This window comes from Pseudomonas kitaguniensis (genome assembly GCF_009296165.1).
Classification (GTDB): Bacteria; Pseudomonadota; Gammaproteobacteria; order Pseudomonadales; family Pseudomonadaceae; genus Aquipseudomonas; species Aquipseudomonas kitaguniensis.
In genome coordinates, this window is the sequence record NZ_VUAZ01000003.1 from 107,152 (window position 1) to 151,570 (window position 44,419).

Consider the following 44,419-nt stretch of genomic DNA (forward strand, 5'->3'; position numbering starts at 1 on the left):
CGTACGATTGCACAACTCGCGCAATGACATTGCTGTTGCTTCGGGTTGCCAAGCTGCTCGCGACTAGCCACGCTACCGCACTGGCTAACGCTTGAGGGTCAGGCGGGCTCGGCGGCACGAGCGTTGACAGCTTTAAGGCGTTCAGATGTTTAGTAACGCGCTCAACGTTAACGCCCTCAACTTCAATGTCCGCTTCAACCTTGAGCTGTAGCTGAGCCGCTGTTTGAGTAGCGTTATGGTGCCTCTCGAGCAAAAACTTTCTCAGCGCAGTTACCTGCGCAAACCCTATACGCTGACGCAGTTCGCTTTCCTGACTGGATCGCAACGTCACCAGGTGGCTGACTTGCTTGAGTGAGGTTGTTTGTGTTTGTGCTGCACTCGTATCGGGGGTGGAGTTCAAACTCGTCCACAGCCTGTCAAGTTGCTTGTCAACGCTGTCTGCGAATGAAACGGGAAAGTGCGCCACGGTATAACTGGCGCTGTCCAGAAAGCGATTCCCCCCCGCGACTCCACCCCGTGCCCAGCCCCCCATGTCATCGCTGGCGGCAACCGAGGAGGTGTAGCGTTTGTATAAAAGCACACGGGTTGCATTCTTCTCTAGCGTTGCAAAACGGGACTCCCAATCTACCAAGCTGCCCGCATAGGCTCGACGCACGTTAGATGAGCCGTATTGCGGCATCGTTAGATCAACGACAATCTGTGTTCCCGACTTCTCAGCGAGCAATGCAAAGTGGTGTGCGGGTAGCTCGCTGCTCGGATGGTCAAACATCAGCACACCCAGCACCTCCACTACCCAGCCATCAGCCCCCATCACCGATTTGGCTAAGGACGATGCGTCGTAGGCATTGCCGTGAGGCCATTTGACCCAGCCTGCAATTGCCAACTGAGATTCGGAGCGTTCAAAACATCGAACGAGGTCAGCTACAAGTGGCGCCAACGCATTGGATGTCGGTTGGAAATAAAGCCCTACCGTCACCACGTCTTCGGAAAGAGGGGGAACGGGCTTATTTTTATCGGTGATTGCGGGTATTGCCGTACGGGCGAGACCGCTAATTTGCCTGACCAATCGGCCGACAGGCGCTTTGAGACTACTGGCATCGCCAATCAACTCAGCGGCCAGAAGCAATGCCCCAAGTTTCCCTTCTTTGATGTAGCGTTCGTAATCAGTGCTGCGATCAGCATTGTTCGCCAACTCCACGCTTGACCACAGCCCGATGCTGTTGATAGTGACCTGGGTCAGGGTGTTGACAACCAAGGCACTGACTCCAAGTGTGGGCGGCAGCAAAATTGCAACTATGGCCGATACGGCTCGCAAAGCGGTCTGACGCAAGCGCAGTCTGGACGCGACGTACTGCTCTCTACTGGTAAAAACCAGGAAGTTCATGTCTGATTTTGCTTGCACAATGGCCTGCAATCGCAGCGAAGCTTCCCAGTTTGGCGTGAATTGGAAGCTCAATCTGGGCCTGACGACGAAGCGAGAGGTTGTCATAATGCGTACGCGCCATGTTCGCAGATCGTCAATCGTCAACAGCAATTGTTTTGATAAGGACAGGTGCGGCTCGATAAAGCTAAGGAGCCTTTTAAGGCAGGTATCGGAACCCTGACTTGAGTTCCAGTCAAACACCGTAGTAGCGTTTGGCAGAGCCGGATTAAGGGAAACCAGTAGCGCTGTATCTGAGCCTCTGGTCAGTGCAATAAGTGACGGGACTACTTCGTGATTGAGCAACACCAATTGCGGGGCGAGGTCTGCGACCAGATAATCGGCCGCCACCCCACTAAACGCTGCCGATGTTGGCTGTGAGTCAACGTATAAAGCCACCCGAGCCATCGCAATGGATTGGCAGGTGGTCGCGAATACTTTTTTGAACTCAGCTTCGCTTGAGAGTTTTTCAAGATCTTTGTAAAACTCATCAGATAGCTTGTTCCGAATCGACTTGATGACCCCGATCATCTTCTTATTGATCAGGCCACTCTTCGAATAGACGTCGATTTCGCGCTCCCAGACGCTTCTTTGCCGTTCCGGCTCTCCCAGTGCGACTTGCAGGACAGTGAAGAGTTTATGACTTTTTAAGTGGGCAGAGGCCGCGCCTGCGGCATAAACAAACCCGGTGTTGCCCTCAACGTACTTGAACACCAAGGTATCGGTGAACTGGACCTTCTCGAGGGAACCGCTGTCCAGTCCCGCACTGGCCAGACAACGTCGAATCAATTGCTCAAGGTATGGGCGAGCATCCAGCGTCTTGCCATCAGCTTGGTTCAATGCTTCCCATATACTCAGTGTCGGCACCTCGTCCAGCGTGGCTGTCGGTACACTGTCTGCTTCTATCTGGGCAGTAGGGAAGCGATGGTTTCCAGGATTCAACCACTGAGCCAGAGGTTTTTCCACGACCTTGAAATCAACGCCATTGATCTCGGAGTCATGCCAGGCAAAGATCCGATAGCCATTGGCTGGTCGTGTAGCAACGATCGTTCCATTGTCCTGCAATATGCCGTACGCAAGACCATCGACCCGATGATTGATGTAGGTTGCCACATAGAATGGCCAGTCCTGTGCTCCGTGAAACTTCGGAGGAACTGTAATAGGGTAGCGAGTGGCTATACCGGTCGAAGTGCGGACCGTGACGTCGAGTTGCTTGCTTTCCGACAAAGCCGCCGGAACACTGATATTGATTGACAGTAATTGCCATCGGTCTACCAGTGTGACGGTGATTGATGCTTCCTCTCCTGCCAAATGGCTGACCCAAATATCATGTTCGCTGGTGGCCGTCGCTACGGGGCCGGTCGTGGCTGGACACGTTGGATCATCGTCCTGCGCTGAGTTAATACGCAGAAAAGTCATCGCGCGATTGACATGAGTAGCGACAGCGCAAAGCCACTCAGCGTGGTTGGCATGCTTTTTGTAGATGCTGATATATAAGTCATCAAGAACGCTCTCGCCACGTCCTGACAATTTTATATAGATATCCTGATTGCGCAGTTTTATGCCAGCCATGGAAAGTGTCTGCGCGGACTTACTGAATAGATGCCCCGATACTACAGACTCCTCAATGGCAGGAGGGGATCGACCTGATAATGGCGCACGCTCTAACTGCTCGCGGAGGTAATTGAATAGATTATCCTTGTTTAGCATGCTCGCGGCGCTGCTGATGAATTCGGGATAGCGAATGCGGGTCTTTAAACGACTATTGGTCATCAGTTCCTTGCTTGTCGGCCACCCGAATGCCCCATTGATGGCCGACCAGAGGGAGTATTCTTGAACCTCATAAGCAATGAGCGAGTCTTCTGATTCATTTGTTTCGCTTTCATAAATACGAAACGCCACAGGTATCCGATAATCGCGGGTAACCAAAACTGCTTCCGTGGCGGCTATTGAAGCTGCCTCAAGAGTCTGAGTCAGCCAACTGTCGAACATATCTCCAGAGGCAATCTGTTCAAGATACCTCAGGCTAATTGACTCATTATTGCCCATAACTAATTCCACGTGTTCTTTTGTTTTATTGCACATAAGATGATACGCACCATATGAAACATAAGCCCGTCAAGCCTAACCGATCACCTTTGGATAAGGCGCAGTAATATGTACGCACCACAACCTCTACTGACAATCATTGATACAAAAGTCGGACATCTGCAGCTCATTACACAAATGTGCACCTCTCACCTCTCGGCCGTCCAAGTAGTGTCGTCTCAGGGAAACCTCACGTTTCTCACCGCCACTGTTCAAGGAAGATTTTATGTACGAAAACAATCCGCTTTTGCAACCTTATGATCTGCCGCCCTTCTCAGCCATACGTACTGAACACTTAGTGCCTGCCGTGCAAACGATCATCGCTGAAAACCGCGCTGCAATCACAGCGATTATTACCAGTCAAACGCACTTCCCAACATGGGATGATCTCGTGTTGGCCGTGGATGAGTTGGACACGCGCCTGGATATCACACTTAGCATCCTCCACTTAATCGACTCGACCAACAGAGACAAGGTCTGGCATGAAGCTGTCGCCCACTGCAACAGTCTGGGCAAACACTATAAAAGTGAACAGGCGCAAAACAACACCCTCTATCAACTTTACAGACAGCTTGCAAATAGCCCGATTGCCGTCATTTTCAGCAACGACCGTAAAAATACCTTACACAAAATACTTCGCCAGTATCAGTTGGCCGGTGCTGATCTGCCTACCGAAAAGCAGTTGCAACTAAATAACCTGAACATGGAAATCAGCGAATTACAACATGAATATCTGAATCGAATAGAGGATGCGAACAAAGCATGGAGCAAGCACATCGAAGACAGTACCTTGATAAGCGGATTACCCCGTGCGGCCCAGGCTCGAATGTACCTGGCAGCTCAATCCGCCGGTAAACCTGGCTGGTTGCTCGCCCTTTCCGAACAGTCCTATCGCGAGGTATTGACCTACGCCGACAGTCGGGCTTTGCGCCAGGAAATAATGCTGGCCTACTACACCCGTGCTTCTGACACAGGCCCTGATGCCTTGGCCATCGACAACGAGTTGGTCTTGACGCTACTGCTTGATGACCGTCACCAAAAAGCACAACTCTTGGGCTATCCCAACTTCGCCCAACTGGCGCTGGTGGATCAAATGGCGGACACGCCAGAACAAGTCATCGCATTTTTAGACCAACACATTGAGCTGGCGCGGAGCACATTTTCCCAGGATAGGAAACAGCTGCAACATTATGCTGCGCTACATGGCATCACTCGTCTGGAACCGTGGGATTATGACTACCTCGCGAATAAGGTTCGTCAAGACGCCGTAGGTATTTCCAATGAGACAGTGCGCGAATATTTCCCATTGGAAACGGTACTGCAACGGCTCTGCTCGTTCACAAAGCAACTATTTGGCATCGACTTGATCGAGCAAATCACCATCGATACCTGGCACCCGAACGTGCGTGCATTTGAAGTTAGAGAGTACGCGGAACCCATCGGGTACTTGTTCATTGACCCCTATCGACGTGAGAGCGGAGCCGGTTTGGGCTCGACTTTAGGCATAAGCAACCGCCAGATCACCGCCGAAGGTCGGCTACGAAGGCCCGTGGCGGTACTCAGTAGTCGGTTGCCGCCACCCACCGAAGTCGAACCCTGCCAACTCGATCATTTGCAACTACGTGTCCTTCTGCATGAGTTCGGACACTGCCTGCAGCACCTGTTAACCGCTGCGCCGTATCGGATGATCTCGGGAATTGGTCAACTGAGCCATGACAGGGCGGAGTTCGTCAGTCAGGTGCTGGAGCAATTCTGCTTTGCGCCGCAATTCTTGATAGGGCTGTCGAGTCATTTCCAGACCGGAGACTCTTTGCCTGAAGATATCGCCAACAAGATTGTCCAATATATCCACACTCAAACCAGCCGGGAAACGGCCTCCCTATTACTCACCAGCCTCGTCGACTTTGAGTTACACCGCACGTACGGCGACGGACGTACACCTCATGAGGTGTTTGTTAGCGTCAACAAAAAGATTGGGCTCTTGCAGTGGCCTGACGAGGCTCGTCCGGTCAATGGTTTCGAACAGTTGGTCAGTGATTATGGGGCCAGAATCTACTCTTATAAGTGGTCGGGCGTCCTAGCATCCCAGGCGTTTGATCGATGGAAACGAGAGGGTCTGAACAACCCCATCATCGGGACCGCGTTCCGAGAAGCCTTCATCACACCGGGTGATTCCCCCTCGCTGGAAAAATCGCTTGATCTATTCTTGAGCCATTCGCCGATGCCGACGCGACGACAAAATGGCGGCGCAGGTTAAATCCCTGCGCGGCTAAATGGTCATGATCCGTATGCATATCTGAATGATGCCCGCATTCGTCCTCGCTGACATGCACGCGGCCTGTGCACGTTATTTTGAGGGTGGCGGGCTAGCATGGGGGTTAATTGATTTAAGGCCAGTCACACACCCCGTAACCATCCGCGCGCCACGGGGTACCCTGCTAAATGTGCTCAATCAATCGTGGGGCTTCTCAATGAAGAGTTACTACATTGCCATCTTCACAAAGCCTGATTCTATAGAGCGATTTTTTTAGACTTATGACTGCCGATTCGCAGGTTTCGATTTCTTCGTGCCCTTTTTGAGCAGTAGCGTGGCTGTTAGAACTATCAATTTTTTCGGCTGACTTATTAATGCTCGCGTAAGCGAGGGTAAAACTTTTTTTTTAATAATTTTGGCATTTTAATCGTCCTTAATAGTCTTACTCACAGCCATAGCGTTTGTAGCTACACTCGGCGGCCTTGGTTAGCAAGTCGTTGATGTATGGAACTTGCGCGCCAGTGCCTCGGCAGATCAACGCAGCTGCCCTGTAAAATTCTGCGGCGCTTGCCCAGTTGTAGCATTGCTCAGCCTCATAGGCTGCCCTGTACAATGCCATGCCTGTGCGTTCGGCCTTGCTGATAGTTAGTAGTTTTTTCATTACGCGTATTCCTGCGCGAGCGGAGAGATGGCTGACCCCGTTTTTGCCAATGCCTATCGCAGTTGGGCTAACTGAGCGCACAACGATGTGCGCTTAGAGTCCGAATGCAAGGCGTCCGTGGCGAGATGCGAGCTCATTATTGTGATGGGGATTTTTTTGTCTACTGAGAGAAATGACAGGTACTGCTGAGTACCCAGCTTTTGCGGACGCTTAGCCTTAAATCCATATTCGTGAATGGCTTCTACTTTTCTACCCCTCGTTTTTTCATCTGCAGATAGCTGGCCCGTCGTGATGAGCAGGCTGCAATTTTAGTACGAAGCGTACCCAGGACCCAGACACTGCCTGACTGGAAGCGTCACGAAGCCTAACCCCGGAAACTGCCGTATTCGAAGAATAGCCTCAAAAACTCAATCGCTGTGATCGGCTGCCGCGAAACCTGTTTTTCAAGGGCAGCGGCGGAAACTGAGCGCAGCACCTGACTTTTCTGGTACGGTGTTGAGCTTAGTCTGCGCTAATACCGAGTTAACGTTCTACCTACTTACTTTTACTTAGACACAGCTCAATCTTGTCGATGACCTATCATTTGCACTATTTGAGAAAATTGACAATACGCCCAAATGCAGTTCATTGTGTCGAGCAGTTCAAAAACCCCCATAAACCACTCTGTGAGCTTTTTGTGATTATAGGGAAACTATGTTTCTCGACTTGCGAACGGTAACGCTCTTGTCAACTTTCCGGCTGAAACGCTTACTATTTGTAAAGTAACTTAACCAAGACACTCCAGGCACTTTAGCAAAAAAACAGCGTGAAAGTCCTACTGTGCAGATTGCTCTGCGCTATAGTGATTCACTCGAAAATCAGGACAAGCGCCCCACTCTCTACGGAACAAAAACGTAGCCGTTGAGAGACTCAAGCACATTTTGCAAGGAGGCTTCATGAGCTTATTTTCACGACTCATCGCGGTAACTTTCACTGTCGGACTGTTTGCCATCAATTATGCATACTCTACCGATCAAGCGACGGCCAACCCACTGTTTGCCACTGTCGAAACGGGTAGGCTGGAGGGGGTACTTAACAACGGTGTCATTGTATTCAAAGGCATACACTACGCGGCTCCGCCCATCGGACCATTGCGTTGGCGGCCACCGCAGCCGGTGCACGCATGGAACGGAATACACCCTGCTCAAAACTTCGGCCATGATTGCATGCAACTGCCACTTGGCAACCTGGGCAGCGGGTTAGCGCCTGACGAAGATTGCCTGACGCTTAATGTCTGGCGACCCGCCAATAAGGCAGCTAAGAATCTTCCCGTTATGGTGTGGATCACCGGTGGCGGCAACGTAAACCTAAACTCAGCCTCTCCTGTATATGACGGCACTCAGTTTGCCAGCCAAGACGTGATACTGGTGAGTTTCAATTATCGTGTGGGCCGTTTCGGCTTCTTCGCTCACCCTGCGCTGAGGACCGAATACGAGCATGAGATGAAAGGAAACTACGGCCTGATGGACCAATTGGCCGCCTTGAAGTGGGTGAAGAAGAATATCGGCGCCTTTGACGGCGACGCGAATAACATTACGGTGTTTGGTGAGTCTGCGGGAGGCTTTGGCATCCATGTCCTCATGACATCCCAGAAAGCCAAGGGCCTTTTTCGCCAAGCTATTTCGATGTCGGGCGGCGGGCGAACCGGCTTCGTACCGGGTCGACATCTTGATCATACGGGTCCTGAAGGACTCCCCTCAGCGGAGCAGGTCGGTAAGACCTTCGCCCACACAGTAGGTATTCAAGGGGAAGATAAATCGGCATTGGCACAACTGCGTGCGCTACCGGCCGAATCCATTGTCGGAAACCTGAACATGGCTACGTTAGCTCAGAACTTCACCACCTTTTCCAATACCATGATCGACGGCAAACTGGTTGTAGATGAGCCGGGCACTGTTTACAAAGCAGGTAACTTTCAAAAAGTCCCACTGATCATTGGCGCAACAGACCGAGACCTGGCTTTTCCAACAGCCACGTCCATGGAGCAAGCGCTCGCACTGTTCGACCCGGGTTACCGCCAAACGGCACGTGAGGTCTACGACCCTCGAAACACTGGGAACTTCATGGCAGTCGCCACACAGATATCCAGTGACCAACTGATGGTGGAGCCGTCCAGGTTTGTTGCCAACACCTTATCGGCGCAAGGTGCTTCGGTATACCAGTACCGGTTTTCCTACGTTGCCAGTTCCATCCGCGACACCATCAGCGGGGCGCAACATGCCAGTGAACTGCCTTATGTCTTCGATACACTAAAGGCGAAATACGGGGCGGCAGTGAGCAAAGAGGATCAAGAGATGGCTCACCTTGTAAACAGGTACTGGATATCATTTGCCAAGACCGGCTCGCCTAACAACTCACGGCTCCCAAAGTGGCCGCCCTACAGCACAAATACACTACTCGACTTGTCTGCAAAAGGGGCAGAGCAAACAGCCAGTCGCACTGATCCTTGGAAAGCCCGGCTGGACCTCATTGAGCGTGTGAACAGTAAGTAACACCGAAATTCGAACCGGCGCAAAGCGCAGCTGGAAACTGCCTGCACTACTCCCTCCCTGCTCAGCGCCGGGCCCTGTATTGGTGCAGGCTTGTCCGGACGTCCAACACATCCTATTCACTGCGAACAATGCACCTCCATTCATAGTGTCCGCCCCCGGTGAGTCGACTCTCACTCTCCAAAAAGGATACTGGTAGTGGTCAATGAGACCAGACACCCATTTAGGCGAGAATGCTCGCCAGATCGAGGTGTCAGATGACCAAACAACGTCGTTCGTTTTCTGCTGAACTCAAACGCGAGACTGCACCCCGTGCTCAAGCAAAACTACAGCTACATCGAAGCCCGTCGTTCACTTGGCGTCGGGGAGTCGGCCCTGCGCCGTTGGGTCGACCAGGTTCAGAAAGACCGCCAAGGCGTCACCCCGCAAAACAAAGCGCTGACCCCGGAACAGCAAAAAATTCAGGAACTGGAGGCCCGGATCGCCCGCCTGGAAAGGGAAAAATCGATATTAAAAAAGGCTACCGCGCACTTGATGTCGGTGCGCAGTCGTTACTCAACTCGCGGCCTGATCAGCAAGCACCCGGCGGAATCCCGTCCTTGTTGAAATCCTTCAACCTCTCCTGCTCTTCCTCCGTGGCATGTGCCGGGGTTTCCTGTTCGGGCTCTTGGTTCTTTTCTTCAGTCATCGCTACGTCCTCCGGGTGATACATGTTTTGGCACCCGACGGCATAACCAGTTCAAAAATAAGTGGTCGCAATGAAACTATTGCGCCACCCTTATCATTTTGGTTTCCCCACCCAACATCCCAATTGGCTTGGGCAACACCCATGCTAGCATCGAGGCATAACTAGAAACCCAGCTGCCATTGCCCGCCCCTTTCCAAACTGCCCCGTTTAACAACGCGCTGCGTCGTTTGCATCGCGCATCGATTGTTTCTACAACGAGAACGAGTGAGCACGATGGAATCTTCCGACGACTATTCATCCTCTCGCGTGCCGATGTCGGCACGCGGTTCGCTGTTTGCCATCAGTCTTATCCGCATTGGGGCAATGACCTCGCTGGGCCAGTTTATGGTCGGGGCTACGCTGGGGCATTCGATGACGTTTGGTCAGGCGTTATTGGCAACGTTCATCGGCAGCCTGTTACTCGAAATTGTCAGCTTGGGGCTGGGAATTGCCGGGGCGCGCGAGGGTTTATCGACAAGTTTGCTGGCGCGCTGGTGCGGCTTTGGGCGGGTGGGCTCAATTTTGGTGGGCGTGGTGATTGCCCTCAGCCTGCTGGGCTGGTTTGGGGTGCAGAACGCGATGTTCGCCAAGAGCCTGAACTACGCCTCCGGTGGCGTGCTGGGGTTTGGGCTGGCTTCGTGTATTGCCGGGGCGACGTTGTCGGGGTTGGTGGCGTTCGGCTTCCGTGCGTTGGGCTGGACAGCGAAGATCGCAGTGCCGCTGTTTTTTGTGGTGGTGCTGTGGTCGCTTTACAGCATTTTGGCCCACCCAACGGCCGCAGAGTTGTTCCCGGGCACGCCCTTGGGCACCGCGCTGACCTTGGGCGCTGGCGCCAGCGCGGTAGCCGGTGGCTACATCGCGGGGGCCTTGGTGACGCCGGACTTGACGCGTTATTGCCGCAGCGTGAGCGACGCGGTGTGGGTAACGCTGGCGTCGCTGGTGGTTGGCGAGTTTATCGTCAATACCATCGCCATCCTCATCGCGCATGCCCTGCAAACCGATGATGTGGTGACCATCCTGACCCAGACATCGGGCTGGGTTGGCTTGCTGACGGTGATTTTGGCGACCATCAAAATCAACGACTTCAACCTGTATTCCTCATCGCTGGCGATGGTCACGAGCCTCGAAGGCCTGTTCGACAAGCGCATTAGCCGAGTCATGTTGACACTCGTGCTCGGCGCAATCGGCACGCTGCTATCAGTGCTTGGAATCCTCGACCGTTTTATCGATTTTCTGATTGTGCTCGGCGTTATCTTCCCGCCAATTGCCGGGGTCATGTTGGTGGATTACTTCGTGTTAAAAACCCACCGCCAGGCCCTCGACGAGAGCCGCGCGTTGGGCCTGCTACCGGCGGCCACGGTGAATATTGGCTGGCCAGCATTATGTTGCTGCGCCTTTGGTGCCGCCGTGGGGCTTTTGCTCAACCACGGGATTGCGTCATTGAATTCACTGGTGGCAGCGGCGTCGGCTTACTGGCTGGTGGGTTTGGCCCGCCAACGATTTATGACCATGGAGCGTGCTTGATGCGATTACTCGATGAACAAGCGATTGAGCTGATCACTGTCGGCGCCTCGATCCTGGCCGCTGGTGGTGGCGGCGACCCGTATATCGGCAAGCTGATGGCGCAACGGGCGATCAAAGAATGCGGACCGATCCGCTTGATCAGTGTGGACGAATTGCACGACGACGATTTAATCCTGTCGACCGGCATGATCGGTGCGCCGACGGTGATGATCGAGAAAATCCCCAACGGCCAGGAAGCGCGTAAGGCCTGTGAGATCATTGAGCAGATTCATGGGCGTAAGGTTACGGCGATCTTCCCGATCGAAGCGGGTGGCCTCAATTCCTTGCTGCCACTGGCAACGGCGGCCCGTCTGGGCTTGCCGGTGGTTGACATGGATGGCATGGGCCGTGCCTTTCCCGAGTTCCAGATGACCACCTTTCACCTGGATGGCGTCAACGCCTCGCCTTTTGTTGTGGTCGACGAAAAGCTCAACAGCGTGCTGGTGGAGGCTGACGATGGCCTGCGCACCGAGCGATTCGCCCGCGCGGTGTGTGCGCGCATGGGCGGCGCGGCTATTTTTGCCGGTTACCCGATCACTGCTGCCATTGCGCGACGCTCCGGCATACACGGCATTCTGAGTTTCGAGCAGCGTATCGGCGAAACCCTTGAGCACGCCCGGTCAAGCGGCACACCGGCACTGGGCGCACTGCTCGACTTGCTGCAAGGGCACGTATTGTTTCGAGGCAAGGTGACCGAGGTGGACCGGCGTACCGAGGAAGGTTTCTCGCGCGGGGTCGCTTACTTCGACGGGATTGGCGCCGACAAGGGCGAGCGTTTCGACATCGCATTCCAAAATGAATACCTGCTGGCGCGCAACAACGACCGCGCCTTGTGCATCACCCCAGACCTGATTTGCGTACTCGATGAAGAAACCGGCCTGCCGTTATTGGCCGAGCGGCTGCGCTACGGCGCGCGCGTGGTGGCGATCGGTATTGCGGCCAATCCAAAATGGATGACCGCCAAGGGCATCGACGTCGCGGGCCCGCGTTACTTCAAATACGGCCTGGATTACGTACCGCTGGCCACCCTGGTGGCGGGCAAGGGAGCGCTGTCATGAGCTATCGGATGGGTATCGATGTAGGCGGAACCAACACCGATGCGGTGTTGCTCGACGAGACCGGCCAGGTGATCGCGCAGACCAAGGAGCCGACGACTGCGGACGTCATGTCGGGTATTGAAGCCGCCATCGCCACGTTACTCGGTGCATCCGGTGTGTCGCGAGAGGCGATTACCCAGGCGATGCTTGGCACAACCCAATGCACCAATGCGATTGTCGAACGCAAGGCGCTGAACACAGTGGCGCATTTGCGTCTGGGTGCGCCCGCAACGTTGGCGATTCCGCCCATGGAGGGCGTACCCGATGACTTGCGGGCGCTGCTCGGGCAGCATTTGTTTATGCTCGAAGGCGGGGTCGAGTACGACGGCAGTTGCCTGTGCGCGCTCAACGAGCAGCAGATCCGCCGGCACCTGCGTGACGTGCGCGGCCAGGTAGATGCGATTTCGGTGTGCGGCGTGTTCTCGCCGGTGTCGGCGCATCAAGAGTTGCAGGTCGCGCACTGGGTCAAAGAAGAACTGGGGGATATTCCGGTGTCGCTGTCGCATGCCATTGGCTCGATCGGCTTGCTTGAGCGCGAAAATGCTTCGATCCTCAATGCCGCCCTGTTTCGCACTGCCCGAACCACCGCAGCCGCTTTCGTCGAGGCCTTGAAGCGCCATCAGGTCAACGCCAAGGTGTACTTCGGTCAGAACGACGGCACGCTGATGACCTTGGAGCATGCGCTGGCCTACCCGATCTTGACCATCGCCTCCGGGCCGACCAACAGCATTCGCGGCGCTTCCTACTTGGCAGGGCTGGAGCACGCGTTGATTATCGATGTTGGCGGAACCACCACCGACGTCGGGATGCTCACCGACGGTTTCCCCCGGGAGTCTTTGATTGCAGCGCAAATTGGCGGCGTGCGAACCAACTTCAGGATGCCGGACATCGCGTCCATCGGCTTGGGCGGCGGCACCGTGGTGCATCGGGTGGGCGAAGGCGGCTTCCAGATAGGGCCAGACAGTGTTGGCTACCGCTTGACGCGTGAAGCCCTGGTGTTTGGTGGGCAAACCTTGACCATTACCGATATCGCCGTCGCCAAGGGGCTGGCCGATATTGGTGATCGCCGACGGGTCAGTGACTTATCGGCGGTATTGGTAGAGCAGGTGTATGAACGTTACGTGGCCATGGTCGAAGCAGTCATCGATCGCATGAAAACCAGCAGCGCGCCGCTGCCAGTGGTACTGGTGGGGGGCGGCGCAATTATTTTGCCGACGCACTTGGAGGGCGCCTCGCAAATCATCCGGCCAGAAAATTTTGGCGTCGCCAATGCCATTGGGGTCGCCATTGCCCAGGCCAGCGGGGAAGTCGAGTTGATCGTGTCGCTGGAGCACAAGTCGTTGAACGCCGGGATCGATGAGGCGGTGAATCAAGCCATCGCACGCGCCATTTGCGCCGGTGCGATCGCGGACTCAGTCACCGTGGTGGACCTTGATACGATGCCGCTGGCCTACATGCCCGGCAACGCCGTACGCATCCGGGCCAAGGCGGCGGGGTCATTGGGGGCGTGAATAGATGAGAACAGAACGTAAAACCGAGCGGGTGCTGGATCGCATCGACCTGAACATACTGCAGCATCTGCAAGAAAACGCCCGGCTGCAAATGAAAGACATCGCGGAGGCGGTTGGCCTGACCTCGGCCCCGTGCATCGACCGTGTGCGGCGCCTGGAAAAGAACAAGGTAATCACCGGCTACCACGCGGTGATTGACCCCGTGGTGCTGGACCTGAGCATGTTGGTGTTTATCGAAATCACCCTGGCCGACAACGCAGGCGACCGTAGCAAGCAGTTCAAGCGCGAACTGGCGAAGATCCCAGCGGTACTCGATTGTTACTGGGTGTCGGGGCGCTACGACTACTTGATCAAGGCTCGGCTGCGCGACATGGCGCAGTACCGCGCGCTGCTTGGCGAGGTATTGCTACGCTTGCCGGGCGTCAAACAGGTGGACAGTACGGTGGTGATCGAAGAAATACAGACCGCTCACGGACTGCCCATCATTTTTTAGGCCCGCAGGACGCTTCTTTGCCCTTCAAGCACTGCGCACTGCCCCACAGGGCCAGGCAAACAAGATCCATCGACACCGGTAAACGAATCGTTTATAAGCCATGCCAGCGGCGACTGAGCTGGAAAACGCCGTAGTGTAAAAAGATGAATGGACAGTACCGGAAGAAACACCCATCGATGGAACACAAGGAAGCAATGATGAGCACGACAGAACAGGTGCAAGCGGCAGGGACACACAAGCCGAAATGGCAAGAGCGTTTCAATTTTTTTGAGACCTACGGCCCGCCGAACGACCCGCGACACAAAGCGGCGCTTAAAGCGTTGCCGACCTTTGGTAAAAAGGTCTTGATCAACGCGAACGTGATCGCTTTTTTCTTTGGCCCTATCTACCTGTTCGTACTGGGCCTGTGGAAGAAGAACCTGGCGCTGCTCGGCATCATGTTCCTGGTGTATATCGCCGTGAGCGTCGTCTTCGCGATCTTCGACATGGAGCTTCCGAGAGCGCTGGATAACGGTATCGGTCTGGGCTTTTCGTTCATGTACGCAGTGCTGACGAACTATGCCTACTACCTTAAAGAGGTGAAGGGGCAACAGGGCTGGAACCCGTTTGAAGGCATGCGCCTCTGATCGACACTGCATCGCTCAACAGGGCTGTTGCGGCGAGCGGGCGTGTCGAGTTGTCGAGCCTATGCCTTTGAAAAGAACCACATGACGAATATGACGGCGCTGATCCAGACGAGCGTCAACAAAAATGAGAGACCTGCAAGCCGCTTGTCCATATTGCCCCGTCGACAAATTCGTTGATCGCAATACGATTGCAAAGGGCAAGCATAGTTCAGCAGGCGGTTTTTTCCTGGCGGCAGACACTCACACTCACCACCGCACGCCCAATATAAAAAGCGGCGACTCATTACTGAGTCGCCGCTTTTTTATTGGCGTAAGCGTTGCCTAGAGCATCGGTGAATGGCTGACCACTCGCAACGCCAGGCCTTCATACGCGTCCAGCGTGATGGTGAACTCGCCGTCGGCAGTCAGATCGCCCTCGACGCGCTCGTTGATGATGTCCACCACCGGCCCTGGCGCGATGTCGGGCAAGTGCAGGGTTTCGGTGATCGCTGTAGCGCCAAAGTTCAGGGCGGTGATTTGCGTGCCTTTACCGGCCGGCAGTTCGTGAACCATGATCAACAAGCCTGGGTTCTCGACCTCCGGCACCAGAATCTGGCGGCTGGCGGCGATGTCGTATGCGCGGCGCACTGCGAGAATTTTTTGCAGTTGCGAGGCAAATGACTGCGGGTCTTGCAACTGGCTGTTGAGGCTGCCGTACAAAGATTTGGCGCGCGGCATCTGCCCCGCCGAACACTCTGCGTGCGGGTTCAGGTCGACCAGGTCATAGGCACCGCGATGAACCCAACGGGTGTCGCCATCCGCCATCAAATGCGCTACGTCATCGGCGGCCAGCGGCAACGCGCCGACCAGGTCCCAACCCGACAAGGCAAACACGCCGGGTTGCATGGCGTTGTACATCGCCAACAACAAATGGATCTGGCGGATTTGCTCTATGTCCGCCGGTGTAATCGCGTCCAGGTCACGAATACCCAGCGCTGCGGTGATGATGCTGGCCGTGGTGCAGGACACGCCGTTAGTGACGAATTTCAGGTTATACGGCGCATGTTCACCGGCCAGACGTTCGTACATCTGTTCGCGGATATGCTCGCGCAGGATGCTGCCGGGGAAGGTCTGGCCCTGGAAGAGGTAACTGTCGTGAGCGTGCAATGTCCAAAAATGCACCAGCTCCAGCGTCATCTCATCGTGGTTCTGCAACGCGTGAATCAACGAGCCGGGGTCGATGCCCTGGCTGTGCATTTCGCGCAGCATCAGGCGCAGAAACTCCGTGTCGCCCATCAGCAACGCATGTTGATACGCGGCCGGGTGATGAAGTCATAGGACAGGTCGGCGCCGCCGTGGGACATCGCGGCAATGTCGTCAACCGTGAGGTTCAACTCCTGAAAGCTGAAACCGCCGGCCTTGCGAATCGCACCGCCGAGCAACTGGTTGCCGGTGATCGACAGCGGGTGGCTTTCTGACCAGGCGGTGCCGTCCAGCTTGCGCTCCACGCCAAGGAAGCCGTTGGCGTCAAGGCGCAGGATCTTCGCGCCCATCACGTCAATCGCATGCAAGGCGTCGCCAATGATCATCTGCTGCGCGGCGAACGAGGGGTCCAGCCAGTTGAGCGACGGCTGGCCTTCCTTGAAGTAATGCAGGTACACCCAGCGGCGCGGTTTGCCATCGACGCCCACCACCACCGCAGTGGCGCTCCAGTCGGTTTCCTTGACGCCGGGCTCGAAAAAGATCACCCGTTGCAACTGGCCGACAATGTAGTGCTTGTCGCGCAGCGCATCGACCTGCAAGGGGCTGAGGTTCTGCGCATCACGCCCCTCGGCCACATCGGGCAGCAACGGCCAGTCTTCCTCGCGTATTTCGACCATGTGGTATAGGCCGGGATAGTCCTCATACGCCATCTCGGCCAAGCGAAAATCTGCGCCCTTGCCGGTGTGGGACGGGATTACGTCGTCGATGATCACCGCGTTGTGCGCGGCGGCCATGCGCGTCAACGCTTGCAACTGCGCCTCGGTGCCCAGTTGCGGGTCGATGTCGAAACTGATGCGGTCAAAATTGCCGTCGATGGTTGGCGTATGCCGAGTACCGGAGAGGCCCCCGGACTTTTTCAGCGGGCCGTTGTGAATGCCCTGGATGCCGATTTTCGACAGCGCATGCCACAGGCTCTCATCGCCCAACGCCTCCAGCACCGTGCCGTTCTCACGCGTGACAATCGAGGCCGGGTAGGCGGTAAACCACACCGAGGACAAGGCTGAAGCATCACGCGGCCGAGTGTGCGCATATGGCTGTTGCCACAACCGCCCCTGCCCCGAGTAGAGCTTGGCGCGTTGGCGCGCCGCGTTGAGCATCGATTGTTGCACCAGCCAGTTCACATGATCGTTGTCCGCCGCCGTCATAAGCCTACTACCTGTGGTCGTGAAAAGGTTACTCGTAAGCATAGGAGCCGCAAGCGGGGCTATTCGTTGCATCGCAATGCGCTTAACCAGGCAACTGCCGATACTGCATGGGCGTAAACCCGGTCAACGCCTTGAATTGGCGGGTAAACGCGCTGTGGTCGGTGTAGCCACATTGCAGCGCCACCTGGGTGATCGGCAACGCGCTGCGCAGCAACCGATGCGCGTGTTCCAGGCGCACTTTCTGGATCATCTGCCGGGGCGTCAGGTGGAAGATGCGGTTGCAGTAGCGCTCCAGCTGCGCCACGGAAATGCCGGCGACCTGGGTCAGCTCAGCGAGGCTGATGCGCCGGCTGAAATGCGCGCGGATGTAATCATCGACAGCCGCCAGGCGCTGGTACGCCGGATGGGTTTGGCTGGCCGATTGCAGGTCGACCGAGATACCCGCCAGGCCGATGATGTGGCCTGCATGGTTGTACAGCGGCGATTTATGCGTGAGGCACCAGCCGGGTTCGCGGCTGCCGTAGAGGTGCAGTTCAAGCTGATCGTCCAGCACCTCGCCGTGTTGCAGCACACGCAGGTCCTGCTCGGTGTAACCCGGGCCAAGTTGCGCGGGGAACACCTCGGCGCTGGTCTTGCCGAGCAACGGTTGCAGATGTTTAAGGCCACAGCGTTGCACCAGGGTGCGGTTGGCCAGCACGTAACGCGCGTTGATGTCTTTGATGAAAATCGTCGCATTGGGGATCACATCGAGCATCGGCAACAACTGCGCGACCCCGGCCAGTAGCTGCTCGATGCTGTGCGGGCGACTCGCCTCACTGCCTTGGCAGAGGGTCGTAAACACGCTGTGCAACATGCCTTGCACCCCACATTTTTCAGGTTGACTGCGAGTCATCGTGCCGCACGCCCGTAGTGCTGTCGAGCGCGGCAAACTGTGCCGATTTCGTCACTCAAGCGAACGCAAACCATCAATCGTTGGCGCACCGATCGGTTCACGCTGTGCGCACTGCCTGCCTTGCGAATAACTCACAAAAAGGCGACAAAAAAAGTGCCTGAGCCCTTCCCCGCCCGCTGCACGGAGCCTGTTATGAAACGCCTGCACGTCATTGATTCGCACACCGGCGGTGAACCCACGCGCCTGGTGCTGACGGGTTTCCCCGAGCTTACCGGCGCGAGCCTTGCCGACAAACGCGACAACCTGCGCGACGCACATGACGCATGGCGCCGCGCCTGCCTGCTGGAACCTCGCGGCAATGACGTTCTGGTCGGCGCGCTGTACTGCGAGCCGGTAACGCCAGGCGCGACGTGCGGGGTGATCTTCTTCAACAATGCCGGTTACCTCGGCATGTGTGGCCACGGCACCATCGGCCTGGTTGCCTCGCTGCACCACTTGGGTCGCATCGAACCCGGCGTTCATCGCATCGACACGCCGGTGGGCGCCGTGACCGCGACGCTGCACGCAGACGGCGCCGTGACCTTGCGCAATGTGCCCGCCTATCGCTATCGCCAGCAGGTGCCGGTGGACGTGCCAGGTTATGGCGTGGTGCACGGCGACATCGCCTGGGGCGGCAACTGGTTTTTTCTGGTGTCGGAGCACGGCCAAACGCTGCACATGGACAATGTTGACGCCCTCACCGACTACACTTGGGCGATGCTCAAGGCCCTCGAAGCCCAAGGCATTTACGCGGCGGATGGCGCGGTGATCGACCATGTTGAGCTGTTCGCCGACGACGCCCAGGCCGACAGCCGCAACTTTGTGATGTGCCCCGGCAAGGCCTACGACCGCTCGCCCTGCGGCACCGGCACCAGCGCCAAACTCGCGTGTTTGGCCGCCGACGGAACACTCAGCCCTGGCGCCTCGTGGGTGCAAGCGAGCATCACCGGCAGCCTGTTCCAGGTCCACTATGAATGGGACGGCGACCGTGTAAGCCCGTTCATTACCGGCCGCGCCTACATGACCGCCGACAGCACCTTGCTGATCGACGAGCAGGACCCTTTCGCCTGGGGCATCTGAGCCCGCACTTTACTTTCACCGAACGTTGCAAGGAGCTAGCGCCATGCAAAACGCCATCTTTACCGGTTGCATCCCCGCGTTGATGACCCCGTGCACGCCTGAGCGTCGACCGGACTTCGACGCTTTGGTTGCCAAGGGCCACGAGTTGACCGAAATCGGCATGCGCGCCGTGGTGTATTGCGGCTCCATGGGTGACTGGCCGCTGCTCACCGAGGCCGAGCGCCAGGAAGGCGTGGCGCGCCTGGTGGCCGCTGGCGTGCCGACCATCGTCGGCACCGGCGCAGTCAACAGCCGTGAGGCGGTCGCGCATGCTGCACATGCCGAAAAAGTCGGCGCGCACGGCTTGATGGTGATTCCGCGCGTGCTGTCCCGGGGCGCCTCGACCACCGCGCAAAAGGCGCACTTCTCAGCCATCCTCAAGGCCGCGCCGAACTTGCCGGCGGTGATCTATAACAGCCCTTATTACGGTTTTGCGACCCGCGCCGAGCTGTTCTTTGAACTGCGCCGCGAACACCCGAATCTGGTCGGCTTCAAGGAGTTCGGCGGCGCTGCCGACCTGCGTTACGCGGCAGAGAACATCACCGCGCAGGACGAAAACGTGAGCCTGATGGTCGGCGTCGACACCCAAGTGGTGCACGGCTTCGTTAACTGCAACGCGACCGGCGCGATCACTGGCATCGGCAACGCGCTGCCACGCGAAGTGTTGCACCTGGTGGCCCTGAGCAAACAAGCTGCCAATGGTGACGCCAAGGCCCGCCGCCTGGCCCGCGAGCTGGAAGCTGCGCTGGGCGTGCTCTCGTCTTTTGACGAAGGCTGCGACCTGGTGCTGTTTTACAAGCACCTGATGGTACTCAACGGTGACCAGGGTTATGCCCTGCATTTCAACCCAACCGATGCGCTCAGCGATGCCCAGCGCGGTTACGCCGAGCAACAGTACACGCTGTTCCGCCAGTGGTACGCCCACTGGTCGGCCGAGCTTGAGGCCTAGGCCATGCCCGACACTCGCAGCGCCGATATAGCCGTCGTCGGCGCCGGTATCATGGGTGTCGCCTGTGCCTTGCAATTCGCGCGTCAGGGCAAGCGCGTGGTGCTCATCGACCCGCAGGCACCCGGCATGGGCGCCTCGTACGGGAATGCCGGGCACCTGGCGACCGAGCAGGTTTTTCCGATTGCCGATGCCTCAATCCTCACGCGGCTGCCCGCCATGCTGATGGACCCCATGGGCCCGCTGCGCCTGGACTGGCAATACCTGCCCCGCGCCCTGCCCTGGTTTGCGCGCCTGCTGTTGAACCTGCGCCCGGCGAACTACCAGCGCACGGTGGCGGGCCTACGCGCGCTCAATGAAAGCAGCCTGGGTGCCTGGCAACGCTTGCTGCGCTCAATTGATCGCGCGCACCTGCTGCGCGAAGACGGCTCGCTGCTGGTGTTCGAGCGTGCCGAGTCACGTGGAGCGATCGATGCGCTGCGCCAGCGTATGCAACAACAAAACGTCGCGGTGGCGTTGTGGTCGGCCGATGCGCTTCGCACGCTGGCGCCGCAATTGAGCGATGCGCTTCAAGGCGGTCTGTTTTTCCCGAGCACCGGGCATTTTCTGGACCCCTACCAAGTGGTCTGCGAGTTGGTCAGCGCAGCCAAGGCCGAAGGCGTGCAGTTGCTCAAGCAACGCGTGCTGGATGGGCGGCTGCAGGCGGACGGTGTGTCGCTGATCACCGACCAAGGCTCGTTTACCGCACGCCAGGTGCTGATCGCATGCGGCGCCCACTCGGCCAAGCTCACCGCGGCACTGACCGGCAAAAAAGTCCCGCTGGACACCGAGCGCGGTTACCACCTGATGCTGCCGCACGAGCACAATCGCCTGCCGTTTGCGGTGACGTCGTTCGAACGCAAATTCATCATGACGCCCATGAGCGCAGGCCTGCGCCTGGCCGGCACGGTTGAGTTCGCAGGGCTCAAGCGGCCGGCGAATATGCAACGTGCCTGGCAGTTGCACCGGCTGAGCCAGGGCTTGTTTCGTGAGGACCTGAGCGCGGAAGGCGCGACAGCGTGGATGGGGTTTCGGCCGTCGTTACCCGACTCGCTGCCGATTATTGATCAGGTGTGCGACGGCAGGGTATTGCTTGCGTTCGGGCACCAGCATTTAGGCTTGACGCAGGCGGCGGTGACGGCGGAAATGGTTGCGCGGTTGGCGACTTCAACGCCGTCGTCGTCGCCTTATCGACTGGACCGGTTCTGATTAAACCCATCGACCGAGCTGTTTAAGCGCGGGTTTGGGATGCGTTTAACAGCGCATCAGCCATCTGTTGAATCTCATCGCGCATCCACAGCTTCGCCAACCAGCCCGCCGGAATGCCTTGCACAGCGTAGTACGCCCCGGCCAACTGGCCCACAATGGCTGCGGTGGTGTCCGCATCATCACCCAAATTTGCAGCGGCGAGCACGGCATCAGCAAAGCTGTCGGTGTGCTGGAAGCACCAGAACGCAGCCTCCAAAGACGCCACCGAATACCCGGAACCGGTGATCTCATCGCGTGATTTATGGCGGTACTCGCCGCCTGCGATGGCAATGACTTTAGGCGCGGTCAAGCCACCGGCAGACAGGCTCAAAACGTCATCTTTCGAGGCTCCGCTCAGGGCGTTGCTGATTGCGCACGCCAGCACCACACAGCACTCGATTGCCTCCTGAGCCGCATGCGTGGTGCATGAGCTTTTGATGGTAAATGTGCGGACGTTTTGCGCGTTGGGGAAGAAGTACAACACCACAGGCGCAAGGCGCATCATCGAACCGTTGCCGGCGGAATACGGATGTGTAGAACCGGCAAAGGGCTCGCCGCTTTGCTCGAATGTGGCCAATGCCTCACGCACGGTCATGCCGATATCAAAACATTCGCCGGTAGCGCTCAGGTAACCCCACTTCCACCAATTCAGGTAGCGACCCATTTGGTCTTTGGCGTCAAAGCCGCCCTTGCGCAACAGGCTTTCGGCGAGGCACAACGCCATCGACGTATCGTCCGTCCATTGGCCGGGTTTGAGCTTGAATGGGCCGCCGCCGAGCATGTCGGTAACCGGCGTAAACGAGCCGCGCGGCATGAACTCGACGGTGGTGCCCACGGCGTCACCGCAGGCCAAGCCGAGCAAACTACCGCGATAGCGGTCTGAAAGCGTAATAGACACCGGCGCTCCTTGATCAAAACGCGTGCAAAAAATGAGTCAACGGCGCCCATGCTACTTCACCCATCGCTTCTCCTTCGAGGGGCGATAGCCGAAATAGGCGCTGTAACATCGACTGAAATGACTCGGCGAAACGAACCCGCACGCCACCAGCACCTCCACCTGCGACAGCTCCGTATGCTGCAACAAGCGCCGTGCCTCGGTGACGCGTAATTCCAGGTAATAGCGCTGCGGTGTAGTGCCCAGTTGCTCCTTGAACAGCCGTTCGAGCTGGCGACGCGAGCGACCCGCGTACACCGCCAGTTGGTCCAGCGCCAAGGGTTCTTCGAGGTTGGCGTCCATCAGTTTCACCACCTCGCGCAGCGGCGCGCTGACGCACAGGTTTTCCGTGGGTTTAATGCGCCGGTAGCGCGACTCCTCGAAGGCCAGAATATCTTCAACGCCTTCGACCAAGGCTTTGCCATGCAGGCCTTTGATCCAATCCAACGCCATATGAAACGCACCCGACGGGCTTGCGGCCGTCAGGCGGTCACGGTCGATCACGTAAGGTTCGCTGGTCACCAGAGCGGCTTTGGACACCTCAGCCAGCGCCGGTCGATGTTCCGGGTGGATGGCGCAGCGGTAACCCTGCAACAGGCCGGCGCGGCCAAGAAACCACGCACCATTCCACAGCCCTGCGAGGCTTACACCCTGTTCGGCAGCGCTGCGCAATAGCTGAATAAACGCGTCATCGGCTTTGAGCTCGGTACGCAAGCCACCGCAGATCACCAGCAACTCCAGGGCCGGCAATGCCGACAGCTGCAAGCGTGCATCGGGGCGGATCACCAGGCCCAAGTCGCTGATCACTTCGCCCTCGCCGCAGCCAAACGTGCGCGTGGCAAACAGTTGAGGGCGCAACAGGTTGGCAGTGATCAGCGTATCGAGAGCCTGGGTGAAGGCTGGCAGGGAGAAGTGCTCAAGCAGCAAAAAGCCGACGCGGGTGACCGGCGACGGCTGCTGAGGATGTTCATTCAGATAGCGCAGGTTCTTGCCTTGCATGCCACCGCTGAACTGGCGTCTTTCCATTGAGGGTCAGCCCACGCTTATTGTTGATGCCGTGGGCGCCATCTTAGAGGATCGGGCTGCCGAAACGGCGAAAACGTGGCATCCAGTTATCCAGGATCTGTGCGGACGCCAACACATGATGCGCACAGCCGATCAACAACCGGCGATGCCCGGCGCGCTTTACCCTGGCAAAAGCGGCTCATTGCATTCGCAGGGTCGCATGAAGCGTACATCAAGGCTAAAAATACACCGCGCATCTGATACGGTTTTTTATTTGCCATCTGCATCTGTATTGAAAACCGCCAGGGGCGGACAATACGTCAATTCCCGACACCCTTGTCGAGCGCGGCAGGAACATTTCTGCCGTCCCCTTCCCTTCGGAGGCGTTATGACCAAGATGGCACTTTTTCTGTTCGGCTTTTTAGTGCTGACCATCGGCATTGGCTTGCTCGCGACCATCTCACCGGTTTAGGCACGCGTGATTCGACGCTGCCGGGGCATTGGCACAGCGTGCGCATCAAAGGCAGAATGGGGTTCTGCCACGCCATTTGGATCAGGATGACTTTTTGATAAACGATCTCGACGGTCCCAGAACCGCTCAGCAAGAACTGTTTTATGACCTGGAAGATGCCGCGGCTGTTATTGGATGGTCGGTGGTTGAGCTGACGGCCATGGCGGCCCTTGGCAAAACACCTGATGAAGCAGCGACGCTGATGAAAGTCTGTGCGTTGCTGGCTAATCAGCAGGAGAAACTTGGTGTGTATGCGGCTGAAGCCAAGGCGCAACGCATTAGAAGGTCTGACGTGGGCGATTGACGGTTGCGCGCGGCAACCGAGGAAAACACCGACGCTTTGAGTAGTTGCGTTCAAATTGAATTGATTCGGTCAACTACCCTGCTGGGGATCAGCTTTTCTTTTCCAGCCTGGCGCATAGACTCACCCTATTTCTTATAGTAAATCTTTGATGCACGTTTATCGGATGACCACAACACGTCCGCTATATTTAGTTTCAGGACTATTCGATCTGGAGAAACTGACTCAACAGCTTTAAGGAGCTTATAAGCTAACGTGTTATCGCCTGCTTGGGCAAGTGCATAACCGAAATCGTTATAAATGATGCAATTCGACGTATTGACAGGAAATTCTTTGTTTAATCGATCGAGCCTATCAGGGGCCAGATAGGCCTTGACCCCTGCATAGTCCTTGTCTTTCAAACGGGCCAGTACCACGTGGTGAGCCAGCCCTAACGAATCCGTAGGGTTACCCAACTCAAGTTCCGTCACTTTTTGGCTGGCGATTTGACGAGGTAAATACCACGCATAACTAATTCCACCCTCCTCCAGACTTCCCTCGTAACCAGAAAGCGCTTGAGAGAACGCAACATTTTTCTTAAGCAGACTTAGCGTGTCGCCCTCATATACAAACGTCTCATACTGAGTGCCATTCAAACCGAGTCCCGGATGCCGAACGGGCCATGCGCATGTAAACAAGAAGTACGTTTTTTTTGCGTTGACGATGAATGCATCTTTTAGCACCGCATTCCCACCTTCAGGCTCGCAGGTGTCGGGAAGGTTAAATTGGTTACCGTTTTTATCGACCAAAACAGCTGAAACTGTTTCGCCATCATTACCTATTACCTGTGTAAATTCTGCCTTTACTGCGTCATTGAAAGCAGGATGGAGGTCATAAATTCTATTTTCCGCGAGCGCGGCAACAGACCAGACCAATGATGCGGCCATTACAAGTTTATTCATTAATTAAGGCTCCCCCTGTCACAGTGAAAAATTTTTCAAAAAGGTCACTGTCTGCACGTGCTTTGCGCTTGTTCAGCACCCACCCACATCGTCACATAATAACCAGCCACGTATTTCTTTGCCCTTCACCGTTTTATATAAAATGGAAACCCACCCAGCCGAAATAGACTCTTGCATTACCTTATCCCCTTTTACCAAATACATTTTGGTCGGGTCTACAACGGTCATTGAAGAATATATCACTGCCTTACGAGCGACCGTCAATTCTGTCGGCAAGCCGCTCAGCCAGCGCTTGTAGCTTTTAGACTTTAACTTATCGATAATTGCACCACGCGCTTTGTACGGGTAGGTGTAAATAGACGTATCGTTGTCAGCCGCATGAATGACTACATCAGCACCGCTCCCGAAATAATCAGTGAGTTTTTGATCGAGCAGAAAATCTTTACCTTTTTGATGAAAGACCATAACACTGAAATATTCGCTGCCATAGCTGACGCCAGTAAATGCGCGAATTGGCGCACTGTGAATAATGAAAATCGTAGGGTTACCAGGCGCGACATCCGCTACAAAAGCATCTTCTACCACTCCTGGATCCGCAACGTACGGCAATCTGGCGATAAATTTTATCGCGCCTGTAGAGCAATCAATAAAACTAACGCCAATACCCATCTCCGGAGTTGATTTGCCTTCGTCTTCAAGCACTGCAACTGGACCGAAGACTAAAAAACCACCACCTACTGAAAGCGGAGGATACGATGCATCGCTTTTATCGGGTTCGCACGCGTAGGCAGGCGGCGCGCAAAGATAGGTAAAAAGAAATAGCGTCCCTGTAAACTTCAAATAACTATTCACCCAGCACACATCCAAAATGAGTATCCATAGATTTTATCATTGGCCGAGCAGACGAACCATTATCATTAATCATGCTCTGCATCCCTGTAGGTCTTTAATAGATTGGCATTTGAAATTGCATTCTTGCCTTACAGCGCTTCGCAACCTCGCCGAACAACGTATTAGAAAGCGCGCAATTTTGCTGAGCGTACGTCGCCCACAGAGACCCCAAATCAACATCGCCGGCCATGTATTTCACAGCCTTGGCGTAATCCATCGAAGCAGATGCCTTATTCACGATTGAAACCGCCTTATAAAATCCATCTCCAATCACGCCAGTCCGTAAATAGATAACTTCATTTAAACGAAAACTGGTTAGCTGAGTCTCACAAGACAAACTTTCTATCGGTGCTTCTGCCCCGGAAGCCGCGTTGTTTTCATCTTCGCAATAGCTATCTTTAAGCTTAATCCAGTTTTTCTGGGCAGCCAAGAGATCTGCTTTAAGAGGAGTATCAAGCTCAAGCATCAAGGCCTTGTATTGCTCATTCAGTAATTTATCGATCTTCTTATAGGCGACGCTTGAGCAATTAATAATATCCGCATTGGTTAAAGCAGTAGCCCCACACCGAGCGTCCGCGAACACGCAACCGATTGAAGCGTACAGAATACAAGAAATTACGCATACCCTGCCAACTACCATTAACGCTCGCATAACATTTACACCTTGACGAAATTGTCTGGAGTACCACCCATACGCTTAAAAAACGGTCGAAGGATACATGAAAAACGCGAATCTTTTGTTATCGCCTGACTTGGACACCCACTCTCCGCGGTATCCCTCACCGTCAGATGAGCCAGAAAACTCTGCACGCTCGGAAGCTTTACCCGAACTGAATTCTATGAGGTTAACCTTACCAGCCCCGATGCATCCGCCAAGCACAATTTTTTGCTGTGAGGTTCTGTAACTATACGCCCCGCGGCTGTTGCATCCCTGCTCAATGAGTTGACTAACAAACCACGCAGACTTAGAAACCCTTCCGATGTATGTCGTCGCAGGGTGACGAGACGACAAGGCACAATTTAAATAACAGGCCATCTGGAATAAATCCGGTTTATCCGAGTCAAAAAAGAAATAGGATGCCTCGCCGACTATTTTTTTATTCCGGTAAACTGGAATATCAAGATTAAGGGCGTCGCCATCCGCTGAATCAGCTGCACCTCTTTTCACTCTTAAATTATCCTGAGTCGCCTCTCCACAAAATGCTGCTACAACAGCGTCACTAAAGGCGACGTCGTTATTATGCACGGCTGCCTCACCGCTCCCGCGGCACTCGTAGCCGTACCATAACAGTACCGACTTCGAAGATAACGCTTGCGAAAAACTGTAAACCCTATCAATGACAATCTTTCGATCAATATAATCAAAAATTATCCACTGTCGCGCTTGCGAAGATGAAAAATCCAGGTGTTCAAGGATGTACCTATCACTGTATTTATAGAGCGAATTAGCACTCATCATTCCTGTGTTCTCAGAAACGACGGAGAGTTTATGTCCTGAAACCCCTTCAATCAAGAAGCCGCCGCTATCAAGTACAACATCACAGCTATTTGCGTTGTCCTGACCGACCGTGCAAGACTCGTGTTGTGGCAGCACCTTACCTGCAAATAAAAAAGTCGATGCAGACACGAGCAAAACAAAAACAATAAATTTCAATTGTCATTCCTTGTCAAAAAATCCATTAACTTACCTTACAGCTTTTAAAACGCTTGCACGGTCTTAGCGATTATCTATTCTTATAGCTGGCCCATGTTTTTCAATTGAATACGACCGACACCATGCACCTTTAGTTATCTTCACTAAATATCAAATTAAAGTCGCCATCATCAAAGCTATAATATCGAGTGCGATAGACACGCGAGACGGGCTCCTTGTTAACGCCAACCTCACCATCCTGGGTGAGTCCAGTTATGACTATCAATTTACTATCCACTTTATAATCAATATCAAATGACTCTTCGGTATCTTCATTATAGGCCAGATAAGCATTCGGCAGGCTTCTCACAACAACACCTTTCTTTGCGTCAATGACTTCCCCACACACTGAAGCGCCGCCGCAGTCGCCGGTGAATAAAATATAATGCCCTGCAAAATTCACGGGTTGTTTTGCAGCGGCCCGCCTTAAATCATTCCACTGTGCACCCGCGGTTTCGCTGTTAACTAACGGAGCGTTTTTTCCGGCATAAACATCGTCAATTTTATAACTTGAAAATTGTGGAGTAGCTGCGAATGCTGCCGAGCTTAACGGCAACAGCGAGAATAGTGCGCTAGAAACAATTTTATTGGCCATCTCGCTTAGGCGTCCTAAACACATAACCCCCCCTATCCTGCGTAATGTTGAGTACTATTACGAATCGGCGTCACAGCGCAACGAACAATCTTAAATTAACGAAGATAAACCAATCCACCTGGTCAATGCTTTTCCGTCTTTATTGATGTACGTGACTTTTAAAAAGCCGGCGCTGAATTTTAATAATTTAACGTCATCCCCTTTTACCAAGTAACTTTTTAGGCGTGAAGATTCTGATGAATCCGAATACAAATAAGCTTTTTCTTCACTCACCTTGGCATGCACACCTTCTTCTTTAAGCCTCAAAGCTCTGCCATCGAAAATATCATCAGCTTTGAGCTCCGAAAATTCCAATGACATGGGACGCACGCGCTCAATTACTTTTGGTGATGGCCATGCTTTGAAGCACAATCCTCATATTGCTCTGCATATTCTTTATCATAACTTAGTGCAACAGGCTCCTCAAGATCGGCCGATGAGTTAACTAGCAATTGGTCATTGATATAATATGTCACCCAGCCGACGATACCCTCACCCGAGGTTTCATAATTTAGCTGTGCAAAGACGCGCTCACCATCATCATTGTCAATCAACAAATTTACCTTGTCTCGAGTCGTATATCGAAAAGGGAAATTGCTGCTTCTCACCAACTCGGTCAGGTACCCATAACAACCTTCACTAAAGGAGCGCACATCTACCGTTTTCACGTTTTCTCCAGCTAACGCAGAACCAGTAACAATAGATAGCGACGTTAGAAACATTGCCTGAAGTTTGATTATATTTATGACCTTTAATTTTTTCACTTAAACGCGCCTCTTTAACAGCAGTAATTTAGATATGAGTTTGGTGAGCCGTTTGCGCGCTTACTTTCTAACAGTGCGGACAACCCAAAATAAAGCATGAGCTATTTTTTAACAATATTAATTAATAACAACTTGTTATTTAAAAACTCATAGTAGCGCTGTCTACTACCTTGATCTAACTCCTCGCCCTTCATACCCGTTTCCGTATCGGCGGCGACCCCAGTGATAATTAGCAATCGGCTATCTGGCTCAGACGCAGCTGAAAACGGGGCAGTGCCATCTTCCCCATCGATATAATAGGCATTAGGAAAGGACTCAACCACTTCGCCTGTTTTTACATCCAATATTTCACCACATAAGGTGCTCCCACCGCACCCAGTGGTATAGATGACATAATGACCGGCGAAGTTGACTGGCACTTTCAGCGCATTTTTTCGTACCTCCTCCAAATTCTTATCGCCCTGCGCTCCAGCCTTCAGCTTGTGCGCGCCGCGGTATACTTCGCTTACCTTATAACTGTCGAAGGCAAGCGGTGAAGCATAAGAAATTTCTGGCGCCAAGAAAAGCGTGATCAAAATCCAATAACGTGATGAAAAATAACTGTCCATGCGGTGATAACTCCATCAAGCGTTCATCATGTTTTGTGAGATTTTTCAAAATTTATACCATCACCAGCATACTACGGCAGTAGATAATGTATCTGGAAGTAGTCGCACGCCCTCTTGTTCGGCAGATGTAGGGCAAGGTATAGGTCAGTTTCGCCTTACTGACGCTGAATGACAGCACTTGCAGGCAACCCCCGAAGCCTCGCTTGGTCATGCCTGGTTGACCTTGGTCCCGCTAGCAAAAGTCATCCACTTCTGGTGCAACGATTAAAGCATTCAAAACGTTTAAGTCAAGAGCCGACAGGTGTGTTTATACGCTCTATCACCCTCAGGGGAATTTTTGATTTTTTATCTTTTAGCAACATAAGTTTTTTATATTCAACGTATTGTTTGACTGCTTCGTTTTTCTTATCGATTATCCAGTTTGAATCTGCCAAGTTTAACCAAGCTACGGCTCTGCAGGGATCGGCGCTTACGACATTATTTAGGAAGGTAATGGATTCCATAGCACTGTTATTCTGCTGTAGAAAAAATGCATAATCATTGATCGCAGAAATTACAACTCTCTCTACATCTTTATCCTTCAACCAAGATACGTCGTAACCATCTGCAAAACTCGAAAGCCTTGCAATTGCGTCCATAACTCTGCCGTCTTTAAACATCGCTAGGGCATCAGTATGAGCAATCTCCATCATTTCTGCGTAAAGATTTTTATATCTCCTATCACTAACGCCTATGTGTTGATATACATTAACCAAGCTACTGTCTAAACTACACAGCCCAACAAAATCCACATCATTTATAACTATTGCGTCAGACTGCATTTCAATACTAATACTTCTTCCCTGAGCCTGGCTTTTGTCATAGCTGTTGATCTCAGTCGTTACCGGCACTAGCTTACCTTCAAAGCCACCTTTGATAGCTAATAAATTCGCAGCAACCACACAACTACCAGCTGTCGCTTGTCCAAACTCATCACCCCCAGCAAAAACTAATATCGATTTATGGTTATCTGCCTCTGTGAGAACCGCACTTCCCGAGGATGACGCATACAATGAGAGGTTATTTCCAGCCATCGCCGAAACGGAAAATAATAATGCCGAAAAAGAGAATACAATGTTGAAGTGGATTTTCACTACGAGCCGATTCCTTGGATTTTTTAAAGTTCAGGTATTTCTCTAGCGGGAATTGTATTTTTATTATTAAGCTATCACAGGCTTTGCGGCATATCTCTATAGTACGCATGCGATTTAGCGGTTAGCGACAGCATTTAACAGCCGTTGGCGTTTGCGCATTGAATCCAGCCATTAATATACTTACCTTTCAACGTTTTATATACAATAGATAACCACCCGCTCTCGACAGTTTCCTGAGAAACGAGATCCCCTGGCACTAGATACATACTCGTCACCTCTGTTAAGACTGGAGATCTATAGAGTAGCGTTTTTTTGTTTATGACCAGATTCACCGGGTCGCCTGAACGCCATTTTCTATAGGACTCCGAGTTTAGTTTTTTCAAAATAGACACCTTGCTCTTGTACGGGAACGTATATATTAAGTCCTCATAATTTTCCGCTAAAATATCTGAACCATTACCAAAATATCTCGATAAACCTTCATCATATACATACCTATCCCCGTCATTTTTATAAATGCTTATCGTGTAATATTCCCCTGAGTATCTGACTCCGGTATCAGAACGAATTTCAACGCTATGAATCACAAATAAATCGTTGGTGCTTCCGCCATCAGTTTTATAGAGGAACGCGTCTCTGACTTTTCCTGTCTCAGCCAAATAGGGTAATTGGCCAATTGTTTTCCTGGAACCATCGGAGCAACTTAAAAAATTTATATCAATTCCTAATTCAGATGTCTGATTTTTATCTACCGATTCATTTTCGATAGGTGCAAAATCAAAAATTATTGCGCCTCCTTTGATAGGAATCGGCTCATAAGCTCGCTCTTTAGGAAAATCGCATGCAAAAGCGCCCATCGCAAAAAAATTCAACACCAACAACACCGCGGGCTTAATGACGTTCATACTATCTCCGAATACAATCCAAATTCAGTGGTCGATGGTGATCGAGATTGGCGCGATACCTAACGCCCGAAATGCTTTGGCTCACACATAATTACTGAGCTTTTAAATAGGCCTTTATCGCTGCTGCATTTTTATACTTAAAACTCTGCGGCACCCCACTTTGAAAACCTTCAATACCACCAAGCCGCCCATCAAACTCAATTAACTTGTTCGCAGACAGTGTGTTGTTAGATTTTTTATAATAGCCGAAGACTTGATAAAGTGTGCCGTACGTCCCATCGCCTCTGCTTGTTAACTCCCAAGATACCAACGTTAAAACATTGATTTTACCCTTCACGGGATAGAAAAATATTGACTCGACCTTCGGGCTAGACCCGGCCACATCGTATTTATCTACCAACTGCCTCGTCTTGACGCCATCTGCACCTATCACATCCAAGACTAACGAGACGGGGAATTCTTCATCGCCGGTTTCTAGAACAGATAATTCCCCCCCATCAACTACCGCTGTCTTATAGGGGCCTTGAATGAGTCGACCTTGCAAATATCGCTCATCAGCTTTTACTGACTCGCCAACAAAAAATAAAACCAAAGCGATTAAAACCATATAATGCCGCATTATAAAGACCCTTTTATAAAAATCGTTATACTCAAAAGGTAGACAAACACTCCCCCCACCCTACATTTATAATAACAATTAAATGATGTAAATCCATCTACATGTTGCGATCCTTTTAAGAAGCCTCATCAGCTATTTCCAGGCTTTTTCTCGCAGTTCATTCAGCTCTCGACTCAACGCGCTTGGGTATTTTCGCCCTGTTACCGTTTTGCATCATTGCATCGCGATACTCAGCATAATATAACTTGGCTTCATTTCGTTTACCCAGCGCCCACAGCGAGTCGGCGGTATTCAGTTTTAGCGGGATCCTACTCGGGGCAATATCTAACAGTTTCTTGTAAATTCGCATCGCAATAACATGCTCCCCCTCGTTTGCCAAGTAAAATCCTATGTCGTTTAACGCCGAGATATTTTGCTTTTGCGGGAAGCAGGCCATATAGGATTGAGCGCCCATAAACATCTCTGACTTAATCGCTTCTTTCCGAGACGTTTTATCAGCAATGTCAATAACTGCTTTGACTAAATCTTGCGGCGATATTATTTCGAGTTCGGGTTTAACTATTTCTCCGGCATCAGTGATCCACTCTCCAACCTTCCAACTTCCTGAACAAAATTGCGCAGGTAGAGTAAGCAATACACATCCGGACTGGAGAGAAATCATATCGCAATAATTTTTTTCTGTTGTGCTAATTTGCTCACCATCATTTAGCACCCCGAAAACCGATCGTTGCAAAACGACTAAGCTTCTATCAGGTGCAAGTGCGTCCGAACTTATGCCTGCGCCAACGCCTATATCGTTACTCAGAAAAGGATCGTAAATAGAAAAGCGAGTATTGGAATTTTCGTAGCTGACTTGCTGCCAAACTGAACTTTCAGCACGCCACCCACTAAACTTTAACTTAGCACCATTCGCTCCAACGAGGTCGAGGCCGTCAGCGAAAACCATGCTGCTAAAGCATGACAATACAACAGCATATTTGAAGCCGAAAATCTTAGAACTTTTCAATTTAAAGTTCCGTCTTAACGTTATCACCACGGGTATCTGGCGTACCGTGTCCGCCTAAGCCGTACTCATTCTGGCTGCGCGGGTATTTTGCTCGTTGCTCGAGTAGTCCTGTGCTCATCGGAAGCTTCCTGCTTTAAAGACACTGAATTGCGCTGTTAGCAGCAACGCCTTGCATCGCCAAGCGTGCCACGGCGCGTGCGCCGATCTCACGTTGGCTCTTCTCAACATCCAGATAACACGCCATCGCTCGAGGCAGATCTCTCGAAACCAGCTTACCTGTCTCATAAGACTCACCCAACTGAATCAGCGCGCTTGCTGAGCCCTGTCTCGCAGCACCTTCAAGGGAAGCGAGTGACTTTTGCGGATTGATACAAGCGCGCGACTTGTCGTACTCCCCCTCATCACAATAAAACTCAGCTAATGCGACACCCGCGTCAGCAATCCTGTTTGAGGCAGTGATCAAAAGGTCGTAGATCCTGGGCGTGGCTAACTGCGGCGCCTGCCCTGAAAGGCTTATGCTGGCCGCAGGGAATGCCGCTTCAGCCGATCCTTTTTGTGCGCCATCAAGGTAACTGTCCAAGGCGGCCTCGTACAACTGAGCTGAAGAGTCTGACTGCACATAAATGCCTAAATCGTTAAACATCGCTCCTCTGCGCAATGCACGCTCATCTGCCGGCAGTGCGGAGGCCTGCGCCTGAGCATCCAGCACCGTTTCGAGAGACCAATCCTCAAGGCGATTAACCACCCAGCAATCACTGTGCTTGAAGGTGAGTATTTTCAAAACTGAACCTTGCTGGTCTCGTGCAATGAGCCTGTTCGGTAACTTAACCTGAACGATCAAACCAGACTTCAAGGAAAATAGATTCAACTCGTCCGCGTCCAGAGACGTTATTTTTTTCTGTATCACTCTGGGTTTGCTTCCATCAGCGGCGACCTCCAGCTTCAGCAATGGCGATGCGCTAAAAGCCTGGCGCACTTCGGGTGTGGCTGAAAATTCTTTCACAAACGCCGCGAAGTCATCACTTGGGCAGCTCGCTGCAACAGCTACTGAACCCGATCCGCATGCCAGCAGCACCAACACTCTGACACTGAAAAGCCAAAACCTAATGTCCATTTTCATACCAATCATCCCTCAGACAACAAGAAAAATCTTCGGCGCCGTCTTTCATCATCGTTTTCATCCTGGCTTCGATGACGATCCTCTCCCAAGCGTTCAGCTGAATCTCGGTCCCGTGTGATCACGCGTTGCGCCGTGCCCAGTTTCACATGCCGATTTTGCGCAACGGTCAAGTATTCGTCCATGCGCACTTCAACTTTTTGGTGGGCATGCGTGGTGCCGGGTTATTCAGCTTTCAGCTCGTTGTAGGTTTCTTTCAACAGTGTCGTCGCGTTTGTTACCGACGAGGATTTCATTGCCGTATTCGATGTTTTCTCCCTATTCACGCCTAAAGTACGTGGTTTTCTTTGTAATAAAGGTGCTTGCCGATCAACGATTCGCCGGTCGCCTTCAAGGAAGATCAATAGCACCTCCTTACCGATACGCGGGATGGTGATGCCATAGCGGTCGCCTGATCAGCAGCTTGAGATGCATAGCCAGCAGTTGGTTTTGTCGTTGGCCAAGTCTTCGCAATGTTGGAGTAACAACCACAAATCGTTCCACCCAGGTCGGAAAGTTCCAGGAAGCGCCCAGTGGTGGGCATGGTCTGGTTGCCCCAGCCTTCCGCTTGGTGATAGTCGGCGCAGTGGCGCTCGACGGTGCGATGACTAAAGAGCTCCTGACGTGAGTGCGTCAGCAAACAGCTTGGGCCAGGCCAAGGCCGCGCCCAACCTCTTCAGGTTTATAGGTGGCATCGAGTAAGTTCGTCATTTTTCAAAGTCGTCAGCTCGATGGGGGACGCGACCAGTGCGCGTGGCCAAGCGAACCGCGAAAAAAACTTTAAATAAACTTAATTATTTCCAACTACAATCGAACTATCTCGAACCCATCCTTTGGTGATAACCTTTCCAATATAAGTCACCTGATAATACAGACCTTCCCCGCTTTCATAATAGTCATTAAGAACTATTTTATCTCCCTTCAAGAGATAAGCTTTTTTTTGGTCAAAACCGCCATCTATGTTTTTTTCTAAAAAGTAAACTTTGTCTTCGGAAACAGTCGCTTCCACAACGTTACTTGTACTTTGCTTTAGAATCTGCGGCTCAGAGCATGATGATTCAGTACACATCTGTCGCCTTTCCAGTTGCTCCGAAAATTCTTCTGAATTTTCGCACTTATAATAATCTTTGATCTTATCGGAATAGCACAACTTTTCCCTGCGCCTAAACGGACCATCAGTATAATCACTGAAAATTCCGCCATTAATAAAGTCGGGATTAGTAACGGTTTTCACCCTTGAGGTTTTAAATTTGCCCAACCCCACGTCATAGACAAACAAAGAATAACTCTCATTCACGTCGCTTTCCCCATATTTCAGCGTAAGTACGCAAACTTTCGGATTACCGGCAGCTCCGAAATACCCCAAAAGCTCGCCAGATTGCTTATCAAAATTTAGTAGATACGTTTCATTCATACTATTTATTATACTGACTACACCACCACGAACTTGAACTGAGTCATCACCACCTATACAGTCGCCCGTTACATTTCGTTCCGTCTGCGGCGGAATAGTTACTTGTTCAAAGTGGGCGCGGACTGGAGCCGAAATTATAAGCCCAATTATAAAACACGCTGAAAAAGTCCTCATCTAACGACCTCTTTAATTTTAAAAACTGAACGCCATTCCGCTCTTCAGAAAGGAGTAAAACAACTGGCCATTGTATCGATCTGGCTTTTCACAGCTACTACGCAATGCCACCTAGGATATTCATATGATACCCACTACCAGCGAAACAACCGCACAGCAGGCCTACCACTCACATTCTCGCCCTGACGAAGATACTACATTTACAGTCGTATAAAACGAAAGCTTTTTGCCGTTTTTCTTAGCACACAGATTGATGAGACACTAGCCCCTTGAGCTAACACTTAATATTCACCGATTATGTTTCCTTTAAAGACCGCCAACCATATGTTTGTAGCTTGCTGTGGTATTCGCGAATATACTTCCTCGACCCTCTATCTTTCAAAACTAAAGAAATTTGCGTGATTTTTGATCAGGGAATAAACACTGCCAGGCCTCATTCATCAAATCCTGCCAAAGTAAAATGGCTATCTATCAGCTTCGGAGCAGCTGAGTTTTTTGATGGACGCGGAGGCAATCGGTATCACGCAGTTTCTACGCTGTTCACCAATTGGCCGAAGGGGAGTTAAGCTTAAAATAAAATGAATACCATCCTCTTTTACGGAAATATCGTCAAAACCAACATCCGAAAAATCAAAATCAAATTTCTTACCTTCAAATGAGCAAACGTTTGACGTCGATAATACAGCCCAGTAGTTCTCGGCACTAAGCACCTGCACCACAAGACAGCTATCATTGAACGTTTTTACATACCTAACAACATTATCGCCTATACGACCCGTTCCTACCTGTGAGACAGCACCCAACTCTGGAATACCTGCGACTGCGCCACCGATTGAAATATTAAAAAGATGGGGAAAATGCGAGAAAACTTCATGAATCACCTCAAATAAGCAGCATGTCTATTAAATAGATCTTCAGGCACATTACGCCAAATCAAGCCTTTTCACATTTAATAAACCAGACTTTATATCCAGACATGAATCCTACTCAGACCTGTGTTGTTCAGCTACCGACAAGTACCTCATAGCGGCTTTATGTGACAAATACTTTTGAGTTTCTAAATTAAAAACGAGAGCAGGTGTAACGCACCCTTTTCTCATAACCCAATCGCCTGGTGAGTTCTTCTCAAGCTCCTCTGAGATTTTTGTTAGAGCGTCGCCTCCCAAGCCAGCCACGCAAGCGCCGAACACGCTGCTATAAGCGGCTTCTGCTTTGTCGTTATTCTCAACCAGCGACTGATACGTTACGGAGCTAAATGGCACTTTTTTCTTTTTTGATAAAATGTATTAGATAATGAAATCTCATCCGCAGACGCTACAACCTCTTCACTTAACAGTAAAAACTGTTCATCCTTGAAAAACGCGATGATACTTCTATCATAGCAAACGCTACTTGACGGGCTGCAGAACCGATATCGCAACGAGATGTTATTATCTGCGACTGATAATCCTTGAAAAATCTCCAAACCACCTTTGTTTTTAATGCTATTAGGAACCAGTTCTTCATTACGCAAAATTTCTCTGCTATTTGAAATGACACTCAACGTGTAAAATTGACCACCTTTATCTACAAGTTTTATTGTATCTGGATTTCCATCCCCGGTTACATCTCGCTTCATCACTAAAAAATCTGATGCGCTTGCAATGCTAATGATCGCATCAAAAGAAAACGCAATAAAAAATTTAAAAACTGATAATAGATTCATGGCATGTACTCCAAACCATCTTACAAAAAATAGGACACCCAAGCTTAAATATTTTTATTCTTAAATCTGACACCTGATACTAGCGGTTGAACGTGTAGCTTGTTTAGCTGTTAAATTGGTCAGGCCCGCATTGGCGAGCCTCCAAGTTAACGTATTACCCGCAAAATACACTTATGTAGGACGAAGAAGTTTTATCGAAGCAAATCGCTTAAAGACGCTTTATCATAACGACTAAATTTATTAGCAATATTATCTGACGACACATCTAAATATACGGCATCATTCAAAGCATTGGCTTGATACACAGAAAAAACCGGATTTAGGCCAAACAAGTGTTTTTTTGTCTTCTGGTCGATTAATGTTTCAGGCACTGAAGAGCTCAAATCTTCCAGGGAATCATAAACTCTCCTAAGTTTAGTGGCACCAAAATCTGCCTCATCCACATTTAGTATAGATACCGGATTGCTCAATAGCGGATCTATAACTACAGCATCGGCGGTTTTTTTCCACTCATCGGTAAACGTATATGCTAAATCTTCATAATCTTCTACCAATGGCTTTTTTAAACCACACACCGCTTTGTTGATTAGCACACCATTTTGGTCGTTTCTAACGTCGGAATAAATACAGTCTATAAGGATTTCTCTGCCTTGCCTAACCAGTGTGAAGTACGTTCGAAAAGCCGAACGCGATGCCAAGTTTTCATAAAACAGAGCTTTACCGCCATTAAAATCAATAAGCGCCCTTGTATTTTCACCCTCAGTTCCAACAATATGCGCGACTGATTTGCTACCACCTGGCCAGGTAATATTTAAACTGTTTGTTTTATCATCGACCGAGTATATATCTTTTTGAGTAATCGCCGATTTTTCTGCCAGCGAGTGACCGGCAAATGAAAACGTGAGCACTGTTATGGCTATACGTACTTTTTTTAGATTCATAATTATTTCGTCTCCGGCGTGTTAGATGTGGCTTTTAATATAGATTCAAATTTTTTTGCATAGCTTGCAATTAGAGCCTTTTGATCTACGCCATTAATAACATTGCGAGCACCTTCATAATCTCTGGTCGTATTATTAACATAAGTACTCAGCTTTCCACCTGTAAATATTCCCTCCTCCATCCCCCAAATCATAATGGGTGTGGAATTTTCAAACCCGGCGGCTTCATCTGGATAATTTACAAAGTCGACTCCAAAATTTTTTTGGCTTTTTGGTGCCTTTTTCAAGTCAAATTAACTAATCCACGACCTCGATATTTAAAGCCAGGATTTACGGTATACATGACGTTAAATTCAAGCGCACTCTGCCTTATATAGCAATATATAAGGCTTTTAGAGATTTTAACTTTCTAAATCTATTGGTCCTCACCGTCCCGGATTGTAGTTTTGAAAATTCCGATTAATTACCTTGGTGAAAATCAACAACCAGACACGAATCATCCCCATGCTTTCCAAAAACTTCAAATTATGGAAGACAGTTCAATCCACCTGATCAACGCTTTTCCGCTTTTCATATTATAAGAAATTTTTAAGAACCCTGACTTATACTCTAAGAGATTAACCTCATCCCCTTTCACCAGATAACTTTTAATCCTGGCAGACTCTGATGGATCAGAATACAAAAAAGCCTTCTCCACATTAATTTTAGCAACCGCGCCGATGCCTTTAAGTTTTAAAGCTGCTCCATCAAAGATATCGGCGCTATTGATTTCTGAAAATTCTAACGAGTTTGGATGAATCACGTAATTAACCAGAACTATAGAAGCCACTGCTTTTGCGACATCGGCTGAGGGAAGCCGTAACTCCTTACTAGCACTATTAAATAAAATATTTCCTGTCGACCGGGAAAGTACTAACTCATCTACGCCATTAGGATAACTCCATAAAATCTGATAAGAACCGCTATCTAGCATATTTATATCAGGGATATTCGAATTATCTTCAATATCTTCGAGACTTATCAACCTATGGTTTGAACCTATCAAAACACCATGATCTGTTTCGCCTTTATAAAAATCAAGCACAGCGTCAGTAGGGAATTTTGAATACTGGTAAAGGCACGCGAATTCCGCCCCTAAATTATACTGTTTAAATAGATGGGCACCCGATGGAATTACCGTGCTGCAGTTCTCCGCAGCATGAGCAACACCGTAAAATAGAAAAAAGGCAAAAAAAACATTTGAAATCTTCATTACCACTCCGCCTTAAGCTTTGTATAAGCATTAGAAATTCTTGTATCGTAGCCAACTTGATTGGCACCATTATATTTCTTCGCAATTGTTAGCCAGTTTTTGTTCTTCATCGGTTCCAACATATTTTTTTCTTTAGTGAGAAAAACCTTAAAGTATTGCAGGTGTTGAAGTGCGCAGTAGTTTTGTGCCTCTACTAGTTCGTCAACACTTTCATACAATTGGGAATAATATTCCCCCATAACCTGAAACTTACCCCAGGAACATGCCTTGCTCGCAGAATCTTTATCTAGCTCACGGGCCCGCAGCAATCTCTCATATTGTGCTTGTTCGGTACCATATGAATAACCGGATTGGTAGACATGGACTATTTTTGGTTCAGTCGTAGACAAGTCATCCAACTGTTGGCTTGTGTAGCCTTTGACTTTAAGAAAACGGTACATATAGTGACGCTCGTAAAGTATTGCAGCATGCTGTTTTCCTGCGACGAACTCCTTAAACGGTACTTTATCACCCGTTTCGGCAACAGCGATGGCGCGAAGCACTTCCCTTTCGACCCCGAGCTGCGTAGCTAGTAGCTCGAAGTGCTCCTTAGTTACGTCACGAAAACCTACCTGGCAGGGTGAGTTGACGATTCCTTGCTCGAAACAGAAGCATCTATTACTTGGCAATAAGTTACTAATGATTGCTACTGGATGAAAGTGCGTTATTACACCTATGCCGTTTCCAATTGCTGCTCCACCGGTCAAGTCATCCCAAAATACCATTTCATCTATTCGTTCTTTTTCGTGCTTCAACGTCTTAGGCGAACCCTCCAACAATTGATCCAACTTGCTCCACTTAGGCGCATCGGCCTTGTCTTTCCACTCAGTCGGATGGTGTGCAATCAGCTTGCTCCACTGATCCCGCGTCTCCGCATTTTTCAGTGCCTCCGCGAGTTCGCCCGCATCGACCTCACCGTTGTGATTGGTATCGATCTTCGCAAAGAGGTCTTTGAAAAACTGTGGCGTGTCCTCTGGGTCGAGGAAGCCATCCGCTGCGGCATTGCACTCCTCAACAATCTGGAAGCCCAGTTTCTCCCAATCATGCTGAGTGACGATTTCCGCTTCTGTTTTTTTGATCAGGCCGCTCACCGGCTGGCCATTCTCAATCACACTCACTTCATACCAATCTTCAGTGCCTTCCTTGATAACTGGAGCCTTACTCAAATCGACCGCATGCTGGTTCTTGAGAGGGGTCACATCCGTAGCCGGGGCTTTTTTCTTGAGTCCAGCCCCTACCGCAAGGTGCAGATACTGCTTGCCGGATTTCAAGCCCGCGACGTTTTTGAGGAAATCTTTGACGCTTGCTTCGGCGGTAAAAATCTCCACGTGGACCTGGTGCTTGCTGTTGACACCACCCTCTTCGCTGGTGATATTTTCGGTGAACCCGAGATAACCGATCGGGTCACCCGCTTTGATGCCGGTGCTGGCCGTCTCAACGGTGTTGAAGCTGGTAGGTGTTAAAGAAGTCCAATCGAGAATGCGGTAATCACGCTGATTTTCGACACAGGCCCAAAAACTGGACGGTGCGGTTCCTGCACCCGCCAGATCGCCACTGATTTTAGTGCATTTGGCCATTCGGCGTGTAACACCATTAACCGTTAGATTCAGCACATCCTTGCTGTCGAACTCAACAACGCTGCCGGTAATAAGCTGCAGGTTGCCCAGCTTGGCCCCTGCGGGCTGACCGTTTTGTGGCGAAGCTGGATCGGCATATAAGTCGAGTTTGTTGACAACTGTGGCCTTGACCTTACCTTGCCAGTAATTGGGGCGCTGGCGCTCAACAATTTTGTCGGCTGTCCAGATATTCTTGGGCTCCGAGTTTTGGTAAGGCGCGCCGTTCTTCAGGTAGGCGAACCAAACTACAGCACCGGCCTCTCGGACTTTGCGGTTAACGTTCTTCACACTGCCGGAGAGAATTTTCCCCCTTGCATAGGTGACGTTACCGACGTCTTTCTGCTCGAGAATCTCAAGCTTGGTGCCCGTCGATAGTTTCCCTGGAGATGGGGTTCCGTTTGCTTCGGGGAACACGTCGTAGGCCTTGAAGTCGTTTACCGTCATGGTGACTTTGGGGGTGGGTCTTTCAGTTTCAGCTAATGGGTAACGCTGATACGGCAACAGATGCATATAGAAGCTGTAAAAATTCAGCGTATTTTGCTTGCCTTTATTCGGCCCTTCGTCGGGGTTAGGTACGGACTTGTACTCGTGCCGCACTAGACAGAAGGAGTTAGAGTATTTGAGTTTTTTCTCGTTATCTCCAAACGTCGACTCCAGATAATCGTCGTTAAGGCGGTAGGCAACCACTTCGCCGTCGGCCATGCAGCGCACCGGTTCATTCAGCACGCACTGAGGGGCGCTGGTGTCGGTGATGTGGATTCCGCCGTGCCAGAACTTATTACTGCCCAAGAGGTAGTGCCCAGATGTCTCCGCTCCCAGGGCCTGGTAAATCTCCTCTGCATCAGTGAACTGTTTACCGTCGGCCTTCCTGATGGGGTACTGAAAAGTCATCAGCGGCGCAGGACCGGCAGGCGCAGGCGCAGGGGCTGGTGCTGCAGGCGCAGGAGTTGGCTGTCCCCCCGTTCTGTACTGTGCCTTAGGGCGAAGAAATTTATCCGGCATCGGCCAGTAATTACTATTAAGGCCAAACTTAGCAGATTTCGGCCCCGTCGACGTTTGGGACCCAAAAAAATTGCCTTTTACCCGATTCGCGTCTAGATCTTCAACGACCCCGGTGTGCCCTCTGGTCACCCACAATGCGATGTCCCCACCATTAACATCGACATCGGCTAGCGGTATGACATCAAAATAAGTTGTATCGGTAGCTAACTGAGCTGTCGTTTTATAGGGAATGTCATAACCCGCATCCCGCAGCATTCGATTCAGCAAATTCGAACAATCGATTTCTTTGCGTCCGTTGTTATCTGCGTCTGCCGTACCGTGCCCGCCTAAGCCGTACTCATATTGGCTGCGTGGGTAGTTTGCTCGTTGCTCGAGTAGTCCTGTGCTCATAGGAAGCTTCCTGCTTTAAAGACAATGAATTGAGCTGCTGGCAGCAACGCCTTGCGTTACTAGGCGTGCCACGGCGCGAGCGCCGATCTCACGCTCGCTTTTTTCAACATCCTGATAACACGCCATAGCTCGAGGCAGATCTTTTGGAGCCAGCTTGCCTGTTTCATAAGACTCGCCCAGTTGAACCAGCGCACCCGCTGATCCCAGGCGCGCGGCACGTTCTAGGGAAGCAACTGACTTTTGCGGATTGATACAGGAACGCGATTTGTCGTACTCCCCTTCATCACAATAGAACTCAGCTAACGCGATACCCGCATCAGCAATCTTGTTTGATGCAGCGATCAAAAGGTCGTAGATCTTGGGCGTTGGTAACTGCGGCGCCTGCCCTGAAAGGCTGATGCTGGCTGCGGCAAATGCCGCTTCCGCTGAGCCTTTTTGTGCACCATCAAGGTAGCTGTCCAAGGCCGCCTCGTACAACTGAGCTGAAGAATCTGACTGCGCCTGAATGCCTAAATCGTTAAACATGGCTCCTCTACGCAATGCACGCTCATCCGCAGACAATAAAGTGGTCTGGTTCTGAGCATCCAATACCGTTTCGAGAGACCAATCTTCAACGCGATTAAGCACCCAGCAATCAGTGTGCGTGAAGGTAAATATTTTCAGAACTGCACCTTGCTGGTCCCGTGCAATCAACCTGTTCGGTAACTTCAACTGTAGGATTAGATCAGACTTCGAAGAAAACACATTCAACTCATCTGCGCCCAGTGCCGTGATTTCTTTCTGTATTACTTTGGGATTTCTTCCATCAGCAGCAACCTCCAGCTTCAGCACTGGGGATGCAGTAAAAGCGTGGCGCACTTCGGAAGTGGCCGAAAATGCTTTCACGAACGTTGCAAAATCGTCGCTTGGACACTCCGCTGCAAAAGCCTCTGAACTCAACCCACAGGCCAGTACAACCAACCCTTTAAGGCAAAAAAGCCGTAATCTATTGTTCTTTTTCATAACCAAATCATCACTCAGAAAACACAAAAAAAGCTTTCGGTTTAACCTTCTCAGGCGGCGTATTCATCAACGCCTGATCCATCAAACTCCCCGCCTTATCCTGATCCGCAGCCCCCGGCAACAGCGGTGGCTTAATCCCTATCCC

At 51.6% G+C, this 44,419-nt stretch carries 38 protein-coding genes and 3 pseudogenes (1 of these 41 cut by a window edge); 12 read left to right on the forward strand and 29 right to left on the reverse strand.

The genetic code is table 11. The annotated features are described in order from the left end of the window. Positions 1-3,469: the 5' portion of a hypothetical protein gene (locus F0169_RS00860; RefSeq protein WP_172979286.1), read on the reverse strand. It extends 386 nt beyond the left edge of the window; only the first 3,469 of its 3,855 coding nucleotides appear in the window; its start codon is at positions 3,467-3,469; its stop codon lies beyond the left edge, outside the window. 265 nt (positions 3,470-3,734) lie between these two features. Between F0169_RS00860 and F0169_RS00865 the strand changes: the two genes are divergently transcribed. Further along, a complete protein-coding gene (locus F0169_RS00865; protein WP_152745160.1) occupies positions 3,735-5,765 on the forward strand; it encodes a M3 family metallopeptidase in 2,031 nt (676 codons plus the stop codon). A 439-nt stretch (positions 5,766-6,204) separates the two neighbouring features. Here the strand turns inward: F0169_RS00865 and F0169_RS00870 are convergent, their stop codons facing one another. Beyond that, a complete protein-coding gene (locus tag F0169_RS00870) occupies positions 6,205-6,423 on the reverse strand; it encodes a hypothetical protein (protein WP_058414474.1) in 219 nt (72 codons plus the stop codon). A 935-nt stretch (positions 6,424-7,358) separates the two neighbouring features. Between F0169_RS00870 and F0169_RS00875 the strand changes: the two genes are divergently transcribed. The 7 genes and pseudogenes from F0169_RS00875 (at position 7,359) to F0169_RS00905 (ending at position 14,968) form a co-directional block, all read left to right on the forward strand. Beyond that, positions 7,359-8,954: a carboxylesterase/lipase family protein gene (locus F0169_RS00875; RefSeq protein WP_152745161.1), complete on the forward strand. Its 1,596-nt coding sequence runs from the start codon at positions 7,359-7,361 to the stop codon at positions 8,952-8,954. A gap of 254 nt (positions 8,955-9,208) precedes the next feature. Next, positions 9,209-9,485: pseudogene (locus F0169_RS00880) on the forward strand (transposase); the annotation flags it as partial. 427 nt (positions 9,486-9,912) lie between these two features. Then, positions 9,913-11,202 (forward strand): cytosine permease, encoded by a 1,290-nt coding sequence (locus F0169_RS00885; protein ID WP_152745162.1) that lies wholly within the window; start codon positions 9,913-9,915, stop codon positions 11,200-11,202. Next, the gene (locus tag F0169_RS00890; protein ID WP_152745163.1) at positions 11,202-12,299 is read left to right on the forward strand and encodes a DUF917 domain-containing protein; all 1,098 of its coding nucleotides are present in this window, start codon (positions 11,202-11,204) and stop codon (positions 12,297-12,299) included. Before F0169_RS00885 ends, F0169_RS00890 begins: the two co-directional genes overlap by 1 nt. Next, the gene (locus F0169_RS00895; RefSeq protein ID WP_152745164.1) at positions 12,296-13,849 is read left to right on the forward strand and encodes a hydantoinase/oxoprolinase family protein; all 1,554 of its coding nucleotides are present in this window, start codon (positions 12,296-12,298) and stop codon (positions 13,847-13,849) included. Before F0169_RS00890 ends, F0169_RS00895 begins: the two co-directional genes overlap by 4 nt. A gap of 4 nt (positions 13,850-13,853) precedes the next feature. Beyond that, positions 13,854-14,342, forward strand: a complete 489-nt coding sequence (locus F0169_RS00900; RefSeq protein WP_058414470.1) for an Lrp/AsnC ligand binding domain-containing protein — start codon at positions 13,854-13,856, stop codon at positions 14,340-14,342. Between the two features lie 197 nt (positions 14,343-14,539). Continuing rightward, positions 14,540-14,968 carry a DUF2628 domain-containing protein gene (locus F0169_RS00905; RefSeq protein ID WP_058414469.1) on the forward strand — a complete coding sequence of 143 codons (429 nt, stop codon included), beginning with the start codon at positions 14,540-14,542 and terminating at the stop codon, positions 14,966-14,968. Between the two features lie 321 nt (positions 14,969-15,289). Here the strand turns inward: F0169_RS00905 and treS are convergent. Next, positions 15,290-17,355: pseudogene (treS, locus tag F0169_RS00910) on the reverse strand (maltose alpha-D-glucosyltransferase). An 82-nt stretch (positions 17,356-17,437) separates the two neighbouring features. Next, positions 17,438-18,208, reverse strand: a complete 771-nt coding sequence (locus tag F0169_RS00915; RefSeq protein WP_152745191.1) for an AraC family transcriptional regulator — start codon at positions 18,206-18,208, stop codon at positions 17,438-17,440. A gap of 231 nt (positions 18,209-18,439) precedes the next feature. On the opposite strand from F0169_RS00915, the gene F0169_RS00920 reads away from it, so the two are divergent. From F0169_RS00920 to F0169_RS00930, 3 genes are read left to right on the forward strand one after another with little or no spacing between them, the layout of a single operon-like run. Next, positions 18,440-19,366 (forward strand): 4-hydroxyproline epimerase, encoded by a 927-nt coding sequence (locus F0169_RS00920; protein ID WP_152745165.1) that lies wholly within the window; start codon positions 18,440-18,442, stop codon positions 19,364-19,366. 43 nt (positions 19,367-19,409) lie between these two features. Then, on the forward strand, positions 19,410-20,354 hold the full coding sequence (locus F0169_RS00925; RefSeq protein WP_152745166.1) for a dihydrodipicolinate synthase family protein: 945 nt from the start codon (positions 19,410-19,412) through the stop codon (positions 20,352-20,354). Between the two features lie 3 nt (positions 20,355-20,357). Further along, positions 20,358-21,599 carry an NAD(P)/FAD-dependent oxidoreductase gene (locus F0169_RS00930; RefSeq protein ID WP_152745167.1) on the forward strand — a complete coding sequence of 414 codons (1,242 nt, stop codon included), beginning with the start codon at positions 20,358-20,360 and terminating at the stop codon, positions 21,597-21,599. A 22-nt stretch (positions 21,600-21,621) separates the two neighbouring features. On the opposite strand, the gene F0169_RS00935 is transcribed toward F0169_RS00930, so the two are convergent. From F0169_RS00935 to F0169_RS28115, 3 genes and pseudogenes are all read right to left on the reverse strand, one after another. Then, on the reverse strand, positions 21,622-22,536 hold the full coding sequence (locus F0169_RS00935; RefSeq protein WP_172979287.1) for an ADP-ribosylglycohydrolase family protein: 915 nt from the start codon (positions 22,534-22,536) through the stop codon (positions 21,622-21,624). 51 nt (positions 22,537-22,587) lie between these two features. Beyond that, positions 22,588-23,571 carry a GlxA family transcriptional regulator gene (locus F0169_RS00940; RefSeq protein ID WP_152745193.1) on the reverse strand — a complete coding sequence of 328 codons (984 nt, stop codon included), beginning with the start codon at positions 23,569-23,571 and terminating at the stop codon, positions 22,588-22,590. A 70-nt stretch (positions 23,572-23,641) separates the two neighbouring features. Further along, a pseudogene (locus F0169_RS28115) lies at positions 23,642-23,743 on the reverse strand (signal peptidase I); the annotation flags it as partial. A gap of 400 nt (positions 23,744-24,143) precedes the next feature. Here F0169_RS28115 and F0169_RS00950 point away from each other — a divergent pair. Further along, positions 24,144-24,392, forward strand: coding sequence for a hypothetical protein (locus F0169_RS00950; RefSeq protein ID WP_152745168.1), 249 nt, complete (start codon positions 24,144-24,146; stop codon positions 24,390-24,392). Between the two features lie 125 nt (positions 24,393-24,517). On the opposite strand, the gene F0169_RS00955 is transcribed toward F0169_RS00950, so the two are convergent. From F0169_RS00955 to F0169_RS01060, 22 genes are all read right to left on the reverse strand, one after another. Further along, positions 24,518-25,330: a hypothetical protein gene (locus F0169_RS00955; protein WP_152745169.1), complete on the reverse strand. Its 813-nt coding sequence runs from the start codon at positions 25,328-25,330 to the stop codon at positions 24,518-24,520. Positions 25,331-25,402: 72 nt separating this feature from the next. Then, the gene (locus F0169_RS00960) at positions 25,403-26,182 is read right to left on the reverse strand and encodes a YciI family protein (RefSeq protein ID WP_341869074.1); all 780 of its coding nucleotides are present in this window, start codon (positions 26,180-26,182) and stop codon (positions 25,403-25,405) included. Positions 26,183-26,276: 94 nt separating this feature from the next. Next, entirely contained in the window at positions 26,277-26,873 is a 597-nt protein-coding gene (locus F0169_RS00965) for a lysozyme inhibitor LprI family protein (RefSeq protein ID WP_152745170.1), read from the reverse strand. 45 nt (positions 26,874-26,918) lie between these two features. After that, a complete protein-coding gene (locus F0169_RS00970; protein WP_152745171.1) occupies positions 26,919-27,875 on the reverse strand; it encodes a hypothetical protein in 957 nt (318 codons plus the stop codon). Between the two features lie 130 nt (positions 27,876-28,005). Further along, complete coding sequence (locus F0169_RS00975) at positions 28,006-28,509, reverse strand: hypothetical protein (RefSeq protein WP_152745172.1); 504 nt, start codon at positions 28,507-28,509, stop codon at positions 28,006-28,008. A gap of 90 nt (positions 28,510-28,599) precedes the next feature. Then, positions 28,600-28,869 (reverse strand): hypothetical protein, encoded by a 270-nt coding sequence (locus F0169_RS00980; protein WP_152745173.1) that lies wholly within the window; start codon positions 28,867-28,869, stop codon positions 28,600-28,602. Between the two features lie 17 nt (positions 28,870-28,886). Continuing rightward, a complete protein-coding gene (locus tag F0169_RS00985) occupies positions 28,887-29,312 on the reverse strand; it encodes a hypothetical protein (protein WP_152745174.1) in 426 nt (141 codons plus the stop codon). Positions 29,313-29,413: 101 nt separating this feature from the next. Beyond that, a complete protein-coding gene (locus F0169_RS00990; protein ID WP_152745175.1) occupies positions 29,414-29,920 on the reverse strand; it encodes a hypothetical protein in 507 nt (168 codons plus the stop codon). Between the two features lie 287 nt (positions 29,921-30,207). Further along, the gene (locus F0169_RS00995; RefSeq protein WP_341869075.1) at positions 30,208-31,053 is read right to left on the reverse strand and encodes a hypothetical protein; all 846 of its coding nucleotides are present in this window, start codon (positions 31,051-31,053) and stop codon (positions 30,208-30,210) included. A 134-nt stretch (positions 31,054-31,187) separates the two neighbouring features. Continuing rightward, positions 31,188-31,958, reverse strand: coding sequence for a hypothetical protein (locus F0169_RS01000; protein ID WP_152745176.1), 771 nt, complete (start codon positions 31,956-31,958; stop codon positions 31,188-31,190). Positions 31,959-32,049: 91 nt separating this feature from the next. Next, a complete protein-coding gene (locus tag F0169_RS01005) occupies positions 32,050-32,565 on the reverse strand; it encodes a hypothetical protein (protein WP_241679026.1) in 516 nt (171 codons plus the stop codon). A 169-nt stretch (positions 32,566-32,734) separates the two neighbouring features. Beyond that, entirely contained in the window at positions 32,735-33,583 is an 849-nt protein-coding gene (locus tag F0169_RS01010; RefSeq protein ID WP_152745177.1) for a tetratricopeptide repeat protein, read from the reverse strand. 133 nt (positions 33,584-33,716) lie between these two features. Next, the gene (locus tag F0169_RS01015) at positions 33,717-34,703 is read right to left on the reverse strand and encodes an SEL1-like repeat protein (protein WP_099235290.1); all 987 of its coding nucleotides are present in this window, start codon (positions 34,701-34,703) and stop codon (positions 33,717-33,719) included. 221 nt (positions 34,704-34,924) lie between these two features. Beyond that, the gene (locus F0169_RS01020) at positions 34,925-35,104 is read right to left on the reverse strand and encodes a hypothetical protein (RefSeq protein ID WP_152745178.1); all 180 of its coding nucleotides are present in this window, start codon (positions 35,102-35,104) and stop codon (positions 34,925-34,927) included. Between the two features lie 425 nt (positions 35,105-35,529). Further along, positions 35,530-36,327 (reverse strand): hypothetical protein, encoded by a 798-nt coding sequence (locus tag F0169_RS01025; protein ID WP_152745179.1) that lies wholly within the window; start codon positions 36,325-36,327, stop codon positions 35,530-35,532. Between the two features lie 464 nt (positions 36,328-36,791). After that, positions 36,792-37,208: a hypothetical protein gene (locus tag F0169_RS01030; protein ID WP_152745180.1), complete on the reverse strand. Its 417-nt coding sequence runs from the start codon at positions 37,206-37,208 to the stop codon at positions 36,792-36,794. 362 nt (positions 37,209-37,570) lie between these two features. Further along, positions 37,571-38,032, reverse strand: a complete 462-nt coding sequence (locus tag F0169_RS01035) for a hypothetical protein (RefSeq protein WP_152745181.1) — start codon at positions 38,030-38,032, stop codon at positions 37,571-37,573. A 191-nt stretch (positions 38,033-38,223) separates the two neighbouring features. After that, positions 38,224-38,973, reverse strand: coding sequence for a hypothetical protein (locus F0169_RS01040; RefSeq protein ID WP_143505303.1), 750 nt, complete (start codon positions 38,971-38,973; stop codon positions 38,224-38,226). 2 nt (positions 38,974-38,975) lie between these two features. Beyond that, on the reverse strand, positions 38,976-39,260 hold the full coding sequence (locus tag F0169_RS01045) for a hypothetical protein (protein WP_143505305.1): 285 nt from the start codon (positions 39,258-39,260) through the stop codon (positions 38,976-38,978). 233 nt (positions 39,261-39,493) lie between these two features. After that, entirely contained in the window at positions 39,494-40,225 is a 732-nt protein-coding gene (locus F0169_RS01050; protein ID WP_152745182.1) for an SH3 domain-containing protein, read from the reverse strand. Next, the gene (locus F0169_RS01055) at positions 40,225-43,272 is read right to left on the reverse strand and encodes an N-acetylmuramidase domain-containing protein (protein WP_152745183.1); all 3,048 of its coding nucleotides are present in this window, start codon (positions 43,270-43,272) and stop codon (positions 40,225-40,227) included. Before F0169_RS01055 ends, F0169_RS01050 begins: the two co-directional genes overlap by 1 nt. A gap of 15 nt (positions 43,273-43,287) precedes the next feature. After that, entirely contained in the window at positions 43,288-44,274 is a 987-nt protein-coding gene (locus tag F0169_RS01060; protein ID WP_152745184.1) for an SEL1-like repeat protein, read from the reverse strand. Positions 44,275-44,419: the final 145 nt, after the last annotated feature.

Coding starts and splice junctions, on each gene's coding strand:
- F0169_RS00865 (WP_152745160.1), top strand. CDS start 3,735: ATGTACGAAAACAATCCGCTTTTGCAACCTTATGATCTGCCGCCCTTC.
- F0169_RS00870 (WP_058414474.1), bottom strand. CDS start 6,423: ATGAAAAAACTACTAACTATCAGCAAGGCCGAACGCACAGGCATGGCA.
- F0169_RS00875 (WP_152745161.1), top strand. CDS start 7,359: ATGAGCTTATTTTCACGACTCATCGCGGTAACTTTCACTGTCGGACTG.
- F0169_RS00885 (WP_152745162.1), top strand. CDS start 9,913: ATGGAATCTTCCGACGACTATTCATCCTCTCGCGTGCCGATGTCGGCA.
- F0169_RS00890 (WP_152745163.1), top strand. CDS start 11,202: ATGCGATTACTCGATGAACAAGCGATTGAGCTGATCACTGTCGGCGCC.
- F0169_RS00895 (WP_152745164.1), top strand. CDS start 12,296: ATGAGCTATCGGATGGGTATCGATGTAGGCGGAACCAACACCGATGCG.
- F0169_RS00900 (WP_058414470.1), top strand. CDS start 13,854: ATGAGAACAGAACGTAAAACCGAGCGGGTGCTGGATCGCATCGACCTG.
- F0169_RS00905 (WP_058414469.1), top strand. CDS start 14,540: ATGAGCACGACAGAACAGGTGCAAGCGGCAGGGACACACAAGCCGAAA.
- F0169_RS00915 (WP_152745191.1), bottom strand. CDS start 18,208: ATGTTGCACAGCGTGTTTACGACCCTCTGCCAAGGCAGTGAGGCGAGT.
- F0169_RS00920 (WP_152745165.1), top strand. CDS start 18,440: ATGAAACGCCTGCACGTCATTGATTCGCACACCGGCGGTGAACCCACG.
- F0169_RS00925 (WP_152745166.1), top strand. CDS start 19,410: ATGCAAAACGCCATCTTTACCGGTTGCATCCCCGCGTTGATGACCCCG.
- F0169_RS00930 (WP_152745167.1), top strand. CDS start 20,358: ATGCCCGACACTCGCAGCGCCGATATAGCCGTCGTCGGCGCCGGTATC.
- F0169_RS00940 (WP_152745193.1), bottom strand. CDS start 23,571: ATGCAAGGCAAGAACCTGCGCTATCTGAATGAACATCCTCAGCAGCCG.
- F0169_RS00955 (WP_152745169.1), bottom strand. CDS start 25,330: ATGAATAAACTTGTAATGGCCGCATCATTGGTCTGGTCTGTTGCCGCG.
- F0169_RS00965 (WP_152745170.1), bottom strand. CDS start 26,873: ATGCGAGCGTTAATGGTAGTTGGCAGGGTATGCGTAATTTCTTGTATT.
- F0169_RS00975 (WP_152745172.1), bottom strand. CDS start 28,509: ATGGCCAATAAAATTGTTTCTAGCGCACTATTCTCGCTGTTGCCGTTA.
- F0169_RS00980 (WP_152745173.1), bottom strand. CDS start 28,869: ATGTCATTGGAATTTTCGGAGCTCAAAGCTGATGATATTTTCGATGGC.
- F0169_RS00990 (WP_152745175.1), bottom strand. CDS start 29,920: ATGGACAGTTATTTTTCATCACGTTATTGGATTTTGATCACGCTTTTC.
- F0169_RS01000 (WP_152745176.1), bottom strand. CDS start 31,958: ATGAACGTCATTAAGCCCGCGGTGTTGTTGGTGTTGAATTTTTTTGCG.
- F0169_RS01005 (WP_241679026.1), bottom strand. CDS start 32,565: ATGGTTTTAATCGCTTTGGTTTTATTTTTTGTTGGCGAGTCAGTAAAA.
- F0169_RS01015 (WP_099235290.1), bottom strand. CDS start 34,703: ATGAAAATGGACATTAGGTTTTGGCTTTTCAGTGTCAGAGTGTTGGTG.
- F0169_RS01025 (WP_152745179.1), bottom strand. CDS start 36,327: ATGAGGACTTTTTCAGCGTGTTTTATAATTGGGCTTATAATTTCGGCT.
- F0169_RS01035 (WP_152745181.1), bottom strand. CDS start 38,032: ATGAATCTATTATCAGTTTTTAAATTTTTTATTGCGTTTTCTTTTGAT.
- F0169_RS01040 (WP_143505303.1), bottom strand. CDS start 38,973: ATGAATCTAAAAAAAGTACGTATAGCCATAACAGTGCTCACGTTTTCA.
- F0169_RS01050 (WP_152745182.1), bottom strand. CDS start 40,225: ATGAAGATTTCAAATGTTTTTTTTGCCTTTTTTCTATTTTACGGTGTT.
- F0169_RS01055 (WP_152745183.1), bottom strand. CDS start 43,272: ATGAGCACAGGACTACTCGAGCAACGAGCAAACTACCCACGCAGCCAA.
- F0169_RS01060 (WP_152745184.1), bottom strand. CDS start 44,274: ATGAAAAAGAACAATAGATTACGGCTTTTTTGCCTTAAAGGGTTGGTT.